Source organism: Bradyrhizobium uaiense (assembly GCF_010811875.1).
Taxonomy (GTDB): domain Bacteria; phylum Pseudomonadota; class Alphaproteobacteria; order Rhizobiales; family Xanthobacteraceae; genus Bradyrhizobium; species Bradyrhizobium uaiense.
Map to the genome: position 1 here is coordinate 1 of NZ_VKHP01000035.1, position 49537 is coordinate 49537.

Annotated in this window: 47 protein-coding genes, 1 tRNA gene and 4 pseudogenes; 29 read left to right on the plus strand and 23 right to left on the minus strand. The window is 64.6% G+C overall.

The annotated features are described in order from the left end of the window. Positions 1-50: 50 nt before the first annotated feature. A pseudogene (locus tag FNJ47_RS55515) lies at positions 51-176 on the plus strand (hypothetical protein); the annotation flags it as partial. 38 nt (positions 177-214) lie between these two features. On the opposite strand, the pseudogene carB reads toward FNJ47_RS55515, so the two are convergent. The 3 genes and pseudogenes from carB to FNJ47_RS11375 all read right to left on the minus strand — a co-directional run. Then, positions 215-1571: pseudogene (carB, locus tag FNJ47_RS11365) on the minus strand (carbamoyl-phosphate synthase large subunit); the annotation flags it as partial. A gap of 304 nt (positions 1572-1875) precedes the next feature. Beyond that, a tRNA-OTHER gene (locus tag FNJ47_RS11370) sits at positions 1876-1951 on the minus strand. A 77-nt stretch (positions 1952-2028) separates the two neighbouring features. Further along, entirely contained in the window at positions 2029-2718 is a 690-nt protein-coding gene (locus tag FNJ47_RS11375; protein ID WP_163153166.1) for a class I SAM-dependent methyltransferase, read from the minus strand. A gap of 124 nt (positions 2719-2842) precedes the next feature. Here FNJ47_RS11375 and FNJ47_RS11380 point away from each other — a divergent pair, with 124 nt between their 5' ends. Then, positions 2843-3382: a ferritin-like domain-containing protein gene (locus FNJ47_RS11380; protein WP_163153167.1), complete on the plus strand. Its 540-nt coding sequence runs from the start codon at positions 2843-2845 to the stop codon at positions 3380-3382. Between the two features lie 167 nt (positions 3383-3549). On the opposite strand, the gene FNJ47_RS11385 is transcribed toward FNJ47_RS11380, so the two are convergent. From FNJ47_RS11385 to carA, 3 genes are all read right to left on the minus strand, one after another. Next, positions 3550-4071 carry a cupin domain-containing protein gene (locus FNJ47_RS11385; RefSeq protein WP_163153168.1) on the minus strand — a complete coding sequence of 174 codons (522 nt, stop codon included), beginning with the start codon at positions 4069-4071 and terminating at the stop codon, positions 3550-3552. Positions 4072-4172: 101 nt separating this feature from the next. Continuing rightward, positions 4173-4670: a PaaI family thioesterase gene (locus tag FNJ47_RS11390; RefSeq protein WP_163153169.1), complete on the minus strand. Its 498-nt coding sequence runs from the start codon at positions 4668-4670 to the stop codon at positions 4173-4175. Between the two features lie 133 nt (positions 4671-4803). Then, positions 4804-5997 carry a glutamine-hydrolyzing carbamoyl-phosphate synthase small subunit gene (carA, locus tag FNJ47_RS11395; RefSeq protein ID WP_163153170.1) on the minus strand — a complete coding sequence of 398 codons (1194 nt, stop codon included), beginning with the start codon at positions 5995-5997 and terminating at the stop codon, positions 4804-4806. 161 nt (positions 5998-6158) lie between these two features. Between carA and FNJ47_RS11400 the strand changes: the two genes are divergently transcribed. Beyond that, on the plus strand, positions 6159-6860 hold the full coding sequence (locus FNJ47_RS11400; protein WP_163153171.1) for an alpha/beta fold hydrolase: 702 nt from the start codon (positions 6159-6161) through the stop codon (positions 6858-6860). A gap of 44 nt (positions 6861-6904) precedes the next feature. Here FNJ47_RS11400 and FNJ47_RS11405 read toward each other — a convergent pair whose 3' ends face one another. Further along, positions 6905-7864: a LysR substrate-binding domain-containing protein gene (locus FNJ47_RS11405; RefSeq protein WP_163153172.1), complete on the minus strand. Its 960-nt coding sequence runs from the start codon at positions 7862-7864 to the stop codon at positions 6905-6907. An 89-nt stretch (positions 7865-7953) separates the two neighbouring features. Between FNJ47_RS11405 and FNJ47_RS11410 the strand changes: the two genes are divergently transcribed. The 6 genes and pseudogenes from FNJ47_RS11410 (at position 7954) to FNJ47_RS11435 (ending at position 14720) form a co-directional block, all read left to right on the plus strand. Then, positions 7954-9270, plus strand: coding sequence for a serine hydrolase domain-containing protein (locus tag FNJ47_RS11410; RefSeq protein ID WP_163153173.1), 1317 nt, complete (start codon positions 7954-7956; stop codon positions 9268-9270). A 156-nt stretch (positions 9271-9426) separates the two neighbouring features. Further along, positions 9427-9882 (plus strand): GatB/YqeY domain-containing protein, encoded by a 456-nt coding sequence (locus FNJ47_RS11415; protein WP_163153174.1) that lies wholly within the window; start codon positions 9427-9429, stop codon positions 9880-9882. 14 nt (positions 9883-9896) lie between these two features. Next, positions 9897-10364 carry a hypothetical protein gene (locus FNJ47_RS11420; RefSeq protein ID WP_163153175.1) on the plus strand — a complete coding sequence of 156 codons (468 nt, stop codon included), beginning with the start codon at positions 9897-9899 and terminating at the stop codon, positions 10362-10364. 93 nt (positions 10365-10457) lie between these two features. Further along, a complete protein-coding gene (locus FNJ47_RS11425; protein WP_163153176.1) occupies positions 10458-11978 on the plus strand; it encodes an FAD-dependent oxidoreductase in 1521 nt (506 codons plus the stop codon). A gap of 155 nt (positions 11979-12133) precedes the next feature. Beyond that, positions 12134-13744, plus strand: a complete 1611-nt coding sequence (locus FNJ47_RS11430) for an acyl-CoA synthetase (RefSeq protein ID WP_163153177.1) — start codon at positions 12134-12136, stop codon at positions 13742-13744. 341 nt (positions 13745-14085) lie between these two features. Continuing rightward, positions 14086-14720, plus strand: a pseudogene (locus FNJ47_RS11435) (IS5 family transposase). Between the two features lie 59 nt (positions 14721-14779). Here the strand turns inward: FNJ47_RS11435 and FNJ47_RS11440 are convergent. From FNJ47_RS11440 to FNJ47_RS11455, 4 genes are read right to left on the minus strand one after another with little or no spacing between them, the layout of a single operon-like run. Beyond that, positions 14780-15295, minus strand: coding sequence for an SRPBCC family protein (locus FNJ47_RS11440; RefSeq protein ID WP_163153178.1), 516 nt, complete (start codon positions 15293-15295; stop codon positions 14780-14782). A 32-nt stretch (positions 15296-15327) separates the two neighbouring features. Further along, on the minus strand, positions 15328-15792 hold the full coding sequence (locus tag FNJ47_RS11445; protein ID WP_163153179.1) for an SRPBCC family protein: 465 nt from the start codon (positions 15790-15792) through the stop codon (positions 15328-15330). Beyond that, entirely contained in the window at positions 15785-16249 is a 465-nt protein-coding gene (locus FNJ47_RS11450) for an SRPBCC family protein (RefSeq protein ID WP_163153180.1), read from the minus strand. The genes FNJ47_RS11445 and FNJ47_RS11450 overlap by 8 nt, the downstream gene beginning before the upstream one ends. Beyond that, positions 16242-16556, minus strand: a complete 315-nt coding sequence (locus tag FNJ47_RS11455) for an ArsR/SmtB family transcription factor (RefSeq protein WP_163153181.1) — start codon at positions 16554-16556, stop codon at positions 16242-16244. Before FNJ47_RS11455 ends, FNJ47_RS11450 begins: the two co-directional genes overlap by 8 nt. Positions 16557-16676: 120 nt before the next feature. On the opposite strand from FNJ47_RS11455, the pseudogene FNJ47_RS53895 reads away from it, so the two are divergent. The 3 genes and pseudogenes from FNJ47_RS53895 (at position 16677) to FNJ47_RS11470 (ending at position 19503) form a co-directional block, all read left to right on the plus strand. Further along, positions 16677-18118: pseudogene (locus FNJ47_RS53895) on the plus strand (LVIVD repeat-containing protein). Positions 18119-18125: 7 nt separating this feature from the next. Continuing rightward, a complete protein-coding gene (locus FNJ47_RS11465) occupies positions 18126-18659 on the plus strand; it encodes a hypothetical protein (RefSeq protein ID WP_163153182.1) in 534 nt (177 codons plus the stop codon). 226 nt (positions 18660-18885) lie between these two features. After that, a complete protein-coding gene (locus FNJ47_RS11470) occupies positions 18886-19503 on the plus strand; it encodes a LysE family translocator (protein ID WP_050426284.1) in 618 nt (205 codons plus the stop codon). 7 nt (positions 19504-19510) lie between these two features. On the opposite strand, the gene FNJ47_RS11475 is transcribed toward FNJ47_RS11470, so the two are convergent. From FNJ47_RS11475 to FNJ47_RS11485, 3 genes are read right to left on the minus strand one after another with little or no spacing between them, the layout of a single operon-like run. Beyond that, positions 19511-20434, minus strand: coding sequence for an FAD binding domain-containing protein (locus FNJ47_RS11475; protein ID WP_163153183.1), 924 nt, complete (start codon positions 20432-20434; stop codon positions 19511-19513). Beyond that, positions 20431-23112 carry a molybdopterin-dependent oxidoreductase gene (locus tag FNJ47_RS11480; RefSeq protein ID WP_163153184.1) on the minus strand — a complete coding sequence of 894 codons (2682 nt, stop codon included), beginning with the start codon at positions 23110-23112 and terminating at the stop codon, positions 20431-20433. The genes FNJ47_RS11475 and FNJ47_RS11480 overlap by 4 nt, the downstream gene beginning before the upstream one ends. Continuing rightward, on the minus strand, positions 23109-23771 hold the full coding sequence (locus FNJ47_RS11485) for a TetR/AcrR family transcriptional regulator (RefSeq protein ID WP_163153185.1): 663 nt from the start codon (positions 23769-23771) through the stop codon (positions 23109-23111). The genes FNJ47_RS11480 and FNJ47_RS11485 overlap by 4 nt, the downstream gene beginning before the upstream one ends. A 170-nt stretch (positions 23772-23941) precedes the next feature. On the opposite strand from FNJ47_RS11485, the gene FNJ47_RS11490 reads away from it, so the two are divergent. The 3 genes from FNJ47_RS11490 to FNJ47_RS11500 all read left to right on the plus strand — a co-directional run bounded on the left by FNJ47_RS11490 (position 23942) and on the right by FNJ47_RS11500 (position 25937). Continuing rightward, on the plus strand, positions 23942-24175 hold the full coding sequence (locus FNJ47_RS11490) for a DUF6894 family protein (RefSeq protein WP_050426421.1): 234 nt from the start codon (positions 23942-23944) through the stop codon (positions 24173-24175). Between the two features lie 408 nt (positions 24176-24583). Beyond that, positions 24584-25747, plus strand: a complete 1164-nt coding sequence (locus FNJ47_RS11495; protein ID WP_163153186.1) for a PepSY-associated TM helix domain-containing protein — start codon at positions 24584-24586, stop codon at positions 25745-25747. A gap of 7 nt (positions 25748-25754) precedes the next feature. Further along, entirely contained in the window at positions 25755-25937 is a 183-nt protein-coding gene (locus tag FNJ47_RS11500; protein ID WP_163153187.1) for a hypothetical protein, read from the plus strand. A 195-nt stretch (positions 25938-26132) separates the two neighbouring features. Here FNJ47_RS11500 and FNJ47_RS11505 read toward each other — a convergent pair whose 3' ends face one another. Beyond that, positions 26133-26930, minus strand: coding sequence for an N-formylglutamate amidohydrolase (locus FNJ47_RS11505; protein WP_163153188.1), 798 nt, complete (start codon positions 26928-26930; stop codon positions 26133-26135). Between the two features lie 104 nt (positions 26931-27034). Between FNJ47_RS11505 and FNJ47_RS11510 the strand changes: the two genes are divergently transcribed. The 3 genes from FNJ47_RS11510 (at position 27035) to FNJ47_RS11520 (ending at position 29256) form a co-directional block, all read left to right on the plus strand. Then, positions 27035-27937 carry a transglutaminase family protein gene (locus FNJ47_RS11510; protein ID WP_163153189.1) on the plus strand — a complete coding sequence of 301 codons (903 nt, stop codon included), beginning with the start codon at positions 27035-27037 and terminating at the stop codon, positions 27935-27937. Between the two features lie 2 nt (positions 27938-27939). Continuing rightward, entirely contained in the window at positions 27940-28749 is an 810-nt protein-coding gene (locus FNJ47_RS11515; RefSeq protein ID WP_163153190.1) for a transglutaminase-like domain-containing protein, read from the plus strand. 108 nt (positions 28750-28857) lie between these two features. Beyond that, a complete protein-coding gene (locus FNJ47_RS11520; protein WP_163153191.1) occupies positions 28858-29256 on the plus strand; it encodes a gamma-glutamylcyclotransferase family protein in 399 nt (132 codons plus the stop codon). A 5-nt stretch (positions 29257-29261) separates the two neighbouring features. Here FNJ47_RS11520 and FNJ47_RS11525 read toward each other — a convergent pair whose 3' ends face one another. Further along, the gene (locus FNJ47_RS11525; protein ID WP_163153192.1) at positions 29262-29816 is read right to left on the minus strand and encodes a chlorite dismutase family protein; all 555 of its coding nucleotides are present in this window, start codon (positions 29814-29816) and stop codon (positions 29262-29264) included. 210 nt (positions 29817-30026) lie between these two features. On the opposite strand from FNJ47_RS11525, the gene dnaG reads away from it, so the two are divergent. Together dnaG and rpoD are read left to right on the plus strand one after the other, a co-directional pair. Further along, the gene (gene dnaG, locus FNJ47_RS11530) at positions 30027-32039 is read left to right on the plus strand and encodes a DNA primase (RefSeq protein WP_163153193.1); all 2013 of its coding nucleotides are present in this window, start codon (positions 30027-30029) and stop codon (positions 32037-32039) included. 251 nt (positions 32040-32290) lie between these two features. Further along, positions 32291-34423, plus strand: a complete 2133-nt coding sequence (rpoD, locus tag FNJ47_RS11535; RefSeq protein WP_163153194.1) for an RNA polymerase sigma factor RpoD — start codon at positions 32291-32293, stop codon at positions 34421-34423. Positions 34424-34750: 327 nt separating this feature from the next. On the opposite strand, the gene FNJ47_RS11540 is transcribed toward rpoD, so the two are convergent. From FNJ47_RS11540 to FNJ47_RS11550, 3 genes are all read right to left on the minus strand, one after another. Further along, positions 34751-34987, minus strand: coding sequence for a hypothetical protein (locus FNJ47_RS11540; RefSeq protein ID WP_024581032.1), 237 nt, complete (start codon positions 34985-34987; stop codon positions 34751-34753). Positions 34988-35156: 169 nt separating this feature from the next. Then, the gene (locus FNJ47_RS11545; protein ID WP_163153195.1) at positions 35157-36716 is read right to left on the minus strand and encodes a CHAT domain-containing protein; all 1560 of its coding nucleotides are present in this window, start codon (positions 36714-36716) and stop codon (positions 35157-35159) included. Then, positions 36713-37975: a tetratricopeptide repeat protein gene (locus FNJ47_RS11550; protein WP_163153196.1), complete on the minus strand. Its 1263-nt coding sequence runs from the start codon at positions 37973-37975 to the stop codon at positions 36713-36715. Before FNJ47_RS11550 ends, FNJ47_RS11545 begins: the two co-directional genes overlap by 4 nt. Before the next feature lie 96 nt (positions 37976-38071). Between FNJ47_RS11550 and FNJ47_RS11555 the strand changes: the two genes are divergently transcribed. Together FNJ47_RS11555 and FNJ47_RS11560 are read left to right on the plus strand one after the other, a co-directional pair. Further along, positions 38072-38479 (plus strand): hypothetical protein, encoded by a 408-nt coding sequence (locus tag FNJ47_RS11555; RefSeq protein ID WP_163153197.1) that lies wholly within the window; start codon positions 38072-38074, stop codon positions 38477-38479. A 13-nt stretch (positions 38480-38492) separates the two neighbouring features. Continuing rightward, complete coding sequence (locus FNJ47_RS11560; RefSeq protein WP_163153198.1) at positions 38493-38903, plus strand: ester cyclase; 411 nt, start codon at positions 38493-38495, stop codon at positions 38901-38903. 361 nt (positions 38904-39264) lie between these two features. Here FNJ47_RS11560 and FNJ47_RS11565 read toward each other — a convergent pair whose 3' ends face one another. Beyond that, positions 39265-39732 (minus strand): retron St85 family effector protein, encoded by a 468-nt coding sequence (locus tag FNJ47_RS11565; RefSeq protein ID WP_163153199.1) that lies wholly within the window; start codon positions 39730-39732, stop codon positions 39265-39267. A 468-nt stretch (positions 39733-40200) separates the two neighbouring features. Between FNJ47_RS11565 and FNJ47_RS11570 the strand changes: the two genes are divergently transcribed. Then, positions 40201-41007 carry a lytic murein transglycosylase gene (locus FNJ47_RS11570; protein WP_163153200.1) on the plus strand — a complete coding sequence of 269 codons (807 nt, stop codon included), beginning with the start codon at positions 40201-40203 and terminating at the stop codon, positions 41005-41007. 160 nt (positions 41008-41167) lie between these two features. Then, positions 41168-42016: an FRG domain-containing protein gene (locus FNJ47_RS11575; RefSeq protein WP_163153201.1), complete on the plus strand. Its 849-nt coding sequence runs from the start codon at positions 41168-41170 to the stop codon at positions 42014-42016. A 315-nt stretch (positions 42017-42331) separates the two neighbouring features. On the opposite strand, the gene FNJ47_RS11580 is transcribed toward FNJ47_RS11575, so the two are convergent. Then, entirely contained in the window at positions 42332-43183 is an 852-nt protein-coding gene (locus FNJ47_RS11580; RefSeq protein WP_163153202.1) for an SDR family NAD(P)-dependent oxidoreductase, read from the minus strand. A gap of 154 nt (positions 43184-43337) precedes the next feature. Here FNJ47_RS11580 and FNJ47_RS11585 point away from each other — a divergent pair, with 154 nt between their 5' ends. The 5 genes from FNJ47_RS11585 to FNJ47_RS11605 all read left to right on the plus strand — a co-directional run bounded on the left by FNJ47_RS11585 (position 43338) and on the right by FNJ47_RS11605 (position 47703). Beyond that, complete coding sequence (locus FNJ47_RS11585; RefSeq protein ID WP_163153203.1) at positions 43338-43742, plus strand: response regulator; 405 nt, start codon at positions 43338-43340, stop codon at positions 43740-43742. A 110-nt stretch (positions 43743-43852) separates the two neighbouring features. Further along, positions 43853-44464, plus strand: coding sequence for a LysE family translocator (locus tag FNJ47_RS11590; protein ID WP_163153204.1), 612 nt, complete (start codon positions 43853-43855; stop codon positions 44462-44464). Positions 44465-45166: 702 nt separating this feature from the next. Further along, entirely contained in the window at positions 45167-46381 is a 1215-nt protein-coding gene (locus FNJ47_RS11595; RefSeq protein WP_163153205.1) for a GGDEF domain-containing protein, read from the plus strand. 268 nt (positions 46382-46649) lie between these two features. After that, entirely contained in the window at positions 46650-47267 is a 618-nt protein-coding gene (locus tag FNJ47_RS11600; RefSeq protein ID WP_165445645.1) for a peptidoglycan recognition protein family protein, read from the plus strand. 148 nt (positions 47268-47415) lie between these two features. Further along, on the plus strand, positions 47416-47703 hold the full coding sequence (locus tag FNJ47_RS11605; RefSeq protein ID WP_163153206.1) for a hypothetical protein: 288 nt from the start codon (positions 47416-47418) through the stop codon (positions 47701-47703). Positions 47704-47832: 129 nt separating this feature from the next. On the opposite strand, the gene FNJ47_RS11610 is transcribed toward FNJ47_RS11605, so the two are convergent. Continuing rightward, on the minus strand, positions 47833-48654 hold the full coding sequence (locus tag FNJ47_RS11610) for a phosphotransferase (RefSeq protein WP_163153207.1): 822 nt from the start codon (positions 48652-48654) through the stop codon (positions 47833-47835). Positions 48655-49083: 429 nt separating this feature from the next. Further along, on the minus strand, positions 49084-49383 hold the full coding sequence (locus FNJ47_RS53900) for a lysozyme inhibitor LprI family protein (RefSeq protein WP_347341657.1): 300 nt from the start codon (positions 49381-49383) through the stop codon (positions 49084-49086). Between the last annotated feature and the right edge of the window lie 154 nt (positions 49384-49537).

The window sequence follows — 49537 nt, forward strand, 5'->3', positions numbered from 1 at the left end:
CCGGCGCCTCCTCCACGCTGACGACCTCGATGAAGTCGGTCGGCGAAGTGATGGCGATCGGCCGCACCTTCCAGGAAAGCCTGCAGAAGGCCCTGCGCGGACTCGAGACCGGGCTGACCGGCCTCGACGAAATCGAGATCGAGGGGCTCGGCCGCGGCGACGACAAGAACGCGATCCGCGCCGCGCTCGGCACGCCGACGCCGAACCGCATCCTGCAGGTCGCGCAGGGCCTTCTGCAGGCTTTCCTGGAAGGTGCGGCCGATCGCCATCACTTCGCCGACCGACTTCATCGAGGTCGTCAGCGTGGAGGAGGCGCCGGGGAATTTCTCGAACGCAAAGCGCGGAATCTTGGTGACGACGTAATCGATGGTCGGCTCGAACGAGGCGGGGGTCGCGCCGCCGGTGATGTCGTTGGCGATTTCGTCGAGCGTGTAGCCGACCGCGAGCTTGGCCGCGACCTTTGCGATCGGGAAGCCGGTGGCCTTCGACGCCAGTGCCGACGAACGCGACACGCGCGGATTCATCTCGATCACGACCATGCGGCCGTCGACCGGGTTGATGCCGAACTGGACGTTGGAGCCGCCGGTCTCGACCCCGATCTCGCGCAGCACCGCCAGCGAGGCGTCGCGCATGACCTGGTATTCCTTGTCGGTCAAGGTCAGCGCCGGCGCGATGGTGATGGAATCGCCGGTGTGCACGCCCATCGGGTCGAGGTTCTCGATCGAGCAGATGATGATGCAATTGTCCTTCTTATCGCGCACCACCTCCATCTCGTACTCTTTCCAGCCGAGCACGCTTTCCTCGATCAGCACCTCGTTGGTCGGAGAGGCGTCGAGCCCGCGCTCGATGATGTCGAGGAATTCTTCCTTGTTGTAGGCAATGCCGCCGCCGGTGCCGCCCATGGTGAAGGAGGGACGGATGATCGCGGGCAGGCCGATCTCGGACAGCGCCATCAGCGCCTCGCCGAAAGCGTGCTCCTGATAGCGTTTGCGGCGGTCGTTCTCGCCGAGCGTCCACTGCCGCTCGAGTTCCTCCAGCGCCGCGCCGGACAGTTTCTCGCGTTCAGCGAGGTATTTGTCGCGGTAGGTTTTCTTCAGCGCCGAGGCGTTGGCTAGCCGCGATTTCGGCGTCTCGAGTCCGATCTTGGTCATGGCCTCGCGGAACAGCTGGCGGTCCTCGGCCTTGTCGATGGCGTCAGCGGTTGCGCCGATCATCTCGACGTCGAACTTGTCGAGCGTGCCCTGACGGCGCAACGACAGCGCGCAGTTCAGCGCGGTCTGGCCCCCCATGGTTGGCAACAGCGCAAAGCCGCCCGGTATGACGTTGCGCTCCTTCTCGATGATCTTGCCGACGATTTCGGGTGTGATCGGTTCGATATAGGTCGCGTCCGCCAGTTCCGGATCGGTCATGATGGTGGCCGGATTGGAATTGACGAGGACGACGCGGTAACCCTCCTCCTTCAGAGCCTTCACCGCCTGCGTGCCGGAATAGTCGAATTCGCAGGCTTGGCCGATCACGATGGGACCGGCGCCGATGATCAGGATGGTGGAGATGTCGGTTCTTTTGGGCATCAGCTCTCGCGGACTGGAATTTGGGCACAAAAAAAGGGCGCGCTGGTCGCGCGTCCCTCGGGCCTAGGAGCGCGATCCCTCGCGCGCGGGTGGTCTTTAGACCAGTTTCCGCACCCGCGAAACCCCCAAAAGCGCTCAATCAACCCCGATTCTGGGGGAAAATCCGCATTCGGCGTATGCTTGGTTGGGTGTGCTCAGGGCGGGGAGTGCTCGGTCGAGGCCCGGCTTCGCCCTGCGGGCTACGCCGCGGCAGCCTTCGCCACGAGACGGCTTGCCGAGCCGAAGCTGCGTGAGCAGCGAAGGCTGGAGGCCCGGCCTGGATTTGAACCAGGATAAACAGTGTTGCACCACTGCCGCGTCGACGCTTCCGCCACCGGGCCGAGTGGATCATTGCTGATTATTTCAGCGTCCGCCACGTTTACTTTTGGTTAACCCTAATATCTTGTACAACCCCTGATCAATGGTGCGCCACGAATGTCATCCGCCACGGATTGTGCCCGATGTTGCGCGGCGCGCGCGTGGCGCTGAAGCCGGCGGCGCCGAGCTTTTTGATCATCTCGTCCTCGCGGTAGCGCTGTAATCCGATCTTGGTGCGCAGCTGCCGGTAATCGGACAATGCCGTCGAGGCGAGCCCGACCAGCGCATCGCGCAGGAAGCCGTGGGCCGCCGCAAACCGCAGCAGTGCGATGACGTCCCTGATCATGCCGACTTCGGGCCGCAGGATATCGCCGAGCACGAAACGGCCCGAGGGTTTCAGCAGGCGATGGATCACGTCGAATGCGTTGTCGAGCTCCTGCGGCGTCATGTATTGCGCCACCGAATTCATCACCACGAGGTCGATCGAGTCGGCGTCCATGTGCTTCAGATCATCGAGCGAGCGGACCCGGATCCTGGTGTCGGGTGCAAAGCGCGCGACCAGGCGGCCACGTACGCCGGGCGCGGGCTCCGCCAGATAGAGCTGGGTGCAGGCATTGGCGACCTTCGCCGCCGACAGCGCCTCGCCGCACGCATAGTCGAGCACCACGGCGTCAGGCGAGGTGATGTAGCCGATGATGTCGTTTGCGATGACCTGGAAATGCAGGTCGCGGTGCAGTCGGCTCGCATAAATCGTATGTGTGGAATCGTAATAATCGATCCATTCATCCATCGCGTTTGGTATCCGGCAGAACGTGTTCCTGGCCTCAGGAACGGGTGGGCTGATGATGCGTTAGCGGTCCGGCGGCCAATGTTCAATGCGCCGAAATACGGGGTTCCTAACAGGAAGGTTTACCGTGAGCAAAGCCAAGAGTGACACCAGGACTGACAAGATCTCGCCCGATCTCGACACGCCGAGCGATCTGCCGCAGGCTGCGGTGGAGACGATCTCGGCCTCGCTCAACACGCTTCTGGCCGATGCCTTTGCGCTTTATTTGAAGACCAAGAATTTTCATTGGCATGTCAGCGGCCGGCATTTCCATGATTACCATTTGTTGCTGGACGAACAGTCGGACGCGATCTTCGCGACCACCGACCAGATCGCCGAACGGGTGCGCAAGCTCGGCGGCGCGACGCTGAGGTCGATCGGCGACATCGCCAAGCGTCAGACCATCAAGGACAATGACGAGGACTATGTCCCGCCGCGCGAAATGCTGCGCGAGTTGATGGAAGACAACAAGCACATCGCGGCTGCGATGCGCAAGGCGCACAAGCTCGCCGACGACCATGAGGATTCAGGCACCGCCGGCCTGCTCGAAACCTTCATCGATGAAACCGAGCGCCGCACCTGGTTCCTGTTCGAGGCCAGCCGCCGGGAAGGCAGCAACGCGGCCTGAGTCTCACTCTTCCCTTGTGGGAGAGGGTGGCTTCGATGCGGCGAGCATCGAAGCCGGGTGAGGGGTCTCTCTCCGCGGATGCAGACCCCTCATCCGGCTCGCATCTGTCGATGCGAGCCACCTTCTCCCACAAGGGGAGAAGGGAAAGAGGCAGCCCGCCATCCGCGTCAGCGCGTCCACAGCCGCACCAGCGGGCCATCCTTCCCCATCACCGGATCGGTCGCGGGGATCGCGACCAGCGGGATCGTCTTTAGCGCTTTCGCATGGCTCTCCGGCGTCGGCCGTTGCAGGTCCATCGACGGTCCCGGCGGATAGGCGCCGACCACGGAAAAATCGTCGCTCGCCGACAGGCATTGATGCCCGGTACCGGCTGGCAGGATCGCGACGTCGCCGGCTGCGATCTCGAGTGCTCGCCCGTGCTCGCCGCCGAACTGCACGCGCGCGCGGCCGCGGGCGACGCCCAGCACCTCATGCACGGTGGCATGGTAATGCGGGAAGTCGTAGACGCCGTTGCGCCACATCGCGCCCCAGCCATTCTTGCCGAACAACTGCTCGATCGTGGCCTCGGGATTTTTGCCGACATCGACCGTGCCCTTGTAAACCAGGAACGGCATCGGATTGTTCGGCACCAGCCCGTCGTCCTCGAAGACGATGGCAAGCGGCTCGGCCCCGGCTTTGACTGCGGACATCGTGACCCTCCGGCGCGTGTGAACGAAAGATTATCCGTGCAACAACCCGTTGTCAGCGTGCCGCGTTCCTCCTGAAACGGTCGAGCTGCAGCTCGTCCTCGTCAGGTTCCCTTGGGCAGCTCGAACACCAGGCAGGTAGTGGTCGCATGCGCGAGCAGCTTGCCCTTGTCGTCGGTGATGCGTGCTTCGGCGGTTGCAACACGGCGGCCGGCGTTGAGGACGTGGCCTTCGGTGCGGATCGTGCCGGTTTCCTGGCTCATGCCGCGGACGAAGGAGATCTTGAACTCCAGCGTGGTGTAGCCGAAACCCTTCGGCAGCGTGGTCTGCACCGCGAGCCCCATCGCGGAATCCAGCAGGATCGCGGCATAGCCGCCATGCACGGAGCCGATCGGGTTGTAGTGGCGCAGGCCGGGGATGCTGTGGATCACCACATGGCCGGTCTCGGCTGAGCAGTCGAACGGTTCGACCGTCTCCATGATCGGCGGCTCCGGCAGGGTGCGGGCGAAGATGCCGCGCACGAAGTCCAGCCCCGGCATCGACGCCATCACCGCCAGCGAGGAGACGCCGTAGATGGGTTTCGGGGCGGCGCTGTCGGTCATTGGGAAAATCTCCGTCATTGCGAGCGGAGCGAAGCAATCCATCGCTCCATGCGGGGATAGATGGATTGCTTCGTCGCTTCAGTGCAAAATTGCTTCTGCAATTTTGTCACGAGCTCCTCGCAATGACGGAGTGTTAAGCCGCGCTCTTCTTCTGCCGCATCAGATCGGCGAAGCGCTGGAACAGATAGTGCGAGTCGCGTGGGCCGGGTGAGGCCTCGGGGTGATACTGCACCGAGAACACCGGCTTGCCCTCGAGCGCGATGCCGCAATTGGAGCCGTCGAACAGCGAGATATGGGTCTGGGTCGCGCCGGCGGGCAGCGTCGCCTGGTCCACCGCAAAGCCGTGGTTCATCGAGGTGATCTCGACCTTGCCGGTGGTCTCGTCCTTGACCGGATGATTGGCGCCGTGATGGCCCTGATGCATCTTCATGGTCTTGGCGCCGACGGCGAGGCCCAGCATCTGGTGGCCGAGGCAGATGCCGAAGGTCGGCGTCCCCGAAGCGATCACCTTCTGGATGACGGGCACGGCATATTTGCCGGTGGCGGCGGGATCGCCGGGACCGTTCGACAGGAACACGCCGTCCGGCTTCATCGCCAGGATGTCCTCGGCCGCGGTCGTCGCCGGCACCACGGTCACCTTGGCGCCGACGCCGGCGAGCAGGCGCAGGATGTTGCGCTTGATGCCGTAGTCGATCGCGACCACGTTGAATTCCGGCGCGGTCTGCCGGCCAAAGCCCGTGCCCCACGCCCAGGGCGTCTCATCCCAGGTGAAACGCTGACCGGAGGTGACCATCGGCACCAGGTCCATGCCTTCGAGGCCGGGCCATTCGCGGGCCTCTTCCTTCAGGCCGTGCAGGTCGAACTCACCGCTTTTCGCGTGCGCGATCACCGCATTGGGCATGCCCTTGGAACGGATCAGCGCGGTCAGCGCGCGGGTGTCGATCCCGGAAAGGCCGATGATGCCGCGCGCCCTCAACGATTGGTCGAGGTGGCGGGTGGCGCGGTAGTTCGAGGGATCCGTGATCGCCGAGCGCAGGATCACGCCGCGCGCGCCGGGTGTCGCGGCCATGTTCACCGTCTCGATGTCTTCCTCGTTGGTACCGACATTGCCGATATGCGGGAAGGTGAAGGTGATGATCTGGCCGGCATAGGACGGATCGGTGAGGATCTCCTCATAGCCGGTCATCGCGGTGTTGAAGCAGACCTCGCCGACGGCGTGGCCTTCCGCGCCGAGACCGAAGCCTTCCAGCACGGTACCATCGGCGAGCACAAGGAGCGCGGTCGGTTTGTGGTCCGGCCAGGCGGGAGCGTTTTCGGGGGCTGTCATGAGCCCTTTAAATAGTCGCCGCACCCTGCGGCGTCAAAGCGAAAGGGCACCGATTCACACGGCAATCCCGGTCGATTTGACAGGCCGGAACGGCCTTTTAATCTAAAGTTCCTTGAAGCGGCTGTTTGCTTGCCGAAAATGACCCGGTCCGGAGCTCCCGCATGGATAACTCGATGCCGATCCTGCTCGTCCCGGGCGTCATCTGCTCGCCGCGGATTTTCGCCCCGGTCATCCCGGCGCTGTGGCGATGCGGGCCGGTCACGGTCGCCAACCATGTCAGGGACGACAATATGGGGGCGATCGCCCGCCGGATCCTGGCCGAGGCGCCGCCGCGTTTTGCGCTCGCCGGGCATTCGATGGGCGGTTACATCGCCTTCGAGATCATGCGGCAGGCGCCCGAGCGGGTCGCGAAACTGGCGCTGATGAGCACCCAGGCGCGGGCCGACACGCCGGAGGCAACCGTACGCCGCCGCAGCATGATCGAGCGCGCCAAGAGCGGTCAATATCGCAGCGTGGTCGACGAGCTGTTTCCGGGCTTCGTGCATCCGTCGCGACAGGGCGATGCAGGCCTGCGCCAGGTTGTTTATGATATGAGCGAGGACGTCGGCGCCGAGGCCTTCATCCGCCAGCAAAACGCGGTGCTCAGCCGTCCGGATTCGCGGCCGAGCATGGCCTGGATCAAGTGCCCGACGCTGGTGTTGACGTCGGATACCGACAACACCGTTCCGAATTCATTGTCCGACGAGATGGCCAACGGCATTCCCGGGGCCAAGCTCGTGGTGCTCGCCAATTGCGGTCACCTGCCGCAGCTGGAGCAGCCCGTGGCCTGCGCCGACGCGCTGGTTGCGTGGCTGCGGAACTAAGGAGCCGGACACTAAGTGGATATCGCGGGCGCATGCCGGCCGCGTCACGGTATCAGCCGAGAGGTTGTCGGCGCCGCCGCTGATGGCTGCATGGCCCGCACGAGCTTGATGAATTCGACCGTCGCGGGCGACAGCGTGCGATGGCGCCGCGCATACAATGCGAAGGTCGCGCTGATGGCCAGGTCCCGGATCCTGAGCACCGTGAAGCCACTGTCCTTGGTATGGCGAGCGAGCAGCGCGTCGGGCGCCCAGCCGACCGCATCGCTGTGAAGCACCGCCTGCACCATTGCCGAGAAGCTTCCGACCGAAACGCGCGGCATGAGCTCTTGGTCCGGCGAGACGCTTAACGCGATCTTGCCGAACTTTCCGAGATTGCGGCGGGCAAGCGCTCTGGAGAGCGGCGGGCCGGCGAATGGGTAACCGATGAAGTCTTCCGGTTTGACGCCGCGACGCCGCGCCAGCGGATGCGTGCTCCGGCAGAACAGGGACATCGGTGTCGTGGCCAGAATCTCGCTGTCCAGATTGTCTCGTCCCTCGGCCTCGGCAGCGTCGGCAATGGCGATGTCGGATATTCCCTCCGATACATCGTCGACCGCCCGCTTGCCGTCGAGTGTGCGCAGCACGCATTTGAGCTTGGGGTGCGCTCCCGCCAGCCGCCCCAGCGCCTGCGGCGCCCACAACTCCGCCGGAAACACGCTTGCGCTGACCGTGATCCCGCCGGTTTCGAGGCCCCGCGCGAGATCGATCTCCCTCACCAACTCGGACATCCCCTGAACGACTGTCCGGCCCTGTGCCAGCACGATCGCGCCGAACATGGTCGGCTCCAACGTGCCGGCGCCGCGATCGAATAGGCGTACCCCGAGTTCGTCCTCCAGCGCCTGCACACTCTTGGTGAGGGCGGATTGCGTCACGCCGAGGACGTTCGCCGCGCGCGTGAAATGACGGTGCTCGGCCAGGGCGCGAACCATCTGAATCTGTCGGAGCGTCGGCATGATGAAATACACTCATATGATGAGTCATATTATGAATTTGACATATATCGACCCCGAGCGCTACCGCGGGCGAAACCAACTCATCCAGGGAGGGAGTTTCGATGACCGGACGTTCAACGATGGTCGGTATTGTGATGGCCGCGACGATGGGGCTCGGCACCGACGCCGCGCTGGCGCAACAGCAGCCGCCGCTGAGTGCCGCAGATTCCGATCCCGTGAAGATGGGATGGATGATCGGCTCGCCGCCGCCCGCAGACAAGCTCATCCAGTTTTCCAACGGCTCGCACTTCAGCTTTCCGCAGACGCGCTGGTCGTTCGCGAATTTCCGCCGTTTTTTGCCGACGAGCAACGTCTGGCGCGGCGACGGTGCCGCATCGCCGCTGCCGCGCGCCGAACGGTCCGACATCGACGCCGTGACCTTTCAGCCGCTCGGCCAATCCGGGACCATGACGTGGGCGGAATCGCTCGCGGCCAACTACACCGACGCGATCGTCGTGTTCCACAGGGGCAAGATCGTCTACGAGCGCTATTTCGGCGTGATGAGCCCGCATGCCACGCACATCGCGATGTCGGTGACCAAGTCCTTCTTCGGCACGCTCGGCGCCACCTTGGTTGCCGAGGGCAAGCTCGACGAAAAGGCGCTGGTTTCGCAATATATTCCGGAGCTCAAGGACACCGCTTACGGCGATGCGACCGTGCGGCAGGTCCTGGATATGACTGTCGGCGTCAAATATTCCGAGAACTACGCCGATCCCAAGGCCGAGATATTCGACCATGTGCGAGCCGGCGGTCTCGTGCCGCGGCCGCCCGGCTATAGCGGGCCGACCAGCTTCTACGGCTTCCTCAAGACGTTGAAGAAGGAAGGTCAGCACGGCGAGGCATTCGCCTACAAGACCGTCAACAGCGACGTGCTCGGCTGGCTGATCCGTCGGGGGTCCGGCAAGACCGTCGGCGAACTGCTTTCCGAGCGCATCTGGCAGAAACTCGGCATGGAGCAGGATGCCTACATGCTGATCGACAGCGAGGGAACGGAATTCGCCGGCGGAGGGCTGAATGCGACCGTCCGGGATCTGGCACGTTTTGGCGAAATGATGCGGCTTGACGGCGCCTACAACGGCCAACAGATCGTGCCGAAGGCCGTCGTCGACGATATCCGCAATGGCGGCAGGAAATCCGATTTCGAGAAGGCCGGCTACAAGACGCTTCCGGGCTGGAGCTACCGCGACATGTGGTGGGTCAGCCACAATGAGCACGGCGCCTTCATGGCGCGTGGCGTCAACGGCCAGGCGATTTACGTCGATTCCAAGGCCGAGATGGTGATTGCGCGCTTCGGCTCGCACCCGCTCGCGGCCAACGCGTACAACGATCCGACGACGCTGCCGGCATTCGATGCGCTGGCCAGGCATCTGATGCAGTGACGTTGCCCGGTTCGCCGGCGGACCGCCCGCCGGCGCAATGCCGGCCCGAGGCCGGCCCGGGCCCCGGTTCTAGGGAGGCCAGAACCGGGGCTTAGCTGTTGTTCTGGCCGGGCGAAGGGCTTAGATCAGCATCCTGTGAGACGAGAGGATATCAGGATGCTGCGCGACGACATCAACACTGCGGTCAAGGAAGCGATGAAGGCGAAGGATGAGCGCAAGCTCTCCACGCTGCGCATGGTCAATTCGACCATCAAGAACGCCGACATCGACGCGCGCGGGCAGGGCAAGCCGCCACTCTCGGATGCCGATCTGCTCGGCCTCTTGCAGAAGATGATCAAGCAGCGCCAGGAATCGGTCGAGCTCTACGACAAGGGCGGCCGCGCCGAGCTGGCCGACCAGGAGCGCGCGGAGATCGCCGTGATCACCGCCTACCTGCCGAAGCAGATGTCGGATGACGACGTGAAGGCCGCGATCGCGGCCATCATCGCCGAGACCAATGCGGCCGGGATCAAGGACATGGGCAAGGTGATCGGCGCCCTGAAGGCGAAATATGCCGGTCAGATGGATTTCGGCAAGGCCAGCGGCCTGGTGAAGGCGGCGCTGGCGGGATAGCAGCGGAGGCTTCCATGTTTCGTGTCGCCGCGGACAGTCTGGAAGCTTACCTCGCCTTTGATCCGGCCCGCACCGCGGATCTCGAACAAGTGCATGCGGTGATGCGGAAGACGGCACCGTCGCTCAAGCGCCACTTCTATGCGGGCTCGCCGGCCGGTGAGGCCGGCATGCGCATGAACATGATCGGCTACGGCCAGTTTCGCTACGCCATCAAGTCCGGCAAGACGGCGGTCTGGCCCGTGATCGGGCTGGCGCTGCAGAAGAACTACATCAGCGTCTATGTCGCGGTGACCCGCGGCGGCAAGCCGCTGGTGTCCTGCTACGCCGGCACGCTCGGCGAATTGCGGGCGGGCGGCAACAATTTCAGCTTCGAGACGTTTGTTGATCTGAAGGCGTCTGCGGTGGCGGCGCTGTTCGCCGAGGCCGCCGATATCTTCAAGGCGGATCAGGAGAACCCGGTCCGCTATATGCAGGGCAGCTGAGATCAGTCTGCCTAGGAGGCGCCGAGGACCCGTGCAAGGCTCCGCGCAGGCGGCGCTCTCGGGATGAGGTTCTGGATAAACTGGAGACAGGCCATGGCCGATCAACAAGCTCCTTCCGGTCCGGATCTGACACAAGGTGTCGCACTCGCCGAATTCCCGGGCACGATGTTGCTCGGCCATGTCGGTGACGAGGACGTGCTGCTGGTGCGCTCGGGGGCGGATATCTTCGCGATCGACGCACATTGCAGCCACTACCACGGCCCGCTTGCCGACGGCCTGGTCGTGGGCGAGACGGTCCATTGCCCGTGGCATCACGCCTGCTTCGACATTCGCACCGGCGAAGCGGTCGCCGCGCCCGCCTTCAATCCGCTCTCGGTCTGGAAGGTCGAGCGCGAGGGCGATCGCATCATCGTGCGTGAGAAGCGCGAGCAGCCGAAACCCCGCGTCAAGGGCTCGGTCGATGCGCCCGGCAGGATCGTGATTGTCGGCGGCGGCGCGGCGGGCTTTGCCGCCGCCGAGATGCTGCGACGGCAGGACTATCGCGGCAGCATCGTCATGCTGAGCGGCGAGGACGCGCCGCCGGTGGATCGGCCGAACCTGTCAAAGGACTTCCTCGCCGGCAGCGCGCCGGAAGACTGGCTGCCGCTGAAGCCGGATAATTTCTACACGGACGCGGCGATCGATCTGAGACTCAAGACCGAGGTCAAGTCGATCGACACCCGCCGGCGCAATGTCGTGCTCGCCGGCGGCGAAGCGCTCAGCTATGACCGGCTGCTGCTGGCGACCGGCGCGGAGCCGGTGCGGCTGCCGATCCCGGGTGCGGACCAGCCCCACGTTCATGTGTTGCGCACCCTCGACGATTGCCGGGCGATCATCGCCTCGGCCGACGGCGCGCGCCGCGCGGTTGTGATCGGTGCAAGCTTCATCGGGCTCGAGGTTGCGGCCTCGTTGCGCGCCCGGGAGATCGAGGTTCACGTGGTCGGGCTGGAGCAGCGGCCGCTGGAGCGCGTGCTTGGGCCTGAGATGGGCGATTTCGTTCGTGCGCTGCACGAAGAGCATGGCGTGGTCTTCCATCTCGGTGACACCGTAACCGCGATCGAAGGCAAGCGCGCGCACCTGAAGAGCGGGCCCGTGCTCGATGCCGATTTCGTCGTGCTCGGTGTCGGCGTGAAGCCGCGGCTGGCGCTGGCGGAAGGGGCCGGGCTCGCGATCGATCGCGGGGTGAAGGTGGACGCCTATCTCGAGACCAGCGGGCCCGGCATCTACGCAGCCGGCGACATTGCGCGCTGGCCCGATCCGCACAGCGGCGAGAACATCCGGGTCGAGCATTGGGTGGTGGCCGAGCGCCAGGGCCAGACCGTCGCGCGGAATATGCTTGGGCATCGCGAGGTGTTCGATGCGGTGCCGTTCTTCTGGAGCCAGCATTACGACGTGCCGATCAACTATGTCGGTCACGCCGAGCAGTGGGACGAGATCGCGGTGGATGGCAGCATTGCCGGCAAGGATTGCATGCTCCGCTACAAGCGCGGCCGGCGCGTGCTCGCAGCTGCGTCGATCTATCGCGACCTCGAAAGCCTCAAGGTCGAGGTCGCCATGCAGCATGCGGCCGCCTGACCGCTTTCCCCTCAAGGAGGGGTTTGTGGTCTGACGGCATAGCAGTGCGTTTTCAAGCGAAGTGGATACCGGTTCGCGTGAAGAAAACGCGTCAAACAAGAACCGAGAGCCCCGTTTCGATTTGATCGGAACGGAAAAGGCTCTACTCTGCCGCCATGCTTCAGGATGCCAAGACTTACGACGAGCTCTATCGCAACTTCCGCTGGGACGTGCCCGCGCGCTTCAACATGGCGACCGCCTGCTGCGATCGTTATGCCGACGGCACCGGCCGGCTTGCGCTGCTCTATGTCGACGAGGAGGGCGGCACCACGCGTACCTCGTTCGACGCGGTCGCAGATGCGTCGCGCCGTTTCGCCAACGTGCTGACCGCGGACGGCCTGGTGCGCGATGACCGCGTCGCGGTGTTCCTGTCGCAGTCGCTCGAACTGCCGGTCGCGCATCTCGCGGCGTTCCGTGCGGGCCTGATCTCGATCCCGCTGTTCGCGCTGTTCGGCGAGGACGCGCTCGAATTCCGCCTGTCGAACTCGGCGGCGAAGGCCGTCATCACCGATGAGGCCGGCTGGGAGAAGATCGCAAAGATCCGCGATCGTCTGTCCGACTTGAAGAACGTCTATATCGTCGGCGAGAAGACGCCGGCCGGCACCAAGCCGTTCTGGGGCGCGATCGAATCGGCGTCTCCGGAATTTACGACCGTCGACACCTCGGCCGACGATCCGGCGCTGATCATCTACACCTCCGGCACTACCGGTAATCCGAAGGGCGCGCTGCATGGGCATCGCGTCGTGCTCGGCCACCTGCCCAATGTCGAGATGTGCCACAACTTCCTTCCCAGGCCGGGCGACCTGATGTGGACGCCGGCCGACTGGGCCTGGATCGGCGGCCTGATCAACGGCCTGTTCGCGTTCTGGTACCACGGCATTCCGATGGTCGGTCACCGCGCCCGCAAGTTCGAGCCGCAGGCGGCGATGCAGATGATGGCTGAACTCGGCATCCGCAACGTGTTCCTGCCGCCGACCGCGCTGAAGCTGATGCGGCAGGCCAATGTGAAGAATTCAGGCGTCAAGCTGCGCAGCATCTTCACCGGCGGCGAGTCGCTCGGCGGCGAATTGCTGGGCTGGGTGCGCGAGACCTTCGGCATCGATGCCCACGAGGTGTTCGGGCAGACCGAATGCAATCTCGTGATCGGCAGCAACTCCAACCTGTTTCCGATCCGGCCGGGCTCGATGGGCCGTGCGACGCCGGGCTTCGACGTCCGCATCGTCAACGACAAGGGCGAGGAGCTGCCGCGCGGACAGCGCGGCATCATCGGCGTGCGGCAGCCGTGCCCGTGCACGATGATCGAGTACTGGCGCAATCCCGAGGCCACCGCGAAGAAGTATGCCGGCGAATTCCTTTTGACCGGCGATCTCGGCGTGCAGGATGAGGACGGCTATTTCTGGTACGTCAGCCGCGAGGACGATGTCATCACCACCGCGGGTTATCGCGTCGGGCCGTCCGAGATCGAGCACACGCTGATGAAGCATCCGGCGGTCGCGATGTCGGCTGTGGTCGGCATTCCCGATCCGATCCGCACCGAATCGATCAAGGCCTGGATCGTGCTGCGGCCGGGCCATGCGCCGAGCGATGCACTGGCGCGCGAGATACAGGAGTTCGTCAAGGTCCAACTCGCCGCTCACGAATATCCGCGCTTCGTGCAGTTCGCCGACAGCCTGCCGATGACGGCGACGGGCAAGGTGCTGCGGCGCGAGCTGCGCGCGCTGGGCTAGATTCTTTCGACTGTCGTCCCGGACAAGCGAGCGCGATCCGGGACAGCTGTTTATTGTTCCGCGACGCTGTGGCTCCAGCGTGCTCCGCCACGATGAGCGGTGGCTATGGGTCGCTGCTCCCGTGCGCAATTGCGCACTAGGGCCGATCGACATTCAGAATTCCCAATTGGTTTGATCGCTGATTCACAGAGTTCCGTGATTCGACACGGAGCAGATGATGGTGGCGAAGCGATATGAGCTGACCGAGGCGCAATGGGTGAGGATATCGCCATTGTTGCCGGGGGAAAGCTGGCGACCCGGGACGTAGGGCTGCGGATAATCGTCTGTTCGTCAACGGATGTTTGTGGGTTTTGCGGTCGGGCGCACACTGGTGCGACCTGCCGGAGCGGTACGGCAAGTGGAAAACGGTGCATCAGCGCTTCAGTCGCTGGTGCCATGCTGGCGTTTGGGAGCGCGTGTTCGCTACTCTGACCGCCGATCGCGACAACCAGTATCTGATGATCGACAGCACCATCGTTCGCGCCCACCAGCAGGCGACGAGCGGAAAAGGGGGGCCAAAGATCAGGCGCTGGGGCGTTCCCGAGGCGGACTGACCACCAAGATCCACATGCTGGCCGATGCGCTCGGCCGTCCGCTCCGCTTCATCGTCACGGCTGGGCAGGTTAATGATATCACCCAGGCGCCCGCGCTGCTCGATGGCCAGAGCGGCGATGCCGTGCTCGCCGACAAAGCCTATGACAGTAACGCCCTGCGTGGGATCATCGCGGAAATCGGCGCAACGGCGGTGATCCCGTCAAACCGCACCCGCAGGATCATCATTCCGCACGACGCCAACGTCTACAAACAGCGAAACCGCATCGAGCGCTGCTTCTGCCAGCTCAAACACTTCCGACGCCTGGCAACCCGTTATGACAGGCGAACCGTTAACTTTACCGGCTTCATCCATCTCGCAGCCGCAATGATCTGGATGCAATGAATGTCGATCGGTCCTAGGCAGGGACGACAGCGGAGTACGGGACGGCCGCGTCGCTCACCTCACCCCGGCATCGGAATTCCCAATTCCCTCAGCGCGGCCAGCATGCGCAGCGGCGGTTCCATCGGGATCACCATGGCTTTGCCGGTCTCCAGCAGGCTCTTCAGGCTGGAGAGGATCGCCGGCCAGCCGGTCCTGCCGCCGGACAGGATGTCGTCGCTGATCGGGCGGTCATGCGACTGCAACATCGTCAGCTTCACGCCGTCGCCGGCTGGCTCGATCTCGTAAGTGACGAGCGTCGGTCCGAGCTTTTCGACGAGCTGCGGCCAGTTGACGTTGAAGGTGACGGTCAGCCGCTTCTGGGGATCGCACTCGATCACCTCGCCGGAGATGTGCAGCGCGCCGTCGGGCGTGCGTACGATGTAGGCGCCGCCGACCCGGAGATCGACCTCGACCGCGTTGCCGGAAAAATACTTCCGGCTGAGTTCGGCGTTCGTCAGTGCTTGCCATACCTTCTCGGGCGGCGAGGCGATGCAGATCGCGTAGACGATCGCCGGTTTGAATTTCTCGATGTTCATGTCCGCGCGTGTCCTTCGGTAGATCTTCATGGCTAGGCGCAGTCGAGCCCGAGCGTCTCGGGCGCAATCCTGAACACCTTGCCGGTCTCGAGCAGGCTCTTGAGCCCGGACAGTATCACCGGCCAACCGCTGGAGATGCCCTCGAACAGCTTGCTGCCAACGCCGAAGCCGTCATGCGTGACGGTCAGCTTCACGACGCTGCCAAATGGTTCGAGCGTGAAGACCACCTTGGTCGCCGGTTCCTTGCGCATTTCAGGATCGGCCTCGTGCTTGAACGTGTAGGCGAGGCGGCGCGGCCGGTCGAACTCGAGGATCTCGCCGGTGTCGGTGACCTTGCCGTTCATCACCAGCGCCACCGGCGCGCCGACGGTCCAGTTCGACCTGAGCTCGGTGTCGAACCAGTATTGCTGCGTGAACTCGCTCGATGTCAGGGCATCCCAGAGCTTCTCCGGCGTGGTCTCGATGTAGGTGACGTAGACGAATTCGGGCTTAGGCATGGGAGGCCTCCCTGGCGCCGCTGTTGAGCAGGTCGGCCGGCAGCTCGCGCCCGGTCTCGAGGAAGCTCTTCAGGCTGGCGATGACCATCGGCCAGCCGCCGGAGATGTCGCGCAGCGTCTTCGGACCGAGTTTGTCGTGCGTCATGGTCAGCTTGACCACTCCGCCGTGCGGTTCGATGTCGAAGGTCACGCGTGAGACCTGCTCGCGCTCGACGCCTTCCTTCACGACGTCCCAGCTGTAGGCGAGCCTGTTCGGCGGATCGGCGATCAGCACCTCGCCCTGCACGGCGCGACTGCCGTTCTTGGCCAAATAATAGGGTGAGCCGACCTTCCAGTCGGAAGTCGCGCGATAGCCGAACCAGAACCGTTCGGTGAATTCGCTCGATGTCAGCGCGTCCCACAGCTTTTCCGGCGTGGTCTCGATGTAGGTGACGTAGACGTAGTCCGGTTTACTCATCACGCTTCTCCAGTTGTCTTTTCAATTCGCTGAGCGCGGCGAGTTTTCCGCGCTCGAACTTCCTGATCCACCGTTCGCCGATCTGATGGATCGGAACCGGGTTGAGGTAATGCAGCTTCTCGCGGCCATGCTTGATCGTGGTGACGAGGTTGGCCTCCTCGAGAATCCCAAGGTGCTTGGTGACGGCCTGACGCGTCATGTCGAGGCCGTCGCAGAGCTCGCCGAGCGTCTGCCCGTTCTGTTCGTGAAGCCGGTCAAGCAGCGTCCGCCGTGAGGCATCCGCGAGAGCTTTGAAGACTTCATCCATGGGTCGGATAATAGGCAACCAAATGGTTGCATGTCAAGAGCGTGTGTTTGGGCACCGGCATCGCCGTGCTAGCGTTCCGTGCAGCCAACGCAGATTGGCGTGGAACATGGGGTGGTGCGCATGGGTGGTCGCGTTACGGCGGTTTGCTGCACGTTTCTTTTCGTCCTGCTCGCAAATGGTGCGAACGCCCAGCAGCCGAAGATCGGCGACCCGCCCGAAGCCTCCAACATGCGGCTGGTTGGAACCAACGATCTGCAGGCGCGCAGCGCCTATCAGCCGACCATTCATCACCAGGGCGACCGCTGGATCGCCTATATCGGCCATCACGGCGGCACCGACGACATTCCCGATCCTGTCAATCCGATGACGGGCAAGGCCGAGCCGAACGGCACCCCCATCGTCGACGTCACCGATCCCGCGCATCCCAGATATCTGCGGCACATTCCCGGGCAGGAAGGCAAATATGAATCCGGCGGTGCGCAGATGGTGCGGATCTGTGACGGCAAGGATCTGCCGAAGGGCGACCGCAACGCGGTCTACATGCTGCGCACCTTCGGCAGCGAAGCGCATGAGATATGGAACGTGGCCGATCCCGCCAATCCCGTGCTCGTCACCCGGATCGGCGGATTGAAGGACACGCACAAGAATTTCTGGGAGTGCAGCACAGGCATCGCCTTCTTGGTATCGGGCGCACCGGATTGGCGCACCCGGCGGATGACGCAGATCTACGATCTCTCCGATCCCGCGCAGCCAAAGAAGATCAGGGACTTCGGGCTGCCGGGGCAGGAGCCGGGCGCGACCGGTGCGGTGCCGACCGAATTGCACGGGCCGATCTCGACCGGGCCGCAGGGCAATCGCGTCTATTTCGGCTACGGCACCAACAAGGGCGGCGTCCTGCGGATCGTCGATCGCGACAAGCTCGTCAATGGGCCGAAGGAGCCGACCCAGACAATCTGACATTCCCGGAGATCGCGCGGATGCCGCTGTCGGTGATGAACGGTGCGCACACGGTGTTTCCGATGCTGGGCATGCCGATCGCGGAGTTCGTTCACGACAAGGACGGCAAGAGCCGCGACATCGTGATGATCGTCGACGAGGCGATCCTCAACGAATGCGGCGAGGCGCGGCAGATGGTGTGGTTCGCCGATGTCACCACCGAGACGCGGCCGATGATGATCTCGAGCTACACCGTGCCCGAGGCCTCCGGCTCATTCTGCGAGCGCGGCGGCCGGTTCGGCTCGCATTCGTCGAATGAGAGCATGGCGCCGGTCTACTACAAGAAGCTGGCCTTCATCGCCTTCTTCAACGCCGGCGTCCGCGCGCTCGATATCCGCGATCCCTATCACCCCAAGGAAGTCGGCTACTTCATTCCCTCCATCACCGCCGCGACCGACAAGCGCTGCGTCACGATCGACAGCCGTGATCGCTGCAAGGTCGCGATCCAGACCAACAATGTCGAGACCGACGAGCGCGGCTACATCTACGCGGTCGATCGCGCCAACACCGGGCTGCATATTCTCGAACTGACCGGCGCGGCGCGTGCCGTTGCCGGCCTGCCGTGAGCACGCGATGATGCGCTCGTGGCCGGTCATCGCGGCGATGTTCCTGGCGCTCGGCGGCCTGTCGGCCGTGGCCGGCTATGAGATGGCGCCGCCGCGCGCCGCGCAGTGGCACGAAATCGCCTGGCCGTTCCCGCGCGACGGCTGGCCCGCCGGCCGTGCCTTCCGTTGCGGCGCTGCGGAGTGCGGCATTGATGTCGAGGTCTATCTCAGGCCGAAGCCCGGCTTCTGCAACTGCGACGGCGGCGTCGCCGATGACGACGAGGTCGATCGGGTTTCCGATGTCGACATGATCACCCCGCGCTTTGCGCCGCTGAAGGCGGGCGATGTCATTGATGTCGCCGGCATGCCGGGACGGATCAGGGCTTATGATCTCGACCGAAACCGCACCGCGATCGGCATCGCAGTGTCGCACCGCTGCGATCTCATGGCCGTAGCGGCGTACGGCAGCGGAGAGGCTGCAAAGGTGCGACAGGCGACGTTGAAGTTTCTGGAGGGGCGAGAGATCAGGACGTGGATGGCGGCGGCCATGGAGTGGCGCTGAGCGTAGTGCGCCTCTTCGCCTCGGCCCGCCTGCGGGGAGAGGTCGGATCGCATCGCAAGATGCGATCCGGGTGAGGGGGTACCGGTCTAACGGCTCGCACTGCCGGGCGGAGAAAGCCCCTCACCCCGACCCTCTCCCCGTGAAGGACGGGGAGAGGGAGCGACGGTGCCGCTTCCATCGACCTCCTCCGCATGCATAATGTCAGGAACAAGCAAAAGAGCCCCCCATGTCCCTGCAAGCCTATTTCGCCTTCGTCGCCGCCTGCATTGCGCTGGCGCTGTTGCCTGGTCCGATCGTCACGATGGTGATCGCGAACGGGCTGCGCTACGGCACGCGTGCCGCGCTGACCAATGTGCTGGGCGCGCAGGTCGGGCTTGCGATCGTGATCGGCATTGTCGCGGTCGGCCTGACCTCGCTGATGGCCACCATGGGTTACTGGTTCAATTGGGTGCGCTTCGCCGGTGCGGCCTATCTGGTCTGGCTGGGCATCAAGCTGATTCGCTCGCCGGTCGAAGGTGTCGGCACCGACGACAAGCCGCCGCCGCCGCGCGGCGGCTTCTTCCTGCAAGGCTTTCTGGTGCTGCTCTCGAACCCGAAGGTTCTGGTGTTCTTCGGCGCCTTCATCCCGCAGTTCATGGACATGGACAAGCCGCACCTGCCGCAGGTGGCGCTGCTCGGCGTTACCTTCATGGCAACCGCCGTGCTGACCGATGCCGCCTACGCGCTGGCCGCAGGTCGCGCCCGAAAATTCTTCTCCAAGGAGCGGACGCGGCTGATGTCGCGGATCTCCGGCGGCTTCATGATCGGCGGCGGCATCTGGCTGGCTTTGACGCGGGCGCGCTGAGGCTCAGCTACACGGCGATCCGCTCCACCACGTCGCGCACCAGGCCCGTCAGCAGCTCGAGCTTGTAGCCGGCCATCGGCAGCGGTTTTGCCCCCGATGTCGCCAGCTCGGCGGCTTGCGCGATGGTCGCCGCATTCGCCGGCTTCCCTTGCAGCACCGCCTCACTTGCCGCAAGGCGCAGCGGCACCGGGGCGATGCCGCCCGCCGTGATGTGGACCTGCTGGAATATGCCGCCGGTTACCACGGCCCGCACGCAGATCTCGACCAGCGGCCATTCCGCATAGGAGCGGCTGATGGCGCGTTTGTACAGCGCGCGCTCGCCGGCAAGCGGAGCCGGGAGCTCGATCCGTTCGATCCGTTCGCCGGACGCGAGCAGATTGTCGGCCGTGCCGTTGCTGCCGTCGCCGAGCAGGTCGGAGATCGACAATCCGCTGCGCGTGTCCGTCGTCACCTTCGCATCATAGGCGAGCAGCGCCATCGCCATGGTCGACGGATGCGGCGCCACGCAGGGGCCGAGATCGAACGCAACGTGATAGAGGTGGTTGCCCGATCGCGCCGGACAGTCGGAGCCACCCTTCTTGAGGCAGGCGATCTGCGGATTGCGGAAGTACCAGCAGCGCGAGCGCTGTGCGAGATTGCCGCCGATGGTCGCCATGTGCCGGATCTGCGGCGTGGCGAGGCCCTGCGCGGCGGCAGTGATGCCGGGATAGGCCTGCGCGAGCCGCGCGTCGGATGCGATCGCAGCGATGGCGGTCAGCGCGCCGACGCGCGCCGCGCCGTCTGTGCTCCACGCGATACCGATCGTATCGGGACTTGCGGTGAGATCGATGATCGATCCGCATGACAGGCCGCTGCGGCGGCGTTCCGACAGGTCGGTGCCGGCGGCGCGGAATTCGGGCGCGGTGATGACCTCTGCGGTTGCGACGCTCATGCGGCGGTCCTCCCTTTCAGCGCGGCGACGATGCGGTCGGGCCGGATTGGAATTTCAGTAAGGCGGACGCCGATCGCGTCGTAGATCGCGTTGGCGACGGCGGCCGAGGTCGGCACCGTCGATGCCTCGCCGATGCCGACGCTGTTGCCGAGCACGTGGTCGAAGCCGGCTTCGTCGAAATGCACATTGATCTCGGGCGTGTCGGCAATGCCGGGGATGCGATAATCCTCCATCCCGGCGGTCAGGACGTCGCCGCTGTTCGGATCGAGTTCACGCGCCTCGTAGAGCGCGTAGCCGAGGCCCTGGATCACCGCGCCGCAGGCCTGGCTGCGCGCCAGCGCGGGCGAAGCGATCTTGCCGACCGCAATCCCGGTATGCACGTTGAGCACGCGGACATGGCCAAGCCAGGTGTCGACCTCGACCTCGATCACCTGCACCGAACTCGGCACGCCGGCGCCGACCGCAATATTCGAGAAGCGCCGCATCATCCAGCCGAACACCATGCCCATCAGGCCGACTTCGCGCAGCGGCGAGCGAATGCCGGGCGCGGTGTTCTTGCCGTCCTCGCCGCGCGCCTCCGTCACCGCGATGTCGGGCGAGCGCGCGATCAGCTCGCGCCAGGGCGCGTTCGAGCCGGGCGCGGGTTTTCGCGTGGCCTGTTCGAGGATCGCGGCCTTCAGCTTGCGCACCGCCTGCAGCGTCGGCGGCATCACCGAAGCGGTAACGCGGCTGCCGCCGGAGCCGGGCCCTTCGGGCAGCGATGAATCGCCGATCCGCACATCGATGTCAGACGGTTCGAGATCGAACTCGCGCGCGATGGTGTCGGCCAGCACGCTGCGGGTACCGGTGCCGATGTCTTGGGTGGCGGTGCTGGCGACGATGCGGCCTCCCTTGACCGCGACCTCGACCTTCACGTTGGGCTGCCAGAGATAGAGCCAGTAACCCGCCGCCATTCCGATGCCTCGGCGATAGCGCCCGTTTTGCTGCGGTTTGCGATTGCGCCAGATATCGAGACCGGATGCCCAGTCGTAGAGCCGCTGACGGTTGGGATCGGGATCCCAGCGCTTGCGCAGGGCGATCGGATCGACCTTGAGCCGCAGCGCGGCCTCGTCGATCGATTGCTCGACCGCGAACGCCATCGGCGGACCGCCGGGGCCGCGGAAGGCGGCGCCGGGCGGCAGATTGCTGATGACGTCGAAATCCGAGAGGTCCTTCGCCTCGGCCGGATAGATCAGCCGCGCCAGGCCCGCGATAGTCGAGTTGGTGGCGGCCCCCGTATCGGCATGCGCGGTGACGGAGAGCGCTTTCAGGCCGCCCTGGTCGGAAGCGAGCAGCGCGACCTTCAGCTCGGCGGCCGGCCGGTAACCTGCGACCGAGAGCTCCTCTTGCCGATCATAGGCGACGCGCACCGGCGCTTTCGCTTCGCGCGCGAGCTCAATGGCTGCGATCGTCTCGGTGCCGAGGCTGGCCTTCGATCCGAAGCCGCCGCCGACGTGGTCGGCGATCACGCGGACCTTGTCGTGATCGATCTTGTAGCGCTTTGCGATCTGCTCCCTCAGGTGGAACACCTGCTGGGTCGAGGCGTGCAGGGTCAGCCGGTCGCCGTCGAAGCGCGCCACCGCGGCGTGCGGCTCGAGGCATGCATGCTGTTGCGTGGCGGTTCGGAAGGTTGCTTCGACCAGCAGCCGGTTGTTCGCCTGGCGTGCCTCATCCACCCAGCTGCGGGCTTTCTTGGCGCGGGTCGAGAACACCGCGGTCGGCCCGCGGATGTTCTGCTTCCAGGGCGCCGGTCCGCCGGCCGCCTCCGAGACGTTGCCGGCGCGCTTGCGGCTCGCTTTGTCGAACACCACGGGCGCGCCGTCCTTGCGTCCGGCGTCGAGCCCGACCACCGCGGGCAGCTTTTCGCTGCTTACCTTGATCGCGGCCAGCGCAGCCAGCGCGGACTTGCGATCGCGGGCTGCGACCGCCGCAATCGGATCGCCGACATAGCGCACGATCCGATCGTCGCCGAGCAGCGACACCGCGGCGACGCCGGGCAGGGCGCGGGCCGGCGCGAGATCGAGCACGGTGATGCGCGCATGCGCGTCGCGCGAACGCAGGATCAGGCCTTCGAGCTGGCCATCATGGTTGATGTCGACGGTGTATTTCGCCGCGCCCGTCACCTTGTCGCGCGCCTCGATGCGAGGGGCTGCGACATTGTCGCCATCGAAACGGCCGGCGCAGGCGTCCGCCACCGCGCGGAAAATTCCGTCATAGGCGCCGCAGCGGCAGAGATGGCCCGACAGTGCCGCGCCGATCTCCTCGCATGAAGGCACCGCCATCCCCTTGGTCGCGCGCCATTGGTCGCAGAACGCGGTCGCTTCCACGATGAAGCCCGGCGTGCAGAAGCCGCATTGCAGGGCGTCATGCGCCATGAATGCCTTCTGTACCGGATGCAGCTGTGCTGCGCCGATGCCTTCCACCGTCGTCACCGCCTTGCCGGCAGCGGCTTGCGCCGGCATCAGGCAGCTTGCGACCGCCGCGCCGTCGACCAGCACCGTGCAGGCGCCGCAGACGCCGGCGCCGCACACGAGCTTGGTGCCGGTGAGCTTGAGCTGGTCGCGCACGATGTCGATCAGGAGCACATCGGGATCGTCGGGCAAGGATTCGACGCGGCCGTTGATGGTCGTCGTGGTCATGGCTGTCCTCCAGCTGTCCTGCGTGTCGGCTTTCTCGGGGGCGCTGCCTTCTTGACGGGCGGCTTCTCGGATTTCGGTAGTGCGCCGGCGCAGAGGGTCCGCACCATGATCGCCATGTCCTTCAGGAACGCATCGGCCGGCTGCATCGCCGGATACTGCGACTTCGCTGCGTATATCGACATTTCGACCAGCCGCGCGAATTCGACCGGCGAGAGGCCCTGCGGCAGCGCAAGCTGCTGCTTGCGCACGATCCGCGCGATGGTCGCGACCATGCGCTCCGCGTAGCGCGCGGCATAGGTCTGGTAGAGGTCGCGGGCGTGCACGAGGTGTTCGGAATACAATTCCTCGAGATGCGGCGAGCCGTCCAGCGAGGCGATCATGGTTGACATCCGCGCGGTCATCCCCGCGGCAAGAATGTCGCCGAGATTGCCGCCCGCGGTTTCCGCCTCGGCAACGGCCGTCTCCTCCGCCGCGATCGCGGATTCATGGACACGCTCGATCACGGCGCGAAACAGCGCTTCCTTGGACTCGAAGTGGTGATAGAGCGCCTGCCGCGTCAGGCCGGCCGCCTCGGCGACCTGCTCGATCGAGGAGCGGCGAAAGCCGTGCCGGCGGAAAACCAGCATGGTGGCATCGAGAATGCGGGTTTTTGGTCCCATTTGACGATTTTGACAAATTCAGGAGAACTGTCAAATCGCGATTTGGTGAGGCGGGTCGCCGCCCCGCCCGCGCCTGTGTGAGCTGTGTCACGGATGGTCGCGCTCGGTCTGCGTAAAGCTTCGTCATGCAGTGGCGAGCCTGCTCGCCCGGAGCTTGCGAGGATACGGAGATGACACAGGTCTACTTCCATTGCTCGAATACGCGCGGGGTGCTGATGGATCGCCGCGGCACCTCGGTGACGAGCCTCACCGAGGCCTGCGAGGCGGCGACCTCCATGATGCGCTCGCTGGTCGCAACGGTCAGTCTGGAAGACTGGCGCGACTGGGCCGTGCATGTCAGCGACGAGGACGGCGAGGAGATCGTGATCCTGCCCTTCGCATTCGTGCTCGGCAAAGCGCACTGAGGGCGAGCCATGCCGTCATTGCAGCCGCCATTGTCATCACCTCGCCGTTGCATGAATGCGATCGCGACCGGCTGGCGGAATTTCATCGAGCGAGTTCGCGATCCCTACCGGCCCGAGCTTCACTACATGCGCGGGCCGGGCCCCAAATGGCATGCGAAGCATCCCGTTCAGGCCGCACCGGCTGGTTGACGCAGACCCGATCGCCGCGATTCCATTTAGAACGGCCCTAAGAATTCTGCTGACAGCGCGAGGCGCATCGTCGCAGTTCCCGCAGGCGCTCGTTGCGTGATCGCAACACGCGCAACGATACGTCCAAGGCTGGACGGGTTCTAATCGCTGTGCGGCCGCGCGCATCTTTCACCGTGTTAGTGATGGCAACAATGGAGTCTCTGAAATCAGGTAGCGAAGTTGACTGCGACGACCAAATCCCTGCGGCGATGGGGCGCCGTCCATAAATGGACCAGCCTGATCTGCACATTGTTCATGCTGCTGTTGTGCATTACCGGCCTGCCGCTGATCTTCCACGACGAGATCGATGATCTCCTGCACAACCAGGTCAAGCCGGCCGAGGCGCCGGCAGGCACGCCTCCGGCCAATCTCGACCATCTGCTCGCCCACGCGCTGGCGCAGGCGCCGGGCAAGGTGCCGCACTTCCTGATCTGGGATCGTGACGAACCCGGTGCGATGTGGGTCAGCGTCGGTCCGACGATCGATGCAGATCCGACCAACAACCTGCTGATCCGGATGGATACGCACACCGGCGCCTATCTCGATTCCCCCGATGTGACCGGCCGCTTCACCTACATCATGCTGAAGCTGCACACCGACATGTTCGCAGGGCTACCCGGAAAGCTGTTTCTCGGCTTGATGGGGATCCTGTTCTGCGTCGCGATCATTTCCGGCATCGTGGTCTATGCGCCGTCGATGCGGAAGCTGCGCTTCGGCGCCTACCGCGCCCAACGGACACGTGCCGTGCGCTGGCTCGACGTCCACAATCTCGCAGGCATCCTGCTGGTCGCCTGGACACTCGTTGTCGGCTTCACCGGCGTCATCAACACCTGGGCCGATCTCGTGCTCAAGATGTGGCAATTCGGCCAGCTCGCCGAGATGACCGCGCAGTACAAGGACCGGCCGGTGCCCTCGAAGCTGACCTCGCTGAACGGCGCCATCGAGGTGGCGAGGCATGCGGTGCCCGGAATGACGCCGAGCTTCGTCGCTTTCCCGGGAACACTCTTTAGCAGCAAGAGCCATTACGCGGTATTTCTGCACGGCGATACGCCGCTGACGTCGCGTCTGCTGAAGCCCGCACTGATCGATGCGGAAGCCGGCACGCTGACCGACAGCCGCGACATGCCCTGGTATGTCTCGACGCTGTATGTCTCGCAGCCGCTGCATTTCGGCGACTATGGCGGCATGCCGCTCAAGATCGTCTGGGCGCTGCTCGATATCCTCACCATCTTCATCCTGGTGACCGGCGTGCATTTGTGGATGCGCCGCCGCGGGACAGGCGTGAGCCAGGAGCGCGCCATCGCCAACGCCGCCTCCATCGACAGCCCCGCACTCATGTCGTGACATCGGCATGGTCGTACATCGTTCACTGACCCGGATATTCGCCGCTCCGCTCGTCATCGCGGTCGTGAGCACGGTGGGATTGATCAGCGCGCTGGTCGGCGACGGCTGGTGGGATGCCGTCTCCTGGGCGGCGCTCGGCCTGCCGGTGTTGCTCTATCTCGTGTTCATCTGGCGGCGCCGGCCGAACTGACGCCGGCTTGCCCGATCGCTGCTGCGCTCCCTCTCCCCGTTCTTACGGGGAGAGGGCTGGGGTGAGGGGCTGTCTCCGCGAAATTCGCCGATAGCTGTATTTGCGGAGGCTCCCCCTCACCCGGATCGCATCTCACGATGCGATCCGGCCTCTCCCCGCATGCGGGGCGAGGTGAAGCGGTGGCCGTCGTATGCCCTAGATCAGCGCTTCCGCGCGCAAGGTCGTCTCGATCTCGCCGAGGATGCGCGCCAGCCGCTCGGCCCACCCCGTCTCGCCGGCCTGGTCGGAGATCAGGTCCTGGCGGATCTCGATGCCCGAATTCATCAGGCCGCGTTTCTCGCCATGCACGGGGATCGTGTAGTCGGTCTCGTCGCTGACCGCATAAGGCTCGTTGTCGCCGACCACGAGATCGCCTTCGCTGCGCAGATGCTTCAGCAGCCGCGGCGGCAGCATCGTGTCGCGGTGGTAGAGTGTGCCGATGTGCCAGGGGCGGGCGATGCCGGCATAGACCGGTGTGAAGCTGTGCAGCGACACCAGCACCGTCGGCATGCCTTGTCGCGCACGTTCGTTGATGACCTCCTCGATGCGCTGATGATAGGGATCGAAGATCTGCGCGCGCCGCATCTCGGCGGCTTCGCGCGACAGGCCTTCATTGCCCGGCACCGTGGTGGCTTCGCTGATCAGCGGCACCGAGCTTGCGACATGCGGCGGACGGTTGCAGTCGATCACGAGCCGCGAGTAGCGCTGCGCGATCAGATGCGCGCCGAGCAGGTCGGAGAGCTGGGTTGCGACGCCGGCGATACCGATGTCGCAGGCGATGTGCCGCTCGAGCTCGGTTTCGGGCAGGCCGAGATCGCCGAGCGGGGAGGGAATCCGCCTGCCGAAGTGATCGCAGGTGAATAGGAACGGTGAGCGGCCGACAGCATTACGTTCAAGAACCGGTGAAACATCGGTGCTCGCGAGCAGAAGCGATGGACCACCGCCGTAATTCAAGGGCCTTTTTCCTCAACTTTGCCTATTCAAGCGGCATGCTGGTTTGGAATCGAGCAGCTTTCTCTATAGATTATACCGTCCGGAATCACGATGATTGTTTGAAGATGCCGCTCCTGACTATCCATCACAAGACCGTTTATCGCTACGTGCGCCCGGTGGCGTTCGGCGAGCACCGCATCATGCTGCGCCCCCGCGATGGGCATGATCTGCGCGTGCTCGACAGTGCGCTTGTGATCGATCCGCAGCCGATGTCGCTGCGCTGGATTCACGACGTGTTCGGCAACAGCGTGGCGATCGCCGCCTTCGACGAACGCGCCGACACGCTGTCCTTTGTCTCTACCGCGACGGTGGAGCATAATCCGGCCGATACGTTCGCGCTGACGCCGGACGATCCTGCGTACTTCTATCCGTTTCTCTACGATGATGAGGAATTCCCGGATCTGCAGCAGTTCATCACGCCGCAATATGGCGATCCGAACGGCGAGCTGTCGGCCTGGGCGCGGAGCTTCCTCGATGTCGAGGCGCCGACGCTGACTTTCAAGATCCTCAGCGAAATGACCCATGGCATTCGCGAGGCGTTCAGCTATCGCAAGCGTTATGAGCAGGGCACCCAGCATCCGCTCGATACGCTGCGCACGAAGTCCGGCACCTGCCGCGACTATGCGCTGTTCATGATCGAGGCGCTGCGCCGGCTCGGAATCGCCGCGCGCTTCGTCTCCGGCTATCTCGCGATGCCCCCCGGCAGCGCGCATGGCTATGTCGGCGGCGGCTCGACCCACGCCTGGGTGCAGGTCTATCTGCCGAGCGCAGGCTGGATCGAGTTCGATCCGACCAACGGCATCGTCGGCACCTGCGATCTGATTCGCGTCGCGGTGGCGCGCGATCCGCGCCAGGCGGTTCCGCTGCATGGCGTCTATCTCGGCGCCGCGGATGCTTATCTCGCGATGGATGTCGACATCAAGGTCGTCTCGGTCGGCGAGAGCGTGGCGGAGCGGGAGACGGCCTGACGATGCAGATCAGGGTCGGCTTCGAGATCACATACACGGCGGCGCAGCCGACCCCGATGGTGATCATGCTGTCGATCCATCCCTCCCGCTACGCCGACATCGTCGGCACCGAGAGTATTTCGACCGAGCCGGATGTCCCGATCGGCCTCTATCGCGACGGCTTTGGCAATGTCTGTGGGCGTCTGGTTGCGCCAGCCGGCGGCGTCACCTTCCGCGGCAACGCGCTGGTGCGCGATTCCGGATTGCCCGACATCGTCAATCCGGCGGCGCAGCAGCTGCCGGTCGAGCAGTTGCCCGATGACATGCTGCTCTATCTGATGCCGAGCCGCTATTGCGAGACCGACAAGCTGACCGACATCGCCTGGTCGCTGTTCGGCAACTCGCAGCCCGGCTGGGCGCGGGTGCAGGCGATCACCGATTTCGTGCATCACCATGTGACGTTCGGCTACCAGCATGCCCATCACATGAAGTCGGCGCACGACGTCTATGAAAGCCGCACCGGCGTCTGCCGCGACTTCGCGCATCTGGCGCTCACCTTCTGCCGCTGCATGGGCATTCCGGCGCGCTACTGCACCGGCTATCTCGGCGACATCGGCGTGCCGCCGGATCCCGCGCCGATGGACTTTTCCGGCTGGTTCGAGGTCTATCTGTCGGGCCAGTGGTACACCTTCGACGCCCGCCACAACACGCCGCGGATCGGCCGCATCCTGATGGCGACCGGCCGCGACGCTGCCGACGTTGCGCTGACCACGAGCTTCGGCCGCATGACGCTGGCGAAGTTCGTGGTGGTGACCGACGAGGTGGTGGCCTAGCATCCTTCGACTTTTTCTGTCATTGCGGGATGGTGCGCTAGCGCCAGACCCGGAATCTCGAGATTCCGGGTTCGATACTTCGCATCGCCCCGGAATGACCAGGTATCAATGATCTCCGATCTCCTCTTCGTCTACGGCACGTTGATGCGCGGCTTCGACCATCCGATGGCGAAGCTGCTCACGGGCAACGCCGAATTCCTCGGGCCGGCGCAGTGCCGCGGCCGGCTCTACCTCGTGAAGCACTATCCGGGCCTCGTCGTGTCGGACGATCCCGCCGATATCGTGCACGGTGAATTGTTCCGCTTGCGCGAGCGCGAGGCCATGCTGCGTGAATTCGACATGTACGAGGCCTGCGGCGAGGGCTTTCCTCCGCCGACCGAATATCTCCGCGAGATGCTCGAGGTCACGCGCGCCGACGGCAGCGCGAGCCAGGCGTGGACCTATCTCTACAACTGGCCGGTCACCGAACTGCCGCGGATCGCATCAGGGAAGTTTCTCGAGCACTAGCTGCGTCAAATTTCCCGCTCGACGCGGATGTCGACCTCGCGCTCAACGAAGCTCCATTCCTCGGTCGCGCGCAGCATGGCGACCAGCTCGTCGAACAGGCTCGCATGGTCGGGCGCGAATTCGAACCACGTCAGGAAGTCGAAGGGCATGCCGAGGTCGCGGGCGTGAAACAGCTGGCGGGCGATGGCGGGGAGGAATTTCAGCGTGCCGGCGATGTGGTGCGACTTGTCCTCGAAGATCTTGCGGCGCTCCTCCTGCGTCAGCTCCCACCATGCCGCGGATTTTCGGATCGGGATCAGCGCCGCGTGCGTTGCCTCGCTGCGGCCGAGCCCGGACTGCACGGCGGCGAGTTTCTCGCGCTCCTCCTTCTCGGTGTAGCGCAGATGGCTGGCAACGCCGGCAAGCCGCCAGGAGGTCTGCGCCGGCAGCAGCGGCAGCGCGATCGCCTCGCTCGCAACGATCGACAGCGCGGCAACCTTCGGCAGCGTCTCGCCCTTCACCCGCGTGATGGACGTGACCTGCCAGCCGCCGCTCTGTCCGCCTCGGAATGTCGTGAACATGGCCTATCCAATCCCGGAACCGGGAAGGGAGCAAGCTTGCCGCGCAAGCTCTCCACCGTGGATTCGGGGGTAGCCCGCTCGACGGAGCCATGACAGACCGGGCCTGTGAATAGCCCGGAAAAGCCCCACATTGTTCGGCATGCTTGGTCGTGCCGCTATATGGCTAACCGGTTGTCCGCGATTCGCCGCCCGAGCCCAGAATCCTAACTGATGCGTTTCACGCCCGAATTCCTTGATGAACTGCGCGCCCGGCTTCCGGTCTCGGAAGTCGTGGGCAGGCGCGTCAAGCTCAAGAAGGCCGGGCGAGAGTGGAAGGGTCTGTCACCGTTCCAGCAGGAGAAGACGCCGTCGTTCTTCGTCAACGACCAGAAGCAGGCCTGGTTTGACTTCTCCTCCGGGCTGAACGGCAACATCTTCGACTTCCTGATGAAGACCGAGGGCGTGACATTCCCCGAGGCGGTGGAACGCCTGGCGGCGATGGCGGGTGTGTCGCTGCCGGCCGTGACGCCCGATGCGGCACGGCACGAGCAGCATCGCCGCACCCTGCATGACGTGATGGAACTGGCGACAAAATTCTTCGCCGACACGCTGGCCTCGCGCAACGGCGCCAAGGCCCGCGGCTACCTCGCCGACCGCAGCATCTCGCCGGCGACCCAGCTCCAGTTCCGGATGGGCTACGCACCGCCGGATCGCTTCGCACTGAAGGAGCATCTGGGCGCGTTGGGAATCTCCACCGAGGACATGGTGGAGGCGGGGCTGCTGGTGTCCGGCGAGGACAAGCCGGTGCCGTTCGATCGTTTCCGCGACCGCGTCATGTTTCCGATCACGGATGGCCGCGGCCGCGTTATCGCGTTCGGCGGCCGCGCGCTGGAGAAGGACGTCCCCGCGAAGTACCTGAATTCGCCGGAAACCACGCTGTTTCACAAGGGCGACAATCTCTACAACCTGTTCACGGCGCGGCAGGCCGCGCATGACGGCGCGCAGCTGATCGTCGTCGAAGGCTATGTCGATGTTATTGCGATGGTGACGTCGGGCTTTCCCGGCGCCGTCGCGCCACTCGGCACCGCGCTGACCGAGAATCAGCTCGGCCTGCTCTGGAAAATGGTGGACGAGCCGATCCTCTGCTTCGACGGCGACCGCGCCGGGCAGAAGGCGGCGTATCGTGCTGCCGACCTTGCATTGCCGCAGCTCAAGCCGGGCAAGAGCCTGCGTATCGCGCTGCTGCCGGAAGGCCAGGATCCCGACGATCTCGCCCGCTCCGGCGGCCGCGGCGCGATCGAGGAGGTGATCTCGGCGGCGCGTCCGCTCGCCGACATGATCTGGTCGCGCGAGATCGAGGGCGGCAATTTCGACACGCCCGAGCGCCGCGCCGCGCTGGAGGCGCGGATAGGCGAGATGACCAACGGCATCCGCGACGAGGTGGTGCGCCGCTATTACCGGCAGGACCTGCAGGAGCGGCTGCAACGCAACTTCGCCCCGGAGGGCGGCCGCGGCGGTTATGGCCGCGGTGGCGGTTACGGCGGGGGCAATTTCGGCGGCGGCCGTGGCGGCGAATCACCCCGCCAGTTTGCCCCCCGCGGGCCGTCCCAGGGTGGCCGGTTTGGCGCCAAGGGCGGCGCCACCCCCGGGATTCCACGGGGTCCCTATCAGGCCGCGAGCCCCCAGCTCGCCAACAGCCCGATCATGCGCGGCCAGCGCAGCGCGATCTCGCGCCGCGAGGCCCTGATCCTGCAATCCCTGATCAATCACCCCTGGCTGCTGCACGACCATCTCGAGGAGGTGGCAGCCCTCGAGCTTGCCCATCCCGAGGCGCACAAGCTCAGGGCCGCCATTATCGCGGCCTTTGCCCACGACCATCACCATTCCCCTGACGTCGAGGAGCAGGCCGAGAAGATGCGGGCCGACCTCGAAGCGGGCGGATTATCGCAGATTCTTCAAAGGGTTGAGAAGGCGATCACAACCCAGGCGGTGTGGGGGGCGCAGATCGGCGCCGCGCGCGAGGATGTTTTATCGACCTGGCGTCAACTCGTTGCCTTGCATCAGAAAACCCACGCCTTACTTAGGGAAAGAAAAGATGCGGAAGCGGCTTTGGCTGAAGACTCCAGCGAGGCCAATCTGGCATGGTTGCAGGATATCCAGGCCCGGATGGCAGAAGCCGATGGGACCGAAGCCCTGATTGAAGGGTTCGGCGAATTATCGGGCCGGTTCCAGCGTAATGTCTGATAACAAAAATGCTGCGGACGGCGCTGGCCGAACCCGCAAAAAGACTCGCCAAATCCATGGTTTGGCTGCAAAAACAGGGTTAAGCGAAACTTAATAGCCTCGCGGCTATTTCAGAATGGAAACCGTCGAGACGGCTCAAAGGGGTGGCGAAAATTGCGCCGCCCTTTGCGCGTCGAGAGTTGATCAGGTGAAATTGTGCGAAGTGCGCGCGTGGCGCCATTTTGCACGACCGCGTTTCGGGAGCTTAGTGAATGGCCACCAAGGCAAAGACGCTGCAGGTTAAGGACAAGGAAAAAGACGACAAGGCAGCGGATGCTCCTGAGAAGGATGCCGCTGACGCGCCGTCGCCGTTGCTCGACCTGTCGGATGCCGCGGTGAAGAAGATGATCAAGCAGGCCAAGAAGCGCGGCTTCGTGACCTTCGATCAGCTCAACGAAGTGCTGCCTTCCGACACGACGTCGCCCGAACAGATCGAAGACATCATGTCGATGCTGTCGGACATGGGCATCAACGTCACCGAAGCCGACGATAGCGAAGGCGAGGACGAGAAGGACGACGGCGACGACGAGACCGATAACGAGCTCGTCGAGGTCACGCAGAAGGCCGTCACCGAGGTCAAGAAGTCGGAGCCCGGCGAGCGCACCGACGATCCCGTGCGCATGTATCTGCGCGAGATGGGCACCGTCGAGCTGCTGTCGCGCGAGGGCGAAATCGCGATCGCAAAGCGCATCGAGGCCGGCCGCGAGGCGATGATCGCGGGCCTCTGCGAAAGCCCGCTGACCTTCCAGGCCATCATCATCTGGCGCGACGAGCTCAACGAAGGAAAGATCTTCCTCCGCGACATCATCGATCTCGAAGCCACCTATGCCGGCCCGGAGTCGAAGGGCGGCATCAATCCGAACCTGATCGGCAACAACGGTGCCGAAGGCGCCGCCGCTGAAGCCAATGGCGGTGACGTGCAGGCCGGCGCGCCGGCACATGTCGCGCCGCCCGCAGCGCCGCCGTCGCCGACCCCGTTCCGCGCCGCGCCCGCCGGTGGCGAAGCCGGGGGCGAGGAGAAGGATCCGGGCGAGGCCGCCGCCGAAGGCGACATGGACGACGACGAGTTCGAGAACCAGATGTCGCTCGCCGCCATCGAGGCCGAGCTGAAGCCGAAGGTGGTCGAGACCTTCGACAAGATCGCATCCGAGTACAAGAAGCTGCGCCGCCTGCAGGAGCAGGACATTGCCAACCAGCTGCAGAGCGAGTCGCTGTCGCCCTCGCAGGAGCGCAAGTACAAGAAGCTGAAGGACGAGATCATCGTCGAGGTGAAGTCGCTGCGCCTCAACCAGGCCCGCATCGATTCACTGGTCGAGCAGCTCTACGACATCAACAAGAAGCTGGTTTCCTTCGAGGGCCGCCTGCTGCGCCTCGGCGACAGCCACGGCGTCGCGCGCGAGGACTTCCTGCGCAACTACCAGGGCTCGGAGCTCGATCCGCGCTGGCTCAACCGTGTCTCGAAGCTCTCGGCCAAGGGCTGGAAGAACTTCGTCCATCACGAGAAGGACCGCATCAAGGACCTTCGCCACGAGATCCAGTCGCTGGCGGCGCTCACCGGGCTCGAGATCGGCGAATTCCGCAAGATCGTGCACGGCGTGCAGAAGGGCGAGCGCGAGGCCCGTCAGGCCAAGAAGGAGATGGTGGAAGCCAACCTCCGTCTCGTGATCTCGATCGCCAAGAAGTACACCAACCGCGGCCTCCAGTTCCTCGACCTGATCCAGGAAGGCAATATCGGCCTGATGAAGGCGGTCGATAAGTTCGAGTATCGCCGCGGCTACAAGTTCTCGACCTACGCCACCTGGTGGATCCGGCAGGCGATCACCCGTTCGATCGCCGACCAGGCCCGCACCATCCGCATCCCCGTGCACATGATCGAGACGATCAACAAGATCGTCCGCACCTCGCGCCAGATGCTGAACGAGATCGGCCGCGAGCCGACCCCGGAAGAGCTCGCCGAGAAGCTCGGCATGCCCCTGGAGAAGGTTCGCAAGGTCCTCAAGATCGCCAAGGAGCCGCTGTCGCTCGAGACGCCGGTGGGTGACGAAGAGGATTCGCATCTCGGCGATTTCATCGAGGACAAGAACGCGATCCTGCCGATCGATGCGGCGATCCAGTCCAATCTGCGCGAGACCACCACGCGCGTCTTGGCCTCGCTCACCCCGCGCGAAGAGCGCGTGCTGCGCATGCGCTTCGGCATCGGCATGAACACCGATCACACGCTGGAAGAAGTCGGCCAGCAGTTCTCGGTGACGAGAGAGCGCATCCGCCAGATCGAAGCCAAGGCGCTGCGCAAGCTGAAGCACCCGTCGCGGTCGCGGAAGCTGCGGTCGTTCCTCGACAACTGATACGATCGGTATTCATCGAAACAAGAACGGCGGGCCGATGCCCGCCGTTTTTGTTTGTAGACAGACCGCGACAAACTCACGCCAGCGCCCGCGGCCACCCTCTCCCAACCCTCCCCGGCAAGGGGGGAGGAGCCTGTCCCGTGTGCTCGCCTTACGTCGCTTCTTGCTCAGGCGTGCCACAGCGCGCCGCGCGCTGGCGCGCGTCGCATATCGTTCGCAAAATGTAAGGGACGCACCGGCGGATGGCTCCCTCCCCCCTTGCGGGGGAGGGGCGGGAGAGGGGTGCCGCTTGCTCCGCTGTTGACGAGGCGCGAAAGCCTCGCGCCGCTACTTCTTCTTCGCGCCGACGCGCTCGATGGTCTTGATCTCGAGCGGCGGGCGGCCGCCCTTTTCGGCGATCTCGCGGTCCTGCTCGCGCAGGAAGGCGCGCACCGGCTCGTCGCCGTCGAGCCCGCCCAAGAGCTCCGAGGGTACGCGGCGGTTGGAGCGCTGCGAGCCGTCCTCATAGAAGACGTTGAAGAAGGCGAATTCGCCTTTGGGATTGGTCCCGGGTTTTTTCGGCATGCGCGGCTTGTCCCTGATCGGCGCGCGGCTGTCAAAGCAAATCGCCGCCCCCTTGCGCCGGTCTGCCCTGCGCGATCAGGTTGCGCACAGCCCTTGCGCAACGTCGGGCGCAGTTCGGGCGGCGATGCCGTCGCGGCACCCGTCCGGTCACATCAACGACATATACGCCTCAGCCCTCGAACAGCACGAACGCCGCCCACACGCCGGGGTCCCTTGCGCCCGCAACCTTGCCGTCGCGCGCATCGCGCTTGGTCCGGCGCAATGCATCCGAATAGGTCAGGCCCGCGGCCAGATGCTCGTAGAAGCGCACGGTGAAGTTCGCGGTGCCTTCGTCGGCGACCGGCCACAATGTCAACAGCGCGCGCCGCACGCCGGCGATGCCGAGCGCGGTCGGCAGGCCGCGCAGGCCGCTGACGAAGCTCTCGTCGCCGCGGCCGGTCTCACAGGCCGACAGCACCAGGAGGTCGAGCCCCGACAGGTCCCAGTCCATCAATTCGAAGGCATAGAGATAGCCGTCCTTCTCGTCGCGCAGCGGCCAGCGGCTGTCGCCGGCGCCCGACAGCACGATGCCGCTCTGCCAGAGCGTGTCGAGGCCTCCCGCCGTGCTGTCGTGATAGAAGCCGTGCGTCGCCAGATGCGCGATGCGGGCCTTGCCGATCGTCTGGCGCAGTGCAGCTTCGCTGACGTCGCGCCCGCTCATCATCTCGACCGGCGCGCCGCGCGCGCGGGCGAGCTTTGCGATCGCCTCGATCTCGGTTTTCGTGCCGGGCAGGGGCATCGGCCCGGGCTCGCCGTATGCGATGCCGCCGGCCAGCAGCATCGCGCCGTGCTGGTCGAGCGTCTCGCGCGTATGGATCGCGATCAGCGCATCGGGGCTCGTCAGCATCCGGATCGTAATGCGGTCCTCCAGCAGGCCGCCGTCGGCGCCTGCCAGCAGCGAGAACGGCACGGCAAACAGGAAGCCGTCCGGCACCACATAGAGCGTGGACTTGTCCTTGAGCATCGGCTCCAGCGGCGCGAACAGCCGCGCGTGCAGGTTCTGGAAGCGACTCTTGAGGTCGAGCGACCTGGCGTCAGGCACCTTGGCGCCGGGATCAGGCGCCGTGGCCCGCATCGTCCGCAGCCGCGCGATCTCGGTGCGCACCCCGGTGTCGACCATGCGGCCGGGATCGCCGAGATCGACCACGCGCGGCTCGCTCGTGGCGGTCTCGACGATGGCGTGGAGCACGGTTGCCGCAAGCGGCTCCTTCGACTGGCGATCCGCCTTCCACTGTCGTGTGATGAAGTAGTTGACGATGGCTTCCTGCGGCGCCAGCAGCTGCGATGGCCGGATCGGCTCTTGCGGCAGCTTGACGCCGATCGCATCGAGCCGCTTGGTCAGCGCCTTCTCTGCCGCGTCCTGCCGCCCCCACACCGATCGCGCCCAGTCATCGATATTGCCCGACGAGAACAGCTCCTGCTTCTCGCCGTTGAGCCGCAGCGCCGCGCGCACCAGTGTCGCGGTCTCCTCGTCCTTGCCGGCGACCTGCGTCTCGAACTGGCGCAGCGCGGTGTCGTCGCCGCCGCCGAGCGTCTTCCAGCGCAGCACGGCGGCGGCAAACGCCGGCTGCGCCACCGCGGACCCGGCCCCGGTGGCGAAGCGGCCGAACGCGAACAGCAGATGGTCGGCATGGGCGCGGATCGCTTCCGCGACGGCGCGATCGCCCGCCGTGCCGACCTCGCGCTTCATCCATCGAACATCTCGCGGTCGAGCGCGGTGAAGTTCTGCACCGCGCGGTTCGGATCGGTTGCGATCAATGCAACGGCGATGCCGAGCTTGATCTCGAAACTGAGCGGATGCTGCGCGGTGAAGGCCTTGGTCGAGATCGCCAGCGCCGTCTCGCGCAGCCGCATGCCCCTTTCGGGCTCGCCGCGCCGCTCGTGCTGGCCGGCGGCGAGCACCGCGGCCTTGACGCGCAGGAAATCCGCAAAGTTCTCCTCATTGGCGACGATCGCCTCCAGCCGCGCCAGATCGGCCGGCGGCATTGCGGCGTCGCCGGCGGCGAGCATGTCGGTGTAGAACAGCCAGGCATCGGCCTGGCCGGCGAAGCTCGGGTCCTTCGGCGCCATCGCGGTCGCGATTGCGCGATGCCGGCGGAAATAGCGGCGGGCGTCGTCGAAGCGTCCGAGAGCGAGGAAGTCCTGCCCGGTATTGTTGACCGACACCAACGTGTTGAGATGGTTCTCGCCATAATGCTTGGCGCGCTTCTCGATCGCGAACAGATCGAGCTCGAGCGCCTTCGCCGGCGCGCCGATCTCGCGCAGCGAGTCGGCATAGTTGTTGGCGAGCTTCCAGGTGGTGCGGTGGTCGGGCCCAAGCGCCTTCTCCGACAGCTCGAAATTGTGCCGGCCCAAATTCGTCGCCGACGCCGCCGAGCCGCTGGTCGACAGCGCCACCGCGAGCTTGTCGTTGGCGATCAGCGATTCCTCGGAGCCTTCGCCCCAATAGGCGTTGAAGGCCGCGATCCCCTTCATGTAGAGCGGCACGGCTTCGGCGATCCTGGCGTGGTCGGAGAGCAGGATGGCGTATTCCAACAGCACATCGGCATTGCCGGGCGGCCTTTGCACCGAAGCCTTGGTCTGGAAGGCGCGCACGAACAGCTTCTCGGCGAGGTCGTCGCGCTTGACTGCGCGCAGCGCAGCGGTCGCCTCGTAATACTGCTCCATGACGAACTGCGCGTCGTCGAGCCGATCGGCGGCGTCGAGCGCGGCAATGAGCTGCGCATGGCCGGCATCGATCTTGCCGCCGCGCATCACCAGGATGGCATTCTTGATCTGCGCGGTGATCGCCTGCGTGCTGCCGGCGACTTGCGCCGGCGCACGCCTGGTGCGGGCGTCTTGCGCGGCGGCATTGTCGATCGGTCCGGTCAGAACAGCGCCGAACGCGAGGATGATGCTGAACGATGCCGCGGCCCTGCGCGCGCGTGCGAAACCCCCGGCGAGTTTCATCAGCAGCACATCCTCATCTCAAAACGCATCATCGGATGGCGTCCCCCACATGACGGCGTCGTTGCCGTCGGCTTGGCTTTAGCGGCGCGCCTTTGCTTGAACAAGACACGGCCGAAGATTGCGCAGAGCAGCGGAACCGGCGAGCCGGGTTCGTGCTTCTTGGTCGCGGCGAGCGCCTTCGGCGTTCACGCATCGCGTCCAGCAACTGCTCCGGTGCGGTGCGTCGCCGCACGCCACGCCACCGCTTGCATCCTCGTGCCGTCGGATGATGTTACCGCCGGCGCGCAGAGCGGCTCGACCATTCGCGTTGCGCAGGTATCGGGAGCGGTGGTGAAAGGCATCCGCATGCGAAAGCCGCCGCGATCCTGCGGCAACCGCCTTTCGCTTCTGCGCCGAAACGCGCGCGGGTCGAAAGCCGGCTTTTTTCTGACCATCGTCACTTGCACCATCCCGCCCGATTCGCGTAAGAGGCGCATCCTTCGCTTTCTACAACTTTTCTTTTGAAAGCCGATCGCCGATGTCCAACGCCACCCTCGACGCCAACAAGGCGCTCGTGCTCGCGCATTACGACGCCGTGACCAATCGCCTCGATCCCGATGCGATCCGCGCGCAGCTGGCGTCCGACTTCTTCGATCATGCCGCAGGCAAGCGGATGAGCGCGGAGGAGGTGATCGCGCATTCGACTGCGATGCACGAGACCTTCGCCGAGCTGTCGGCGGTGGCCGAATGCCTGGTGGCCGAGCGCGACATCGTCGCCGGCCGCTTCGTCTGGCGCGGCCGCCACCGCAGCCCGTGGCGCGGCATTCAACCAACCGGCCGTCACGTCGAATTCCGCGGCATGACGTTCTGGCGGATCAGGGACGGCAAGATCACCGAACGCTGGGCGGAGATCGATTTCGTCAACCTGGAACGTCAGCTCAGGGATTGAGGGAAATCTGCACAACTCCGTCGCGCTGCGCCCGTGATGAGCGGCAACGCCGGTTGACTTGGTCAATGCGCCGCAGCCGATGGCGCGAGAATGCCAGTGCCGATGCACGAGGTCGGAAAGTTGCGGATCGCGTGCCATCCTTACGCGACCGAGGTTGGCTTTTACCCAACCTGAAGCATTTCACTCCGCTTGGGCGCGTGAAATCGTAAGGCAGAATCAACGACTTGATCGCCATACTTCAGTCGCATCCTCCCGAGGAAAGCAGGTTCATTGGCAACACAAAAGCCTAGCAGTCCTTTCAAGCGGCTGCGCTCGATCTGATTCAGTAGCTCCTTCGATGATCTATGGAGCATTGAAGAAATCAATCTCTTCCTCTCTCGCCCAAGTTCGCTCGCCTGGTTCTCTTTATTCGCTCGATAGGTCCAAAGCGAACGAAAGACTCAGCTGTGTCGTGCTGCTGCTGAACGACGACCCGCAAAGCGTTGCGTATCGTGTCGTTAGCCGTGAATGCTCCCAACTCGGCCAATGATCCGGGGCTTTCCGCGATCACAAGCACGACCGCAGCGATTCTAGCGATGTCTTCTTCGAAGGAGATCAGATCACCGTAGTCGCTGTCACGGAACAGCTGTGTTGCTTTCTCCGCTAGAACGATGTTGTACCTGTTTGCGATCTGTCTTACGCGAAAGAGATAGTCTCGCAGATTGACTGGTTTAGCGTTTTCTTCTCTCGCGATGTATCCACCGCACAAGAACATGAATTTCGATGGACGTAATACCCTTACTCCATCGAGTCTTAGATCATCATAGAGAACTCGAAGCTCAGCAACCAAGGGGCTCTTTACCCTTAAAGGTAGGAACAAGTTTGGCGTGCTTATCGTCCCGGAGGGCGAGGAGCGAAGGCGACGAGAGATAAGCTCGCCGGACTTGTTCCTACCGATAAGCCTTAACAATACCGGATTGTCTGGCGAAGCGCCCGACACAAGCTCTACTAGCAGGCTAGCGAACTTGAACGCGTAAAGAGTGACGGGAAACTGAATGACGAATCTGAGGTGGTCAAGCTCGCCGCAGACTTGTCAACAATTCGCTTGCGCTGGCGGCTTTGAGTTACTGATGGAGTGGCGTGTCTGTACTGCGTCTCTGGACGGCGAGCTGTCGCGACTGATTGCCACCGGTATCATGCGCCGACCACGAGGCGGACGGTTGAGATGACGCAGAAGGTTGGATGTCCGTCCCGACGCTTTGACTGCCTCGTTTCCTCCGTGGCATGATCGGCCATTCGAAGCAGGAGGGATGTTTGCATGCTCAGGTGTCGTTTGGCGGTTGTGTTCGGCGCCTTGCTGCTTGCCACCCCCTCCTATGCCGCCCGCTGCGGCGGCAGTTTTCCGGCCTTCGTCCAGTCGTTCTCGCAGGAGGCGGCTGCGGCCGGCATTCAGCAGGACGTGATCTCGCAGGCGCTTGGCGGCGTGCAGCAGGATGGCGGGGTGCTCGCCTTCGACCGGCGGCAGCGCTACACCTTCAACAAGACCTTCGAGCAATATGTCGCAACCCGCGTCGGCGCCGGACGCATCAATGGCGGCCGTGCCATGTTGCAGCGTCATGCGGCGCTGCTGTCGAAGATCGAGCAGCAATACGGCGTGCCGCGCCAGATCCTGGTCGCGATCTGGGGGCTGGAGACCGATTTCGGCAAGGGCGACATGGGCAAGCTGCCGGTGTTCCGCGTGCTCGCCACGCTGGCGCATGATTGCCGCCGCACCGACCTGTTCCAGGGCGAGCTGCTGGCCGCGCTCAAGATCCTGCAACGCGGCGACCTCCGTCTCAATGACATGATCGGCGCCTATGCCGGCGAGATCGGCCAAACGCAATTTTTGCCGTCGTCCTACATCAAGTATGGCGTCGATTTCGACGGCGACGGCCATGTCGATCTGCGCCACTCGGTACCCGACGTGCTGGCCTCGACCGCAAACCTCCTGCACTCGAACGGCTTCAAGATGGGTGCGCCCTATGGCGAAGGCAGCGCGAATTTCGAGGCGATGCGCGAGTGGAACAGGGCGGTGATCTATCGCAAGACCATCGGGTATTTTGCCGATCAGCTTGTGGGGCGGTGAGGGCTGCGCCACATCTACGGTCGTCATTCCCCGATGCGCAATTGCGCATCTGAGGGCGCGCGTAGCGCGAGCCCGGAATCCATCGAGCCGCATCACGTGTTGAGAAATGGATTCCGGGCTCTCGCTTCGCGAGCCCCGGAATGACGAGACTGGTGTTCACATGGAAACGATCGGCAGCCAAAAGATCTGGTCGTTCTTCGATCGCCGCGGATGCCAGGTCGCGAAGAATTCGGCGGTGCGCGAAGGGCCGGGGCATCGGGTCGGCTCCTATCTGGAGCTCGCCACCAAGATCGCCGAGCTGCAGTTCCTCAACCGCGACCATGTGCTGCTGTTTCGCGGCCAGGGCGCCGACTTCAAAAACATCAAGCGTAACTCGTCGCTGAAACCCACATTGTTTCGCGGCGGCCGCGGCAATCCCGATCAGGCGACGCTGGTCGAGCGGTTCGAGGCGCTGCGGCGCGCCGAGCAGGTCCTGATCGCGGAGTACGCGAAGGCAGAACTGCTCGGGCTGGAGCGGCTGAAACGGCATCGCATCCTGCGCTGGTCGATCCTGCAGCATTACGAGGTCTGCACCACGCCGCTGCTCGACGTCACCCACTCGATCCGGATCGCCGCGTCGTTTGCCTCGCTGGCGGAGACCGGCACCGCCTTCCTCTACGTGCTGGGTGTGCCGAACTTAAGCGCCGCGATCACCGCGAGCGCCGAGGCCGGCCTCCAGATCGTCCGCCTCTCCAGCGTCTGCCCACCGTCGGCAGTGCGGCCGCATATCCAGGAGGGCTATCTGCTCGGCGAATATCCCGAGATGTCCGGCACCGAGCAGAAGGAAAACTACTTCCCCTACGAGATGGATTTCGGCCGGCGGCTGGTCGCAAAATTCACGTTCGCGCCGCCGTCGTTCTGGAAGAACGACAATTTTCCGCAGGTGACGCGAAGCGCGCTCTATCCGTCGGAGCGGAGCGATCCGCTGTTTCGTCTGGCGCTCGGGGTGAAGAAGCAGCTGGGCGGGTGAGGTGCGCTGATCGCGCCAAATACTCGGTGTCGTCCCGGGCTTGACCCGGGACCCATAACCACGAATCTCGGTTGTTGCACGACGCCGGAACGACGAGTCCCACTCGCCACGCCTGCTGCGGAGCATGGGTCCCTGCATTGGAGGGAGCCTGCTCCGCTTCCGTCACCCTGAGGAGGCCGCAGCGCGGCCGTCTCGAAGGGTCGACGGCCACCAGCCGGGCCGTGCATCCTTCGAGACGCGCGTTCCGCGCTCCTCCAGCGACAACGGCGAAGCCGTTGCGCGGGGATGACGGGCTACAAGCGTGACCCACCGCTCTCATTTCGCCCCCGCCACCTTCGCAGTCGCCTTCTCGATCTGCCGCTGCAGCACCTTCCAGTAGGTCCCGGGGCGGAAGCGTTGCAGCAGGTCCATGAAGCGGGCGTCGTTGCCGATCAGGATGCGCGGCTGGTTTTTCTCGATGCCGGTGATGATGCGCTGTGCGGCGGCGGTCGGCGTGGTCCTGGCCAACGCGTCGAAACGCTCGATCGATTGCACGCGGCGGGCATTGTCGGTGACGCCGGTGCCGGTGCGCGAGTTGCGCGCGATGTTGGTGGCGACGCCGCCCGGGTGCACGACGGAGAGTTTTATCGGGCTGCCCGCCACCGCAAGCTCGTGGCGCAGGCTTTCCGAGAAGCCGCGCACCGCGAACTTGGCCGCGCAATAGGCGCTCTGGCCGGGCGGGGCGACGATGCCGAAGATCGAGGAGATGTTGACGATATGCGCCTCGCGCTGCCGCGAAAGCAGCGGCAGGAAGGCGCGGGTGCCGTGCACCACGCCCCAGAAATTGATGTTGAACAGCCACTCCATCTGCGCCTGCTCGATCTCGCCGAACTGGCCGAGCAGCGCGACGCCGGCATTGTTGACGACGATGTTGAGCCCGGGATGCGCGGCGCCGGCGGCTTGCGCGAAGTCCGTGATCTGGCCGGGCTCGCTGACGTCGAGCCGATGCACTGTCACCTTGCGCCGGCTCACTTTGGCGATCTCGGCCGCGGCAGCCTGCAACCCGGCCTCGTCGCGATCGGCGATCGCGAGGTCGCAGCCGCGCAGCGCGAGTTCCTGCGCGAGCGCGCGGCCGATGCCGCTGGCGCCTCCGGTCACGGCGGCGGAGGATCCAGAGATCGCGGTCATGTCAGGTCAGCTCCATTCGGGGAGGGGGAACGTGCCGTGCGGGAACACGGCGGGTTTCCTCACCTTTCTCAAATTGGAACCGAACTATCCAGCCATTTTAGGCATTTAACCTTTGCTCGTTTTCAAAATCGCGATCAACAAGGGAGATTCAGCCATGGGACAGTCGAGGCCCTGTCGTGCGAAGGCCCTGGTTGTCGAAGACGACCCGCTGCAGCGAGAGATGATCGAATTGCTGCTTGAGGAGGGCGAGTTCGAGGTCATTTGCTGCGAGAGCGCGGAGGCCGCAGAATTGGTGCTGCGGAGCAATGGCGACAATGTCGTGCTGATGCTGACGGATGTCGAGCTGGCCGGAAACATGACCGGCATCGAGCTCGCTTATGCCGCCAAGAAATACAAGCCCGATCTCGATGTGATCGTCACCTCGGGCAGGCCGCTGCGGCAGCGCCTGCCCGAGGGCACCCAGTTCTGGTCCAAGCCCTGGGCGCCGCTCGACGTGATCCGGGTCGCCGAGACGAAGGCGTCGGCGCTGTCCGGCCGCGGGTCGCACAGACCCTCGTAACGGAGTTGTCAGCACGGGCGGATGGCAGACCGAAGGCGGCTGCTTCCGCCCGCCCGGCCACCGTGATACTTCCGACGGCCGACCGGCTGTGGTCGGCTTGAGGATTTGAAATGACCTGGTCGTTCCTGCTGACCACCCTGATCGTGGTCGCTTCGCCCGGCACTGGCGTGCTCTATACCCTCGCGGTGGCGCTGACCCGGGGCTCGCGGGCGAGCGTGGCGGCGGCGTTCGGCTGTACGCTCGGGATCGTGCCGCAGATGATCGCGGCGATGCTCGGGCTTGCCGCCATCCTGCACACCAGCGCCATGGCGTTTGCGGCGCTGAAATGGGGCGGCGTGGTCTACCTGCTCTACATGGCCTGGCAGGCGCTGCGAGAGCGCGGCGCGCTCGCCGTCGATACCGAGATCAAGCCGCGCTCGAGCGGGCGGGTGATCGTGACCGCGATCCTGATCAACATCCTCAATCCGAAGCTGTCGATCTTCTTCCTGGCGTTCCTGCCGCAGTTCATCGCCGTCGATGAGTCGCATCCGCTGGCGCGGATGGTCGAGCTCAGCTTCGTGTTCATGGCGATGACCTTTGCGGTGTTCGCGGTCTACGGGCTGTTCGCGGCGTCGGTCCGCGACCGCGTCATCACCCGGCCGAAGGTGATGGCCTGGCTACGGCGCAGCTTTGCCGCGGGCTTTGCCCTGCTCGGCGCCAAGCTCGCCTTTGCGGAGCGCTGACGGCGCATTCGCGCGGGTCCTGATCGAGGCAATAAAAAAGCAGGCCTTGCGCCTGCTGCCTTGCGCTCCACCTGCCGGGGGCCGATCGATTGAAGACTGGTGAATTTCGGGTTGATGAATTCGCGGCTGGCGTCGTTGCGGCCGGTCGTCCCGGTCCGGGTGCCCGGGCAGGGCAGGAGCCGCTACCCGGGCTGGAATTCGCTACTTCTTGGCGGCCTTCTTCTTCGTCGCCTTTTTCGCCTTCGCCTTCTTCGCCTTCTTCGCTTTCTTAGCCATAGTATCCTCTCAAGGTTTCATGGATTGAACGCGACTCCGAGGCATGCTTGGCGGAGGGCCAGCCTCGCAACATCCTCAGTACCAAACTCAGCAGATTCGGAGGCGGCTGCCGCGTGCTGTCACGGCGCCGTCATCGTGTTATCCACAGCTGTTACGTGTTTTCGCCAGCTTTTTCGCACGTATGCGCGTGTCGCGGATCGCGGCGTCGTCGCATCGGTCATGCTTAACGATGCGCAAACGGTCGATGCGCGCGTGTTCATCAATTCAAAACCACAGCGCGGATTGACGCGAGGCGGGTGACGGTCCGTTAAGCGGCGCGGCCGCATGCTGTCGGCAAGACAACGGGGATTGTCATCGGGGAAACGCCCTAGGGGCGGACGGTCATTTCAGGAGAGGCGAGGCCGATACGGGTCTCGAACAGGGGCGATGTTGAGCGTTCCGACGCTTTGGACGGTATTCATTATCAATTTTCTCGCGCTCGGCCTGATCTGGGCCTATGTCGCGCGCAGCTATCCAGCTTTCGGCGCCGCGCGGTTCTGGACCGCCTCCGCCTTCGTCGCCTCCGCCGGTGCGGCTAGCGCGATGCTCCGTGTCATGATGACGGACTCGCTGCTGCCGCTGCTTGCGGCGGGGACGCTGATGGTGTTCGCCGCCGGCCTGGCCGCGATGGGGATCGAGCGGTTCTACGGCAAGCCGGCCGACTGGCGCAGCACCGCGCTGTCAGCCGCGCTCGCCTTCATCGGCCTCGGCGTCTTCATCTTTGCCTATGACAGCATGCCGCTGCGCATCCTGGTCTACACTGTCGCGCAGGTCACGCCGCTGGCGTTGACGCTGAAGCTGCTGCTGTCGCCCGAGAACGGCCGTGTCAGCCCCGGCGCGCGGCTGGCCGGCATCGTCTCTTCCGTGCTGATCGCCATCTACGCGCTGCGCCTGGTCGGCGCCGTGCTGCAGCCCGGCGAGTATTCCTTCGTTCGCTTCAGTGCGGGCCAGTCGCTGGTGATCCTGCTGATGGTGTTCCTGTCGATGGCGCTGAATTTCGGCTTCCTGCTGATGGCGATCGACCGGCTGCGCAACGAGGTCGCCGACCTCGCGCTGCTCGACGACCTCACCGGCGTCGGCAATCGCCGTCATCTGCTGCAGCGGCTGACCGAGGAATGCGCGCGCTCCGACCGCAATGGCGAGGCATTCGCGCTGCTGGTGATTGACCTCGACGGCTTCAAGGGCATCAACGACACCCATGGCCACGCCGCCGGCGACGCCTGCCTGCAGCACTTCACGCTGATGGCGCAGACCAGGCTTCGCCCGGGCGACATGCTGGCCCGCACCGGCGGCGACGAGTTCTGCATCGTGCTGCCGTCCTCGACGCTGCGCGAGGGCGCGATGATCGCCCGCCGCGTGCTGGAGGTCTGCCGCGCCGACGCCGAGCAGTGCGCCGGCAACGACATTCCGATCGCGGTATCGATCGGCGTCGCGCAGTGGGCCCGCGAGATCGGCATGCATCCCGACCGCCTGATCGCCGCCGCCGACCATGCGCTCTACGACGCCAAGAAGGGCGGCAAGAACGGCTACGCGGCCTACGAGCCCAAGCTGCCGGCGGAGATGGTCGAGGCGCTGGAGGCGACCCTGCGCAAGCGCGCCTGAGCGTGCTAAAGCATGATGACGTTACTCCGATAGGGCCGCGGACTCCACTTCACCTCGCCCCGCGTGCGGGGAGAGGTCGGAACGCATCGTGAGATGCGTTCCGGGTGAGGGGGAGTCTCCGCAACGCAGCTATCACCGGATATGCGGAGGCGGCCCCTCACCCCAACCCTCTCCCCGTAAGAACGGGGCGAGGGAGCGCAGCGCCGCCGCGGTCACTATCCGACCCAAACCCATCCCGCCTAACGAGGGATGACACTGGATCCTTCCGATGCCTCGCCTGCTCACCGCGCTCCTTGCACTCGTCCTGTCCTCCGCCGCCCTGGCCGAAACCTCCGATCTCGCAGCGATTGCGCGGTCGCAAGGCACGCCCGAGATTCCCGGCTTGAAAATGGTCTGGCTGTCGCCCTGGGGCGACGTCGCCAAATCGCATCCCTGGCGCAACATCATCGTGCACCAGACCGAGGGACCGACCGGCTCGGCACGCTACGGCGCCGAGGCGCAGCACAAGAACCCGACAAGGCGCGGCGTCATGGTCTGGGTCGAAACCGACGGCACGGTCTATTGGGCGGTCGCCGACAACCTCGTTCCGACCCACACCGACGGCGCCGATCGCAACGACAACAAGTACATCGACAACAGCAAGACCTATCGCCAGGTGAACAAGGACACGTCGATCGGCGTCGAGTTCGCCGGCAATTTTCCTGATGTTACCAAAGGCCCGACCGACGCCCAGATCGCCGCGTGGCGCGTGCTGGTGAAGGTGCTGCGCGCGCGCTACGGCATTCCGCTCGAGCGCGTCTATGCGCACAACTGGATCGACTTCAAGGATGCCCGCTACTGCGAAGGCTGCGCGCTCGCGACCATGGCGCGAGAGTGGGGCGAGTAGGGGGCGGGTACTCACCGAAATCTGGGATGCCTGTCTTCGGGACGAAGCGGAAATCCAATCCGGCCTCAAGGATATCGGTTTGTGACCATTGCGGACGCCGGGGATGAATATGGGCTATCCTCCATCGGTGTAGTATTAGGAGCCTTGGATGGGACGGCCGAATGCTTTTGACGGGATGATGCACGAATTCTGCGTGAAGCTGGGTTGGTGTGGCTGCGTCAAGGATGGCAAGCGATTGCACGTCTCCGACTTCATTCCAGAAATTGGACCAGTGGCGGAGGATGACTTCGCCAGATGGCTCATAACGGCGGACGGTCTCGATCCCGACCAACTCAATGGTTCTGAACTTAGGCTACTGGAGGCGGTGTTCGTCAAGCACATGGGGGCGACTGTTGTTGATGCGAATAAGCTTCGTCCCGGACATCGCGATGCGTAGGTGCTCCAAGGCTGCGTAAGCGTCTGGTGTTGGGGCCCTTAGCCGACGATCTGTATAACCATCGGGAACGTCGGCTCTCCGATGTGAACCGGAGGTCCGTCGCTATCGGCTACGCGCGCAATGAACGCTTCAGTCCTGCGGGCGCAGGGCCGCTTCGGCGCGCTGCATCATCCGCCGCCATCGCTCGCTTGTCGGCCCGCCCATGATCAGGAAGTAGCGGACGATCGCGATCGGCAGCCAGGTCTCCATCGCTTGCGTCAGAGCCGCTATCGGCGTGCCGGACAGCCGCGCGTATTCGGATTGCGCGGCCGCATTGACCGCAAGCGGCCGCTGCGGATTGTCGGTGATGTCGAGGGCAAACTCGGTCAAGCCGATGTGAGTGAGCCCATGATCGAGGGCTGCAGGCGCGCGGATCGAGAAGGTCCAGTCGATCAGCCGCGGACCATCCGTCGTCATGATCACGTTGTTGGGATGGATGTCGCCATGGCACAGCCCGTCCCCCGGCTGCTGCAGGCGGTCGATCAGCGCGCGGATGCCGGAGGCGATGTGCTTGGGCACGATGCCGCCCGAGTGCCTGAAAGCGCTGTCCATCCAGCGGCGCAGATCGATGGCCTCCGGCGGCGGCGCCATCCTGTGAATGGACAGGCCGAGGGACGCGAGGATCGCGCCCGCCTGGGCGAACGTCACGCCGCCGCTGCGCGTGAGCTGCAGCAGTGTCGGTCCGTCGAGGCGGCCGAGCACGATGCCGAAGCGTCCGTCGAGCGTCACCTCGCCGAACACTTCCGGCGCAGGCAGCCCGCCGGCGAAGACTGCCCGGGTCATCCGCGCCTCTTGCCGGCCGAGCCGCAGCGGAAAACCTTCCTTGAACAGTTTTACGACCTGACCTGGCGCCCAGGCGTGGATGTCCGCCGTGCCGCCCTGGTTGATCTTCTCGCCGAGGGATCCCTGCATCGCCCGTCCTCCCGCCGGTCACGACCAGACACCGGCGGCGGCCAAAAGAGAACGCTCCCGCGATCCTGGCTGCCAGCCATGATCGTGGCTTGTCCCCGGCCGCGGCGTTTGCCAAGATCGCGCAGCGGTTCGAGACAAGTCCGGTTCTGGCGGCCCTTGGCCGACATGGCCAGGTGCGCCTCGTTTGTCCGCTCCCGAGGCTGATGCGGACGTTCGCAGCTCCGTAGGATCGGGGGAGCGAAGCGATACCCATCAACCTTGTGCTGCGCGGTGGGATGATGGGTGTAGCGGAGTTTATCATCGGCCGCCCGCTGCGCGGACCCGTTGGCCCCACCATCCTGCAGATGCGGTCATCTCAGTGGTTGAGACGATTCAGATTGGCGTGCATTGCCAAGGGCGCGTTCCAATTCACGCGTGCGCTTGGCGATGTCATCCAACTCGAAGCTCTGCGAGGTCATGAAGGCCCCCGAGCCGGCGTCCGGGTCGCTCGCGAGACTGTTCTGCCTGCAGCTTCGTCCGCCTTGCGCCGCTTTCTCGATGCAGCAGCAGCTGGTATGCGGCGTTCAACCGCGCATCCCATTTATCGATCTCGGTCTTACCGCAATCCAGCATCCTGCTTGAAGCACCGTCCGAACGATCGACGCATGCTGCCATCTCGTCGTCCGATTGTGCATGGGCGCACGGAGCGATGATCACGAGCAGGCCGACAAGGCCATATTTGAAGGTCACGGGAGCTGACACCAATGGTTTAACGACGCCCAATGGCGCAATCATTTCGTGTCGCTTTTGCGGCGGCGACGCCCGCGAGGCTCTGGTCACGGCCCGTCGCCCATATGTCGGCAATGTGGGGTAGACCGGTCGTCAGCGCGACCACTCCAAACCG

What these genes read in the sequence shown, in the direction of transcription:
- FNJ47_RS11375 (WP_163153166.1), bottom strand. Translation starts at nt 2,718, where the DNA reads ATGGATGAATGGATCGATTATTACGATTCCACACATACGATTTATGCG.
- FNJ47_RS11385 (WP_163153168.1), bottom strand. Translation starts at nt 4,071, where the DNA reads ATGTCCGCAGTCAAAGCCGGGGCCGAGCCGCTTGCCATCGTCTTCGAG.
- FNJ47_RS11390 (WP_163153169.1), bottom strand. Translation starts at nt 4,670, where the DNA reads ATGACCGACAGCGCCGCCCCGAAACCCATCTACGGCGTCTCCTCGCTG.
- carA (WP_163153170.1), bottom strand. Translation starts at nt 5,997, where the DNA reads ATGACAGCCCCCGAAAACGCTCCCGCCTGGCCGGACCACAAACCGACC.
- FNJ47_RS11400 (WP_163153171.1), top strand. Translation starts at nt 6,159, where the DNA reads ATGGATAACTCGATGCCGATCCTGCTCGTCCCGGGCGTCATCTGCTCG.
- FNJ47_RS11410 (WP_163153173.1), top strand. Translation starts at nt 7,954, where the DNA reads ATGACCGGACGTTCAACGATGGTCGGTATTGTGATGGCCGCGACGATG.
- FNJ47_RS11415 (WP_163153174.1), top strand. Translation starts at nt 9,427, where the DNA reads ATGCTGCGCGACGACATCAACACTGCGGTCAAGGAAGCGATGAAGGCG.
- FNJ47_RS11420 (WP_163153175.1), top strand. Translation starts at nt 9,897, where the DNA reads ATGTTTCGTGTCGCCGCGGACAGTCTGGAAGCTTACCTCGCCTTTGAT.
- FNJ47_RS11425 (WP_163153176.1), top strand. Translation starts at nt 10,458, where the DNA reads ATGGCCGATCAACAAGCTCCTTCCGGTCCGGATCTGACACAAGGTGTC.
- FNJ47_RS11430 (WP_163153177.1), top strand. Translation starts at nt 12,134, where the DNA reads ATGCTTCAGGATGCCAAGACTTACGACGAGCTCTATCGCAACTTCCGC.
- FNJ47_RS11440 (WP_163153178.1), bottom strand. Translation starts at nt 15,295, where the DNA reads ATGAACATCGAGAAATTCAAACCGGCGATCGTCTACGCGATCTGCATC.
- FNJ47_RS11445 (WP_163153179.1), bottom strand. Translation starts at nt 15,792, where the DNA reads ATGCCTAAGCCCGAATTCGTCTACGTCACCTACATCGAGACCACGCCG.
- FNJ47_RS11450 (WP_163153180.1), bottom strand. Translation starts at nt 16,249, where the DNA reads ATGAGTAAACCGGACTACGTCTACGTCACCTACATCGAGACCACGCCG.
- FNJ47_RS11455 (WP_163153181.1), bottom strand. Translation starts at nt 16,556, where the DNA reads ATGGATGAAGTCTTCAAAGCTCTCGCGGATGCCTCACGGCGGACGCTG.
- FNJ47_RS11465 (WP_163153182.1), top strand. Translation starts at nt 18,126, where the DNA reads ATGATGCGCTCGTGGCCGGTCATCGCGGCGATGTTCCTGGCGCTCGGC.
- FNJ47_RS11470 (WP_050426284.1), top strand. Translation starts at nt 18,886, where the DNA reads ATGTCCCTGCAAGCCTATTTCGCCTTCGTCGCCGCCTGCATTGCGCTG.
- FNJ47_RS11475 (WP_163153183.1), bottom strand. Translation starts at nt 20,434, where the DNA reads ATGAGCGTCGCAACCGCAGAGGTCATCACCGCGCCCGAATTCCGCGCC.
- FNJ47_RS11480 (WP_163153184.1), bottom strand. Translation starts at nt 23,112, where the DNA reads ATGACCACGACGACCATCAACGGCCGCGTCGAATCCTTGCCCGACGAT.
- FNJ47_RS11485 (WP_163153185.1), bottom strand. Translation starts at nt 23,771, where the DNA reads ATGGGACCAAAAACCCGCATTCTCGATGCCACCATGCTGGTTTTCCGC.
- FNJ47_RS11490 (WP_050426421.1), top strand. Translation starts at nt 23,942, where the DNA reads ATGACACAGGTCTACTTCCATTGCTCGAATACGCGCGGGGTGCTGATG.
- FNJ47_RS11500 (WP_163153187.1), top strand. Translation starts at nt 25,755, where the DNA reads ATGGTCGTACATCGTTCACTGACCCGGATATTCGCCGCTCCGCTCGTC.
- FNJ47_RS11510 (WP_163153189.1), top strand. Translation starts at nt 27,035, where the DNA reads ATGCCGCTCCTGACTATCCATCACAAGACCGTTTATCGCTACGTGCGC.
- FNJ47_RS11515 (WP_163153190.1), top strand. Translation starts at nt 27,940, where the DNA reads ATGCAGATCAGGGTCGGCTTCGAGATCACATACACGGCGGCGCAGCCG.
- FNJ47_RS11520 (WP_163153191.1), top strand. Translation starts at nt 28,858, where the DNA reads ATGATCTCCGATCTCCTCTTCGTCTACGGCACGTTGATGCGCGGCTTC.
- FNJ47_RS11525 (WP_163153192.1), bottom strand. Translation starts at nt 29,816, where the DNA reads ATGTTCACGACATTCCGAGGCGGACAGAGCGGCGGCTGGCAGGTCACG.
- dnaG (WP_163153193.1), top strand. Translation starts at nt 30,027, where the DNA reads ATGCGTTTCACGCCCGAATTCCTTGATGAACTGCGCGCCCGGCTTCCG.
- rpoD (WP_163153194.1), top strand. Translation starts at nt 32,291, where the DNA reads ATGGCCACCAAGGCAAAGACGCTGCAGGTTAAGGACAAGGAAAAAGAC.
- FNJ47_RS11540 (WP_024581032.1), bottom strand. Translation starts at nt 34,987, where the DNA reads ATGCCGAAAAAACCCGGGACCAATCCCAAAGGCGAATTCGCCTTCTTC.
- FNJ47_RS11545 (WP_163153195.1), bottom strand. Translation starts at nt 36,716, where the DNA reads ATGAAGCGCGAGGTCGGCACGGCGGGCGATCGCGCCGTCGCGGAAGCG.
- FNJ47_RS11550 (WP_163153196.1), bottom strand. Translation starts at nt 37,975, where the DNA reads ATGAAACTCGCCGGGGGTTTCGCACGCGCGCGCAGGGCCGCGGCATCG.
- FNJ47_RS11560 (WP_163153198.1), top strand. Translation starts at nt 38,493, where the DNA reads ATGTCCAACGCCACCCTCGACGCCAACAAGGCGCTCGTGCTCGCGCAT.
- FNJ47_RS11570 (WP_163153200.1), top strand. Translation starts at nt 40,201, where the DNA reads ATGCTCAGGTGTCGTTTGGCGGTTGTGTTCGGCGCCTTGCTGCTTGCC.
- FNJ47_RS11575 (WP_163153201.1), top strand. Translation starts at nt 41,168, where the DNA reads ATGGAAACGATCGGCAGCCAAAAGATCTGGTCGTTCTTCGATCGCCGC.
- FNJ47_RS11580 (WP_163153202.1), bottom strand. Translation starts at nt 43,183, where the DNA reads ATGACCGCGATCTCTGGATCCTCCGCCGCCGTGACCGGAGGCGCCAGC.
- FNJ47_RS11585 (WP_163153203.1), top strand. Translation starts at nt 43,338, where the DNA reads ATGGGACAGTCGAGGCCCTGTCGTGCGAAGGCCCTGGTTGTCGAAGAC.
- FNJ47_RS11590 (WP_163153204.1), top strand. Translation starts at nt 43,853, where the DNA reads ATGACCTGGTCGTTCCTGCTGACCACCCTGATCGTGGTCGCTTCGCCC.
- FNJ47_RS11595 (WP_163153205.1), top strand. Translation starts at nt 45,167, where the DNA reads ATGTTGAGCGTTCCGACGCTTTGGACGGTATTCATTATCAATTTTCTC.
- FNJ47_RS11600 (WP_165445645.1), top strand. Translation starts at nt 46,650, where the DNA reads ATGCCTCGCCTGCTCACCGCGCTCCTTGCACTCGTCCTGTCCTCCGCC.
- FNJ47_RS11605 (WP_163153206.1), top strand. Translation starts at nt 47,416, where the DNA reads ATGGGACGGCCGAATGCTTTTGACGGGATGATGCACGAATTCTGCGTG.
- FNJ47_RS11610 (WP_163153207.1), bottom strand. Translation starts at nt 48,654, where the DNA reads ATGCAGGGATCCCTCGGCGAGAAGATCAACCAGGGCGGCACGGCGGAC.